The sequence below is a fragment of the Paenibacillus sp. VTT E-133280 genome, from assembly GCF_002264385.1.
Classification (GTDB): Bacteria; Bacillota; Bacilli; order Paenibacillales; family Paenibacillaceae; genus Paenibacillus_AQ; species Paenibacillus_AQ nitricinens.
This window is the reverse complement of the sequence record NZ_NFUX01000049.1, coordinates 1-57407: the sequence shown is the minus strand read 5'-3', so window position 1 is coordinate 57407 and position 57407 is coordinate 1. Positions and strand designations below refer to the sequence as shown.

Genomic DNA, 57407 nt, shown 5'->3' with positions numbered 1-57407 from the left:
AAGGATTCATCCAATAATGAATCGGCGAAGAATGCTGAACATGCCGTTATGATTGAGCTTGTTAAGGGTGTTCTGACCACACCTACGGTTACTAGCTCCATATATGGCTTTGACGGAGGCATTTTAAAAACAAAACAGCTGGTAACTGGTTCTACACAACGGACCATTCGGTTTGACTTTTTCTCCGGAGAAACCTTTACGAATGCTGAAGTTCAGGTAACGATTGAAGGCATGACCTTTAACACAAATGACTATTATAGCATTAGTGGGTGGACACATCTGACAAGTGACCAAATTAGCAATAATGGGCATACGCTGACTTTCACAGGAAGCAACAGAGGTGTTTCGGATATTGCGTTTGAACTTCACGATAAATTGATGCCGGCACCGGGGACCTATCTCATTAAGTTCAAAGCAGATGCAGATGGACCTGGAACAGCTAGATCTTTCTCCGAGGAACAATTTATTACCTTAATTATTTTGCCTCCGGCTTAAAAAAGAAGCTTCTCATGAGTTCTTTGAACTTATGTGAAGCTTCTTTTTTATGAAAAATAGGATTGCTCAATATAGTCTGAATGAGTATTATGAGTAGGTATGCTCTTATAAAAATAGAGATAAATAGGATGGAGAGCACCATGACAACATCACGACAGAACGCATTGATTTTTTCATTTACTTTTATGGCGTTTATTCTGGGTACGACGGAGTATATTATCGTTGGTTTACTCTCGGAAATATCCTCGAGCCTCGGAGTGACGCTAGCGACAGCCGGGGGCTTGGTATCTGGTTTCGCGATCGCTTATGCCATTGGCACACCCATTATGATGTCTTTGTTCAGCCGCATCCCGAAACGGATTACGATTCTTGTATCGCTTGTATTGATTCTGCTGCTGAATTTGTGGAGTGCTATAACTGGAACCTATAGTATGCTGCTAGTGACTAGAATAGTTACTGCCGTACTATGTGGTTTTGTTCTTTCTGTAGCCATTACGGTAGCAAATGAAGCGGTTGACCCGGAGAAAAGAGGCAAAGCGATCGCTACAATTTTAAGCGGCTTCGCTGTTGCGAATGTATTTGGTGTACCGATCGGCACTTTTGTAGGGCAGTATTTTAACTGGCCTGCAGCATTTGTTCTGAATGGGGGATTAGCTGGAATTGCCATAGCGCTAAATTATGCCTATATTCCACGCAAACTACCGAAGCCTGTGCCTAGCTCACTCAAGGATCAGATCGAGCTGCTCACAAATGGACGTATTATTCTTGCATTTCTCATTCCAGTTACGGCAGTGGGAGCAGTGTTTGTGATGTATACGTACATCACACCATTGCTAGAGCAAGTGATGAATATTCCTAAGAGCTCGGTTAGTGGTGTACTGTTTGTATACGGGATTGCTACGATTGTCAGCAACTGGATTGGAGGCAAGGTTGCAACCGGAAATGCGGTAAGTAAGCTTAGATTCGTTTTTCTTATACAAGCAGTGATCTACATCATCTTTAGTATGACCGCATCGATCTCGATTCTAGGAATGATCGTACTCATGATGTTAGCCGTCATGTCGAGTATTGTGAGCGCACCAGCCCAGCTCTATTTGATAGATTTGGCGAAGCAGTTCTCACCACGATCGAAAGACCTTGCTGCATCGTTGAATCCAGTAGCGTCTAACTTGGGAATCGCAGGTGGCTCCGCAATTGGTGGAGTCGTTGCCCAGCATGGAGGATTAATCTCCCTTCCAATAGCTGCTTCTATCCTGGCGATATCAGCCTGTGTAATTGCATTGATATGCTATAAGTTGGATCAGCAGAGTCAAGAAGCAGTTATTGCTCAGCATCATAACTTAACCTGAGGAGAAGTCATAGAGGTCGTCGGAAATAATCCGGCGGCCTTTTCGTATATCAAAGATAATCTAGTAAAACAACATTTCACTATCATTGACTATATTTTTAACTATGTTATAATTCAAACATATGTTGCTAATATAACAAAATGTATCAATACATATTAGGAGCATTAATTCGTTGCACAAACAAAGTAATAGCTTATTCATCAACATTAATGACTATGGAGGAACTAGCTCTTTGTAGTGTCAGCGAATGTTATAATAGTAACATTTTAATGTTTCATAACTAATTTTTAAAGGAGAAGTGAATAGAATGGATGTTAAAGATATATTAGCAAAAGTAGATCATACACTGCTGGATGTTACGGCTACATGGGAAGATATAAAGAATTTATGTGATGATGCTATGAAATACCAAACGGCCAGTGTTTGTATCCCAAGTGCTTATGTTAGAGAAGCAGCAAATTATGTTGAAGGCAAAATAGCCATCTGTACAGTCATTGGATTTCCGAACGGTTATAATACCCAAGCTGTTAAAGTATTTGAAGCAACAGACGCCATTTCAAATGGAGCATCAGAGATTGATATGGTGATCAATGTGGGCTTCTTAAAAAGCGGGCGTTATGAGGAAGTTTACGAGGAAATACATGCCATTAAAAATGCATGTGGAAGTAGAGTATTAAAGGTTATTGTTGAAACCTGTTTGCTAACCCAAGAGGAAAAAGTGAAAGTATGTGAGCTTGTTACAAAAGCTGGTGCTGATTATATCAAAACATCCACTGGATTTTCAAAAGCTGGAGCAACTAAAGAGGATGTCAGCCTGTTTGCACAGAACATTGGTCCAAATGTGAAGATTAAAGCAGCTGGAGGCATTCGCTCTTTGGATGATGCTAAAGCATTTATCGAGTTGGGTGCAGACCGTTTAGGAACTAGTGCCATAGTTAAAATTGTAAAAGGGCAGGAAGTATTGGGGTATTAGATATGGTATAATTCTGATAATTATACTTTATTATTAGTAGTTAGGATGAACCGGTATGGATAAGCAAGAGAGAGTAAATACAATTGTATCAATCCTAAAAAATAAAAGTGGCGCATCCATCAAAGAACTTTCCCATCAACTTGATGTCACAGAAATGACTGTTCGCCGGGATATTAAATATCTAAAAGAAAATAAAATCGTTCAAGTTGTTTCAGGTGCGGTTATTTATAATGGTTCTGACCTCAATGAGAATAAACAAGATGAATATGATTTGACCACTCAAAAAAATAATCGGGCATCAGAAAAATATAATATAGGTAAGTTAGCAGCTTCACTAATCGAGCCTAACGATATTATTTTTATTGATATTGGTACAACAACCGCTCAAATCATCGAACATATTCCGTCAAATCATTCTGTGGAAATTGTTTGCTGCACTATGAACGCATTAATTGAGATTCATAAAAAAGGGTTTAAGGATTTTATTCTTATTGGTGGTCATTACCGTCCAGAACTTCAAATGTTTGAAAGCAGAGAAGGGTTGGATTTAATAAGTAGAACACGAACAACAAAAGCATTTATTTCTGCAGCTGGAGTTAATGCTAAATTAGGCATTACTTGTACGAACAGTTGTGAAGTGGACACAAAAAATGCGGCAATTCATTGTGCTCTTGAGAAAATTTTAGTGATTGATTCCTCTAAGTTTGATATGGTTAAGTCCACTTACTTTGCTTCGTTAAATGATTTTGATGCGATTGTAACTGATAGAGGTTTATCAGAAGAGTGGATTGAGAAAATCAAACAATTAAATATTTCTCTTTATCTAGCTTAGAAATTCAGCGCGTGCCGATACTCAATTGGTGCGCGCTGTTTGCTTTTATACTTTTAAACTACTTTCTTATATGTTATAACTAATGCTACATTCTGAAGATCATTTGGCATTTGATTCGTTGAGGGGAGATTTAGTTTTTGCATTCACCACAGACACAAGACAACAAGAATTCGTTATATATCATTTTACTCATTTCGGGGATTGTTCTGGTAGCCTTTAATTTACGCCCTGCGATTACATCGGTAGGTCCATTAGTGGGCATTATTCAAGAAGATGTGGGGCTTGCACATTGGAGTGCAGGTTCATTAATGAGTATACCTTTGATATCCTTCGCTGTTATGTCGTCTCTCGTTCCTAGAATCGCTGCTCGTTTATCCAACGAGAAGACGCTATTGTTAGGTTTGGTTATTCTTTTGGTCGGAATTTGCATTCGTTCCATTTCAATGACACTCTTTATTTTCGTTGGTACGCTTTTGATTGGAGTAGGGATAGCCATCGGAAATGTTCTATTGCCGGTAGTTGTGAAGGAGAAGTTCCCACAAAAGTTCGGTCTAATGACAAGTATCTATTCCACTTCCATGGGATTGTTCGCATCGTTAGCATCAGGTATTAGTATTCCTCTAGCCCATGGTCTGAAGCTTGGGTGGGACGGAGCCTTAATCGTATGGGGAATTCCGACAATCATAGCGATCGTGGTATGGATCCTTCTAATTAGATTAAATCCAGCCAAAGATAATGCAGTGAAAAGTGTAAGGATCAGTGCTAGGCAGATCTGGCGTTCACCGCTCGCTTGGAAAATAGCGCTATTCATGGGATTTCAATCTTCATTATTTTATATAACAATGTCTTGGTTACCTGAAATCTTATATAACTATGGCATAAGTAGGGGTACAGCAGGCTGGTTAGTATCCTTCACACAAATTGTTGGCGTACCTGTTAGTTTTCTTGTTCCTATTCTTGCAGGACGACTGCGCTCTCAAGTATGGATTGCATTCGCATTAGGCATGTGCTCCATTGTTGGTTATGGGGGCCTATGTATGGGCTCATCTTATCCTATGATGATCCTAAGTATTATCTTGATTGGTATCGCTTTGGGAGGGAATTTCCCACTGGCGCTAAGTTATATCGGAATTCGTGCCCGAAACGGAAATCAAGCTGCAGAATTATCTGGAATGGCTCAATCCACGGGATATATGCTTGCAGCCATAGGGCCTATACTGATCGGTTATTTATATGATATGACCCAAGTGTGGACGATTCCACTGATCACACTGATCGTTATTTCCGGACTTGTGATGACGTTTGGAATGTTGTCTGGCCGAGATAAATATGTATAAAAAAACTCCCCATATAGCAGACAGGTGAAATAATGAACCCTGCTGCTATATGAGGAGTTTTTTTAAATCGTTTTATTTAAAATACTAAATATCTTTAGCGCTATTTGAATTCGTAGTAATTCTTCCGAATGCTTTAAGTCCAGATTTAGGATTTCTTTTATTTTTTCGATTCGATAGATAAGTGTGTTTCTGTGCAAAAACATAGCCTTCGAAGTTTCGGTGACATTCAGATTGTTAATAAAGTAATTTTCTAAAGTTAGCATGTAGCTTGTACCGTGTAATTGATCATGATCAAACACTTTACCTAGACACTTCCGGAAAAATTCTTCTAAGGCAACGATTTTGATATTGGCTTCCAACAGATGGTAAACTGAATAATCTTCGAAATGTGAGACCTTGTTTTGAAGGTTTTTTTGTTGCATCAATTTAATCATTTCGTTCGCCTCAGAAAAGCTATTATGCAGCGAGCTGATTGTACTGTATTGCTGACCAATCCCTATTAAGAGTGTTTCTTTCGTTCTTTGGATAAGTACCTCAAGCAGTTCATTTGCATATAACTTGGCATCGCTAATCGAAACAGGAGGTCTTTCTTCATTTTGCCCTACTAGAATGATGACTCTGTTGTTTCTATAAAAACACTTAATTTCTCCAATCGCTTTATGCGACAAGTCATAAATGATGTCCACACACTTTTTTGCAATGGACTCCATTTTGTACTTTCCGATAATCATATCTTCAAACTTGTCTGCTTCATTCATTTCAATATTTATCACCATACTGTAATACATATAGCTCGGATTTAATCCATGTAAATAACATAAGGTTTGCAGCGCTTCATGGGATGATATTTTCCCCGAAAGTAAATCATCAATGGAGTCCTGCTTAATTCTTATTTCAAGTTCGCTAATTTCCTTTGCTTTGATCAGCTCAAGTGCCATGATGGTGGAGGCTTGCTGCAAAATAATGTAATCAAATTCTGATAGCTCTTGCACTGTCTGCCAAATCACAATATAGCCGTAAATATAGTTAGAAGCAGCGACAGGAATCACCCGACATTTTATTTCCGCACCTTCTGAATGATAGGTCCTCTTAATAGATTTTTTCATTTCATTTAGATTGGTAGGAATAGTATCGATGAACGCTTTATTAAAAACAGGCTGTCGATTTGAAAAATCAAGATAATACTCGAGAGGACTGTTATTCTTCGCATGTTCTGTGTGATGCAGTAATCGCCAATCCTTGTCTACGACAATAATAGGATTACTAATCGTTTCGGATAACATGGAGGTTATTTTGGCAATACCGCCGCCTTCGAGGGTGATTTTGAAGAACAAGTTATGTATATCTAAAGTCTTTCTATTGAGCAAATCATATCTTCCGGAAACCTTCTCATTAATGATCGAGATCATGTTAGAGAGTGTGTATTCAAAGGGAAGTTCTAGAAGGGGTAACCCATACTTATTGGCTTCATCAATCATGTTCTGAGGAAGCTTGTCAAAGTACCGTTTCATTTTCACAACTAATCCTGAACAGTTCAGCTCCGCAAGTTCCTTAATCATTCGATTTTGTAATTCGGCATTATTTTTAAAGATGTAGCCTGTTGATAAGAGTAGTTCGTTAGGTGAAAGCCAGTCAAAGGCATCAGGATTCTCAATAATGTTAACGATGGATATGGATTTATCAACTCCTTGTTCTCCAGCAACAATTTTTATTCCCTCTATAGCCTTGATCTTCATTAAGTCTTTAACGGTTAGCAATGTTTGGCACACTCCTCAGACACACTTTTAACACATTCCCTTGTATAACATGCACAAATAGGATGCACTCTTTTTGGTTCGCTTAAACGATGACGATCCCTACCAGTATATTATATATTAAGTGCGTAAGGTAGTTACGCTAATAGTTGCCTTTGTACGATGTAACCAAATCATATGATTCAATGCATTCATCCATCTGTTGAAGTGAAAAGGAGGTCAATCACCTTTTTGAAAATATAAGGAATGAAAATAGAGGTGACTCTAGTGAGATTTGCGAAATCCGGTGATGGAGATTTTATTCAACGAATCATTCATCATAAGTTTCATGGCTTTGTTCATAGCACATTTAATCGCACAATCAATATTCAATGTTTGGATCGTGGAGATTTGTATACTATTGCGTGTAAGGGAATCGATAATGCGCCTAATACACTTATTATTGACTTAGAACATTTTGAAGAAGCAGATATCAAGGTGAATGACATTGTAAGTTCGGATCATTCCGTTTTATCAATTGCTAATAAGATGTCTATCACAATGAATGGTGTTAAAAAATGGAATTGTAAACTGCCTAAATATCCTTCAGAAGCTGAAGTCTTAATAATGAATGTATCCGTCATGAAGCAATATATTAAACTTCACGGAAATAACAGCAGAATTGAAAGGGCTTTCAAGAGCGGCAATCCTTTTGACGATGAAATGTCTAGAATGCTTCATGAACGGACGCAATTACTTGTATCGGATTTGCAAAACAAGCGAATCTCTACTGCAATCACACATGCAACTTCGCTCATAGGCCTTGGACCAGGCTTAACGCCAGCCGGCGATGATTTCTTGGTGGGATTGTTTACCGTCATGGGCATCGAGAATCATCAATACTTTTCACACCAATCGTTTTGTGAAGAAGTCGTCTTACATGCGAAGGCTTTAACCAATGATATCAGCTATATGGCATTAGCTAAAGCAGCAGTTGGCCAGGTAAGAGAGTCTATAAGTGACTTAATGGAAGCTTTATTTAGAGGTAGCGAAGAGAAATTACTATTGGCTTTAGATAGGGTACTGGCTATAGGGTCCACTTCGGGTACTGATATAGCTCTAGGAATTGTTGCAGGGCTGGAAATGAACATGTAAATGGGAGGTACAAGTATGACTGTTCAAGTTTTAGTAAAACCAAACACATATATCGATTCCGTATCTTTGATGTCACTCTCAACCAAAGCGAATCAGATCGAAATCGTAGAACAAGCCATTATTGCAATGGGGACTGAAATGAATAAAGAGGTCATTAGAAATGTGGGCTTGATGACACCTGAAGTAGAAAGTGCCAAAACAAGTGACTTAGTGATTATTGTGAAGGCTGCCTCTGAAGAGCTATGTGAGGGTGCTTTCGATAGCATCAATGAATTGTTAACGAAAAAGAAAGATTCCTCTAAGGGAAAAAGTGAGGTTAAATACTCAACCATTACCTCAGCTGTAAACGGTACTCCTGAAGCTAACTTAGCGATTATTGCCGTAAATGGGAGCTACGCTCCTAGAGAAGCAAGAAAAGCTCTTGAAAATAATCTTCATGTCATGCTGTTTAGCGACAATGTAAGTATTGAAGATGAAATTGAATTAAAGACTTTAGCCCAAGAAAAAGGCTTGTTAATGATGGGGCCAGACTGTGGGACTGCGATTATTGGCAATGTCGCATTATGCTTTGCAAATGCCGTGAGAAAAGGAAATATCGGGATCGTTGGCGCATCAGGAACAGGTAGCCAAGAGGTAACGGTTCGTATTCATGAATTTGGCGGTGGAATCACACAGTTGATCGGTACAGGCGGCAGAGATCTAAGTGAAGAGGTTGGCGGTATTATGATGCTGGCCGGAATTAAAGCGTTAGAAGAGGACGATGCAACAAAGGTTATTGTTCTCGTATCTAAACCACCAGCACCAAGTGTAGAAGAGAAAGTACTAGCACAAATTAAACAATGTAAAAAACCAGTCGTGGTTTGGTTTGTGGGTGGGAATGAAGAAAAGGTCGCCCAAGCTGGCGGTCATTTTGCAAAAATGTCAAAAGAAGCGGCGCTTAAAGCGGTACTTTTAGCTGGGGCAGACGAATCGATGCTTAACAAACGTACGTTAAATCTCCCGCTTATTGAAGAAGTGCGTGCGAAGTTAAATCCTCAGCAAAAATATATCCGTGGACTATTCAGTGGCGGTACGCTCTGTGATGAAGCGATGCACATTGCTATGGAAAAATTCGATAATGTCTACAGTAACATTCAGAGAGATTCTGAATATCGCTTAAAAGATGTTAGAGTAAGCCAAGCTCATACCTTTATTGACTTCGGAGACGACCAATTTACACAAGGTAAGCCACATCCAATGATAGATCCATCCACTCGGATTGAAAGATTTATTCAAGAAGCGAAAGATCCTTCTGTCGGTGTTATTGTGATGGACTTTGTTCTAGGCTTTGGAGCACACGAAGATCCTGTAGGGGCAATGCTTCCAGCGATTATCGAAGCGAAGCAAGCCGCTGAAGATGAAGGAAGGCATCTAGAGATTATTGGATACATTCTTGGAACCGAGCTGGATAGTCAAAATATTGAGGGTCAAATTAATAAATTGTTAGCTTCGGGTGCTACACATGCTAGCAGCAGTCAGAACGCAGGTCTACTAGCAAGAGAATTCGTTGTGAAAGGAGAATAGTCATGAGTAAAATCAATGCACTTTTTACGAATAAACTAAATGTCATAAATGTAGGCATTGCGAACTTTAGAGATGATTTGTTAAAACAAAACGCGAATGTAACTCACTTGGAGTGGACGCCGCCAGGCAGAGGTAATACAGAATTAATTGCTGCGCTGGATAAGCTTGAAGACCCAAGGGTTACAGCTAAGATTGAAGCTGCTAACAAAGAGGCTGTTGAGCGAATTATTAACTCGCAACCGGTACTGATTGGCTTTGACCAAGCGATCAATGTGGTTCCGGGTATGACGAAAAATACGATTTTACATGCTGGCCCGCCAATCACTTGGGAACGAATGAATGGTCCGATGAAAGGTGCGGTAACAGGGGCTATTGTATTTGAAGGACTTGCCCACAATCTTGAAGAAGCAGCTGTACTAGCCGAGTCTGGAGAGATTATTTTCTCGCCATGTCATGAACATAACTGTGTTGGTTCCATGGCTGGCGTAACATCGGCTTCCATGTTTATGCATATTGTTGAGAATAAAACTTATGGAAATATTGCCTATACAAATTTAAGTGAACAAATGTCCAAAATCCTTCGTATGGGTGCTAATGACGAGAGTGTTATCCAGCGTTTGATTTGGATGCGAGATGTATTGGGTCCAATTTTAAGAGATGCGATGAAGCTAAATCCCAATGGGATTGACTTGCGCCTAATGCTGTCACAAGCCCTTCATATGGGGGACGAGTGTCATAACCGAAATGTAGCTGGAACAACCCTGCTCATTCAAGCGCTAACGCCTTATATTATCCAAACCGATTTCACTGTTGAACAGAAAAAAGAAGTGTTTGAATTCGTTAGCAGCAGCGACTATTTCTCGGGCCCGACGTGGATGGCGCTTTGTAAATGTGCCCTTGATGCTGCGCATGGCATTGAGAATAGTACCATTGTTACCACCATGGCTCGTAACGGAGTGGAATTCGGTATCCGCGTGAGTGGAATCGCTGGGAACGTATGGTTTACAGGTCCAGCACAACAAGTAATAGGTCCTATGTTCGCTGGTTATAAACCTGAGGATTCTGGTCTTGATATTGGTGACAGTGCGATTACGGAGACCTATGGAATTGGCGGATTTGCTATGGCAACTGCACCGGCTATTGTTTCGCTTGTGGGGGGTACCGTTGATGATGCCATCAGCTACACCACAAAAATGGCAGAAATCACAACCACTGAAAATCCTAATGTAACGATTCCAATGCTTGACTTTATAGGGATTCCAACAGGTATTGATATTCAAAAAGTCATCCAAACAGGAATTATGCCGATTATCAATACAGCCATTGCACATAAAGATGCGGGGATTGGAATGATTGGTGCGGGTATTGTTAATCCTCCAATCGAAGCATTTGAACAAGCCTTACTCGCATTAAGTGAAAATATTAAATAAGAAAAGGGCTAATTTGCTTAGCCCACCATTCTTATTTGGAGCTAGACGAACATCTTCGTGCTAGGCTGTGAAGGAGTGAACAATTTTGGATCATCTATCCTTGAATACAAAACTTATTGAAGCGAGTGAACAGGGAGAACTGGCTTTTGTTGAGAAACTATTAGACGAGGGTGCCAGTGTTGATTATAAAGATGCTGCAGGGCGAACAGCGTTAATGGCGGCAACTCAAAACAATCAAATCACGATTGCTAAGAGATTAATTGAAGCAGGAAGTGACGTAAACACTAGAGATATTACACAATTATCGCCGTTTATATGCTCAGCAGCAAATGGATTTTATGAAATTCTGCGTCTCATGATTGCTGGAGGAGCTGATTTGAAGAGCGTAAATCGTTTTGGAGGAACAGCACTGCTACCCTCAAGTGAAAAGGGCTACTTAAAAACCGTGGAAGTATGTATTGATGCCGGGGTTCCTGTGAATCATGTCAACGCCCTAGGTTGGTCAGCACTGCTTGAAGCAGTTATATTGGGCAACGGGGGGCGGCTATATTCTGACATTATTGAAGCACTTGTCCATGCGGGGGCAGATGTGCATTTGCCTGATCGGGATGGGCTCTCATCCCTACAACGTGCCGAAGAGAATGGTCAGCATACAGTGGTGAAGATTCTAGAACAAAGCTTCCAAGAAAATAACGAATATGTGAAGCAGGCAAAGGCTCTTGCTAACAAAGAGCAATATGAAGAAGCTATATCTGTCATGGGCAGGGCGCTGGAAGCGGATGCTGACAACCTGGACTTCATCTATTATAAAGGTTATTTCTTGCAACAAGTAAAGAGATACGAAGAGGCACTTCAGTGCTATGAAAGCGCTTTATCTATGAATCCGATGAATTTAGAATTTTATTTCTATACAGCGAATGCTTTGAGATTGTGGAAAAAACCGGAGGAAGCTCTTCAGGAATATGATAAAGCCTGTGAGCTGGCACCTAATGAAACGTTCTATCGCTACCACAAAACCAATTATTTAAGAGAACTTGGGCGACACCAAGAAGCAGTTATCGAGATGGATAAGCTTCTCGCGCTTCAGCCCCATAGATATGACTTCTCTTTCCATAAAGCGAACAGTCTAAGATCGCTTGGTAAGCATAAAGAGGCCATTGAGGCTATCGAGAACGCCATTAAGAATGATCCAACGAATCCGTTATACCACTCACACAAAAAGCAATCTCTTGAGTTACTCGGTTAGCGTATAAGAATTGCAACATAGGAGGCATCAGATGAAAGAGACTGTAATCGTTGCTATTGGCGGGAACTCATTGGTCAAGGAAAATGGCCTGGATTCGATTCATGACCAATCTGAAGCAGTAAAAGAAGTGGTCGTTAATATTGTTGATATGGTGCAAGAGGGCTACAATGTCGTCGTTACTCATGGCAACGGACCACAGGTAGGGTTTGGACTAAGAAGATCTGAGATTGCACATGAAATTGCCGGCATGTCTCCTGTTCCACTAGTGAATTGTGGGGCTGATACACAAGGTGGAATCGGTTATTTAATTCAGCAAGCTTTAATTAATGAATTTGCAGTTAGAGGGATCCATAAGAATGTGGCTACGGTGATTACACAAGTCGAAGTAAGCTCAGAAGATCCTAATTTCAAGAATCCGACGAAACCAGTAGGATCCTTCTTTTCCAAAGAGCAAGCGGAAGAAATGAAAAGAGAACATCCTGAATGGAGCTTTGTAGAAGACTCTGGCCGAGGATATCGTAGAGTAGTTCCGTCCCCAAGACCTATAGATATTGTGGAGAAAGACGCGATTAAGTCATTAATCGACGGGGGCTTTGTCGTTGTTGCTGCAGGTGGTGGAGGTATCGCAGTCGTGAAGGCTGAGGATAACACGTACCAAGGTGTTGATGCAGTCATCGATAAGGATTTTGCAACGAGTCTTTTAGCAGAACAAATCCATGCGGAGACCTTAATTATTACAACGGGAGTGTCCAGAGTATGCATCAACTATGGTAAGCCGAATCAAAAAGAGCTTTCCAAAATGACGGTTGATGAGACTAAACAATATGTGCTAGAAAATCACTTCCCAGCAGGAAGTATGCTGCCTAAAATCGAGGCGAGTTTAAGCTTCTTAGAGAACAGCGGAACGCGAGTTATTATTACGAATCCGGAAAGCTTAAAGGATGCGATGAATGAACAAGCAGGCACTCATATCGTGAAGTAATTTAAGCGAGGGGAAGTGTAGATATGGATCAAGCAAAATTGAAACAAAATTATGACAGGTACAAATCATACGGTTATGGTGAGGAATTACTGCCCAAAAAGCCTGAGCAAAGAGACTGGGGAATGTCCAACTATATCACACTCTGGATGGGCGCTGTCCATAATATTATGTCTTATATGACAGTGGCAGGTTTCTTCGTCCTAGGACTGAATACAACACAGGTGCTTTTTGCCGTTATGCTTTCAGCCATTATTGTCTCTGCATTTTATGCTTTAAATGGGTATTCTGCCTCCAAGTATGGGCTGCCATTTGCGATGCTGCTTCGTGATTCCTTTGGAGTAAAAGGAGCCATAATCCCTGCATTAATACGGGGGCTTATTGCCGGGTTAGTCTTCTTTGGAACCACAACCGTTGTAGGTGCAGAATCATTAAATGTTATATTTGCTAGATTTATTCCGGATTATATGAGTTTAGGCGGCGGGTTTACACTATTCGGGTTAGCATTTCCGACCATGATCTCCTACGCAATTCTTTGGACAGCAACTGTGCTGTTGTTCTTAGGGGGAATGAAAACACTGGGTAAGTTCGGTAACTGGTCATCCCCGGTAGTGTATGTGTTTATTATTGGTGCTGCGCTGTGGGCGATCAAGATTGCTGGAGGGTTTGGCCCGATTTTAGAGTATGTACCGGCGAACCCAACTTCAAGTCCACTAGTCTTTATTGCTTGCGTGAGTGCATTGGTATCTAACTGGGCGGGTCCTGTTGTAAATATGTCTGACTTCACCCATCGTGCGAAATCACCAAGAGCGGCTATGATTGGATTGCCTGTAGGGTTTATCTTGTCTTATATTCTTTTTGCCATCACTTGTGTGGCTTTAATCGCGGGTACTGAAATTGCGTTTGGTGAACCGATCTTCAATATCGTTCATGCCATTGATAAAATTGAAAACACTTTCGCGGTTGTTGTATTGATTCTTGCGCTAAACGTAGGAGCAATCGCCTTCGTAGTGTTTGCCAACTTATTGCCAGCTGGCTTGCAAATGTCATCTCTTTTCCCGAGAAAATTCACTGTAAAGACTGCGGGTGTCTTAACAGCCGTCGTTGGAACTTTGATTTTGCCATGGAAGCTTGTAGAAAGCACTACGACGTTGTTTTATTTCTATAGCTTTATCGGGTCCATCTTTGGTCCAATTGCGGGTATCATGCTTTCAAGCTTCTTTATTCATCGGAAAAGAGTATTAAATCTTGACCATATCTATGTCCCAGCAGGCAGCAACGGTGAATATAAGAATGGTTACAATCCTGTTGCGATGGCTGTTCTAGCAGTCAGCTTCATCCTTCCTATGTCAGGTGCATTTCTTAAGGGTATCCCCTTCCTAGTTAGGATGAATGATTTTGCTTTCTTTAGTGGCTTAATAGTTTCGTTTATTCTATATACCATCTTTAGCAAAAAACTAAAATCATCCTAATTAAACTAGAGGAGGAATTTTGAAATGGATTACATGAAATTGGCCGTAGACGCAACGATCGAGGGTATGAACAAGAAATTCGGGGGCCCGTTTGGGGCAACGATTGTTCGAGGCGATGAAGTAATTGCAGCGGTTAGCAATACGATGATGAGAGATACGGATCCTTCTGCACATGCGGAAATGGTAGCCATCCGAGAAGCATGCAAAAAGCTAGACACCATGGACTTATCGGACTGCGTAATATACGCAACCTGTGAACCCTGTCCAATGTGTATGGGCGCTATCATTTGGTCAGGTGTTAAAGAAGTTCATTATTGCAGCACAAGAGACGATGCGAAAGAGCATGGCTTCTCTGACATCCACCTTCGTGAATATTTTGTGGGGCATGATGAGAGTGTTGTCAATATGATCAAAGTGGAAGCAAGAGAAGATTGCGATCATTTATGGACGCATTTCCACGAATTAAACAAGAAATAATCCAGGCGGTATCCTATATTTTCCGGCACTATTTTAGTGCCGGATTTTCCTGTTCTTTTACAGACTTACTCAGTAAGATGAAGCTGGAGGAAATCAATCACCTGATGAAGAGCTTTTTGCACAACAGGGTTATTGAAATCTTTTTCAAATACATGCTCTCCGTTTGGAATAGTAATAAGCTTTGCCGGTACTCCTTCTTTCACTAGCGCAGCTCTCATGAATGCAGATTGTTCATACGGCACATCTACATCGTTCGTTCCATGCAGTAACAATGTTGGGGGGAATTCCTCAGTTACATGATAAATCGGACAGTATTTTAGGAGCTCTTCCTTATGTAGTGAAGGAGTTAAGCCGGTCACTTCTTGGATCCAGTTACCGGACTGTCTAGCATATAAATAAAGAAGGAAGCGCTCATCAACGCTTGCGTTCGTAATGATTTGATCGGACACCGAACGTTTGGCAATTTCCTTAGAGACGATATCTTTTTCAGCGTAGAATTTACTTGGTTCGAGTGCCCACTGTGCACTAATATCGCCGTAGCCATAGAAGGAGACAATGGCACGTGGCTTATGGGGGAACATTCCTGTGCACAGCGCAAGAAAACCACCTGCCGAGCTTCCTACCACAGCGATTCTTGAGGGGTCAATGGAGAATTGTTGAGGCCCTTTATTCGCTAACCAAAGAAGGCTATCTTGGACATCTTCTAGAATGTCATTAAGTGTTGACCTAGGGGCTAGTCTATAGTCAATCGAAAATAGTGCAAAACCATTAGTCGTGTAAAGTTGTATCATTTCCTCGGATAAATCTTCTCGATCCCCCCAAAGTAGGCCGCCTCCGTGAATGTACACAATAGCAGGGGCTTGGGGACGGTTTGTTTCATAAAAATCAGCTTTAATGGTAAATTGATCATTTTCTTTAAAAATAATGGTCTTCTTCATAGCTATCCATTACACCTCATCAAGTAAGTGATTTTTAAAGATTAGCGCTACCTCTATTGTATATCTTCACGAATTTGGATGAAAGCATAATCATAAATACTCAGGATTGGAGATACTGGCATGGATAGAAAGAGAAGATATCAGGCTTTATTTGATAATATTAATCAATATAACTCGGGTGAGAAGGGCATCACTAGAATTGCCTATACCAATGAAGAGCAGACATGTACAAGTGCTTTTATGCGGATGTGTAAGGCTGAAGATTTAGATATCCGGATGGATCATTGCGGAAATGTGATTGCTAGAAGAAACGGGAAGATAGAAGGGCTCCCACCCGTTGTAATGGGCTCTCACTTGGATACGGTATATCAAGGTGGGAAGTACGATGGTGTAGTGGGTGTAACGGCTGCTTTGGAAGTGATCAAACGTCTAAACGAAAAAGGGATTGAAACGGATCATCCGATCGAAATTATTTCATTTGCCTGTGAAGAATCCTCGCGTTTTGGTATTTCAACAGTTGGCAGCAAAATAATGTCAGGGTTATTTAAGAAGGAGAAATATAGATCTTTGAAGGACAAAGACGGTATTACAATGGAAAAGGCATTTTCGCTATGTGCACTGGATTATAACAGTATTGATCAGGCGAGTAGAGAAAATGAAGAATTAAAAGCGTTTTTTGAATTACATATTGAGCAAGGTCCTGTCTTAATAAACAATAATAAAAAAATTGGAATTGTGACTGGAATTGCTGCACCCGTGAGGCTTCATATTCAAATATCAGGGAAGGCATCCCACTCTGGAACGACACCTATGAATATGAGAAAAGATGCTTTTCTGGGTGCCTCAGAAATAGCACTTGAGCTTGAGAAAGCAGCCAAACTCGAACAAGAATTTGGAACGGTTGCGACGCTAGGGGTGATAGATATCTTGAATGGCGCTATGAACGTGGTTCCGGGAGAAGTGGAAATTAAAATTGATATCAGATCTACTTCAGTGGCATCCAGGAAACGTGTGTTAGACCATTTGTATCAAACAATATCCGTAGTACAAGAAAATAGACAACTTGTAATTGAGAGTACGGAAATTATTTCGGAGGAACCTGTCCTATTATCGGATGAGATCAGTCAGGTTCTAGAATCCATTTGTGAAGAGAAGCGGATATTGAGTCAACGGATGATTAGTGGGGCAGGGCATGATGCCATGAACATGAACAAACTTTGCCCAGTAGGGCTTATCTTTGTTCCTTCTGTAGATGGACTTAGTCATCATCCTAATGAATTTACAGATATGGATGATATCATTATGGGGATTGATATCTTAGAAGAAGCTGTTCTTCGTTATGCGTTTGTAAGACAGACTTAGTATGTGTTGAGAAATAAAGCCCAATGAGACATATTTAAATGTTACATTGGGCTTTGGTAATTTTATAACTGTTCGCAGAATTGTTGCTTTACATTAATGAATATTATATTAAAGTTAACATTGATATTTGTGAAAAAAATCCCATTCTGAAAAATTAAATCACAGCGGAAATAGGTCTTTTGGTGGTAGCCTATTTTTAATAGAGTAATTTGGACTAAAATTAGTAAAACAGAATATTGGTAAACCTATTGAAAAATAGGGACACAAAGCCATAGGGTCTAAATCTATATATAGATATGACAGCCGGTTGCATGTAGAGGGAGTTTTTTACTCTTATTTTTTGATGCATATGCAGCCGTTATCATTTTGGTAACGGCTTTTTACTGCTTATTTCTGATAATAAAATCAATTTATGGGCAAAAGGGTGGGAGATACATGGATCAGACACAATTTCGAGTATGGAGAATGATAGGCCTCGTAATAATGGCAGCGTTGATATTTTGGGGGTGTTCTTACTATTTTATAAAATGGACTGTTAACTCTTATGAGCAAGAAGCGGTTACTGCTACATCAGAAGCTACGATACATGCGAGTAAATCACTAGGAAATATGATACAGGGTGGATTAGATTCTTTAGATGGAATTGCTGATTCTATTTCGGAAATCAATTATATGGATTGGGATAAGACCAAAAAATATCTGCATCACTTTGATAAAAAATATAATTTTATACGAATTAGCATCAACAGCCTAGATGGTAAAGCTTACGCATCGGATGGGACAATGTTTGATGTATCAGATGAAGTAGGGTTCCAAAAAGCGCTGCAGGGTATTAGCAGTATTTCTGATCCATTCTTAGATAAGATCTCCAATAAAGAAATTATCACGATTAACAGCCCACTTAAGTTTAAAGGTGAAGTGAAGGGGGCTATATCTGCCAGCAGATATACACAAGAACTTTATGATGCTCTTGGAGTTTCCTTCTTCAATGGTCATGGATATTCTCAAATCATTGATCAAAGGGGAGAAGTCATTATCAAATCGGAGCATCCCGAAGCGGATAAGTCGATAGATAACATATTTGAAAGTATAAGTCTTGATGCTAGAAATAAGAAACAACTTCAAATCTTTAAAGAGAACATAACCGCAAAAAAATCTGGGGTAGGAATATTTTGGATTAATGGAGATTGCAAAATGGTTGGTTATTCCAGCATTCAGGGGGTTGAGGACTGGTATATTCTCTCCGTGATACCGAAAGATGTAATCATGGCTAAAGCGACTCAAATGAGCCAGGCGACTTTTTTATTATGTGTAATCATGTTTGTCTTATTATTGATCATATTTGCAAACATTTTATTGAATAAGAGCAAAATTAGGAAACAGATGGAGAGGATTGCCTTTGAGGATGAATTAACACATCTTTCTAGAACGAATAAATTTGTTATAGATGCTCAGTATTTACTTAAAGAAAAAATGAATACAAAGTTTGCTGTGTTGCAATTTGATATTGAACAATTTAAATACATAAATGAAATTGTAGGTTTTCATGAAGGAAATAGCATTTTGATTCAAGTCGCCAATAGCTTAACAGAAAACACATTAGCGGAGGATGTCATTGGGCGCTTAGGGGGGGATCGTTTTATTCTTTTCACTTCGTATGATAGTAAGGCGGAATTATTCATCCGCATACAAGTACTTACTGATCAAATGAGCTACTATACGTTTGGAAATGAAGAAGGGTTTAGGCTAGTGATCAATTGTGGAATTTACTGTGTAGATGATCGTCAGAGCGATATCCTCACGTGTATTGACCGAGCAGGAATTGCTTGTAAGTCCATTAAAGGTGGATACAAGAGCTCATGCACTTTCTTTGACGAACAATTGTTATTGCAGATGCACGAAGAGCAAGACATCGTAAGAAAGATGGATGCTGCGATGACAAATGGTGAATTTATAGTATATTTACAACCGAAAATGGATCTGCGAGTGAATAGGTTTCATGGCGCTGAGGCATTGGTTCGATGGAACGATCCTAAGAAGGGACTTATATCCCCTGCAGTATTTATCCCGATATTTGAGAGGAATCGCTTTATCGTAAAATTAGATTTAATGGTGTTTAAATCAGTATGCGTTATGTTGAGTAAATGGATCCAGGAAGGAATCCAGCCACTTCCGATTTCAGTAAATATATCGCTTATAACCCTATACCATAATGAGTTCCTGATCCATTTGACGAATATTATTAATAGGTACCAGGTACCTGCTAACTTGATAGAGTTAGAGCTGACCGAGTCTATTGTATTCCAAAATTTAGAATATATTAGAGATATTTTGTTGGATTTGAAACGTAAAGGATTTTCTATAGCTATCGATGATTTTGGGACAGGTTATAGTTCCTTAAATGTATTGCAATTTATCCCTGCTGATGTCATTAAGTTAGACAGAGCATTTCTAATGAGTAAATCTAATGATGAGACAGGAAAAATAGTAATTGCCAGTATGGTCAAGCTAGCTACGGATTTAAATATGAAGGTTGTGGCAGAGGGAGTTGAGACAGAAGAGCAAATTAATTTTTTGAAACAAGTGGATTGTGAAATCGCACAAGGGTATTATTTCGCGAAACCAATGCCAGTAGAAGAATATGAAGATCTAATTAAAAGTACATAGGGAGTGCAAATCATGAAGAAAATGAGAAATTGGACCGTCGTCGCTAAAATTACTGCTACTAATATGGTACTACTAGTAAGTGCTCTGATCATTGCAATCGTTGGTAGTGTGTATTTCAGCAATATGTATACAAACTCTAGAAGTATGTATAAGAACGATCTTACGTCAGTCTATGCACTTGGGAAATTCGAATCTAATAATCATGAAGTAGTAACCTTAACGAATAAGATGATCGTTAGTCATGATTCAAGTGAACTTCAAGAGAGTTATCAGAAAATTGTCGATCTTCAGGCTACTAATAATAAACTTTTGAGTAAGTATGAGGAAACACGTTCCCTTCCAAACGAAAAGGAGATTTATGATGAGATTTTATCATTAACGAAACAGTATCGGGAAATTCAGATTCCAATGCTTGAACAGATGCTAAATACCCCTACATATGATCCTGCTGAAGATATCATCTCTAATCTTGAAGCGTTAAATACGGAACGAAATGGAGACCTTGGAAAATTAGTTGAAATGAACTTAGGAAGCGCCCAAAATGCAGATGTTCAGAATAAGAAGCTATTTCAAAAAGGACTTACGATCAATATCGTTATTGCTTTTCTAGTTACCTTGATTTCAATCGTTTCATTTTTGTCTTTGAGAAGATACTTCTCACGAGCAGTAACCACTATCCTGAAATTTTCAGAGGCATTTGGTCGAGGGGATCTGACTCAAAGAGCAAAGTTTGATACAGAAGACGAGTTTGGTCGAATCGTGAAGTCGCTTAATCATTCGGCAGAGCAAGTACAAACCATCGTAGCTAGTGTATCTTCTTCAGCACAAGAGTTAGGTGCACTTAGCGAAGAATTATCTGCAACGGTCGAGGAAGTAAATGCTACAATGGATCAAATTTATAATTCCTCGCAAGAGGTTGCTTCTGGAAGTGAATCTTTAAGCGCTACAACAGAAGAGGTAAATGCAACAGTACAAGAGATTATCTCCAATGCAGATATGCTAAGTGATAAGGCAGGAGCAGCACTACACACCTCTGAAGAAATTCTGGTACAGGCAGCTTCCGCGAAGGAAAAGGCTGTGGCATCGATTCAATATGCGACAAGTTTGTATGCTGAGAAACAAAATTCCATTATGCACGCGATCGAGGCAGGGAAAGTTGTTAATGAAGTAAGAGAGATAGCCGGGTATATTTCAGAGATTGCAGCCCAAACGAATCTATTGTCCTTAAATGCTTCCATTGAAGCAGCAAGAGCGGGGGATGAGGGAAGAGGATTCGCTGTAGTTGCTAATGAAGTACGCAAACTTGCTGTACAGTCGGAGGAATCGGTGGGGAAAATTCAGAAAATGACACTGCTAGTGGAAGATGCTTTTAAGAATGTGTCCTCTCAATCACAAGCGCTATTGGATTTTATCGATTCGACGGTGATAAGTGATTATGAGAGTTTCGAGCAAGTAAGTATGCAATATAAAAATGATGCCGATATGTTTCATGAGATCACAGGTGAAATGGTATCTTCAATGCATGGACTGAAGTTATCAATGGCAGAGGTAGATCAAGCGATGACGAATGTTGCCGTAGTATCTCAACAGTCTGCAGACAATGTAAGCGGCATTCGCAATCACATTTCAGATACATTACAAGCGTTTGAAGATGTGGCTGCTTCTTCTGAGCACCAGGCGAATATTGCGGAAATGATGAATGAGACGGTTGGGAGATTTATGATCGAGTAAGCATCCAAACAGAGCGGCCTTGTTCAGTATGTCTCTTTACATACAGAACAAGGCTGTTTTGTTTCTCTTTTTAATGTGGTTTGTTGACAACAACAAAGGAGTGTGTTAAATTTATCTTAAGTTAAAGATAATTAATGTAAAGATAATTATTGGGAATAGTATTCTATGAAGCATAGGATGAAACAGTAGAAAGGGATTTTTTTGAATGATATCTTAACATTAAGATAATTCAATTAATCTTTCTTGATCAGGGAATTATATTACGAAATCAAACTAAACTTTAGGAGTGTATAATCATGAGAAATTTAAAAGGGATCCACCACGTAACAGCCATCACAAGCAGCGCAGAGAAAAACTACGAGTTCTTCACATACGTATTGGGAATGCGTCTAGTGAAGAAAACGGTCAATCAAGACGATATTCAAACGTATCACTTGTTTTTTGCAGATGATAAGGGCAGTGCCGGAACGGATATGACGTTCTTTGACTTCCCTAACATTCCTAAAGGCGTACACGGAACCAATGAAATCGCCAAGACATCCTTCCGGGTGCCAACAGATGCTGCATTAGACTACTGGGTAAAACGTTTTGATCGCCTGGATGTGAAGCATACCGGAATTATAGAGCAGTTTGGTAAAAAGACATTATCCTTCGTGGATTTTGATGACCAACAATATCAACTGATCTCTGATGAATTTAATGAAGGGGTCGCATCAGGAACACCATGGCAAAAAGGACCGATTCCTTTAGCGTTTGCGATTACTGGCTTGGGACCGATCTTTGTACGTATAGCTGATTTCAGTTATTTTAAAGAAATGTTGGAAAGAGTTATGCAGTTTAAAGAAATCGGTCAAGAAGATGCTTATCATTTGTTTGAGGTCGGCGAAGGCGGAAATGGTGCACAAATTATTGTAGAGCATAACGAGGACTTACCGAATTCGCGTCAAGGCTTTGGTACGGTTCACCACGCTGCTTTCAGAGTAGAGGATCGGGCCATGCTGGATGAGTGGACTAAGCATTTTGAAGACTTTGGATTCCGTACCTCAGGTTATGTGGATCGTCATTTCTTCGAGTCGCTGTATACACGTGTTGCTCCGCAAATCCTGTTCGAGCTTGCGACAGATGGACCTGGATTTATGGGAGATGAGGAATACGAAACGGTTGGAGAAAAGCTCTCATTACCACCATTCCTGGAGCCAAAGCGTGAGCAGATTGAGAAGTTAGTGCGGCCTATTGATACCGTCAGAAGCACGATCGATTTTGTGAAAGAGTGAAGAAGGAGCTGGGGAGATTGATTTCGATAGATCCGAAGCACAATAGTGAGCGGGAAAATTATAAGTTATTAATTGGGACTGTTATTCCTAGGCCTATTGCTTTTGTTACCACACAATCAGAAGAGGGCATATTGAATGGTGCGCCGTTTAGTTATTTTAATATCGTCTCTTCTAATCCTCCGATGGTTTCCCTGTCTATTCAAAGACCAGCGGGACGATTAAAGGATACCGCCCGTAATATTTATAACAATCATCAGTTTGTTGTGCATATTGTGGATGATGAGAATGTTCGGAAGATCAATCAAACCGCTGCCTCATTGCCAAGTGCAGAAAGTGAAATTGAACTAGCGAATCTTACACCGGTCCAAAGTGAAAATGTAGCTGTGTCTGGTGTATTGGAAGCAAAGGTGCGAATGGAGTGTAAGCTTGTACAAGCGATACCTCTTGGTGGAGAAGAACCTGGTAGTGATTTGTTCATCGGCGAAATTGTTCAGTTTCACATTGATGAATCGATCTATCAGGAGGGGAGGATTAACCCTAGGGCCTTAAATGCAGTAAGTCGTTTAGCGGGAGCTAATTACGCTACGATTGGTGAGATTTTTGAAATTGAAAGACCGAAATAATAAACTAAGACCTGTTCGTAAGCGATGAAGCCTACCGAGCAGGTCTTTTTGTGGGCTAATTATAGTCATCAGCTATGCCAAGCAAACCGTAAGGTTTTCTCTCGAGGTTTATCTGGACTGATCGTTCCAGATATGTTATATTGCCATTACAGGAGGTGTTACTCATGGCAAGGACAAGAGAGTTTAACGAGGATCAAGCACTACATCAAGCGATGCTGTTGTTTTGGAAAAAGGGTTATGAGGCAACAAGCATACCGGACTTGCTGCAGGTTATGGGCATTAGCCGATCTAGTCTTTACGATACTTTTTCTGACAAGCAAACGTTGTACATTGCCGCACTGGAACATTACAAAAAGGTTAGCTTCAATAGACAGGTCATTCTTGAACGGGCGTCAAGCGTTAGAGCAGGGATTCAACAATTTTTTGAGCAACATATTACTTCAGCGTACGATACGAGCCTACCCGGCGGGTGTTTTGTAACGAATGCAGCTACAACATTAGAGTCGCGGGATGAAAAAATAAATGAATTGATAAAGACTAGTTTTTTGAATTTAGAACAGGCTTTTTGCGAGCTTTTGGAAAAAGGCCGACAATCAGGTGAAATTGATAAAACCACTGATGTCAAAGCGTGGTCTTATTTATTGCTGAATCTACATCAAAGCATAAATATCATGGCAAAAGCAGATCAAGATCAGCAACGTGCCAAAGAGATGATAAGCTTTGTAATTGCAGGAATATAATTTTTTTTGGTTATTCTGGAACGATCGTTCCGTTATTGTAAATCATCCTTAATGTGAAGAAGAGACTTATGAAAAGTAGTGCAGGAGAAAAATTAAAAGAGGTGTGATAAATCATGGAAATAGGTGTTACTTCGTTCGTAGAAACAAAGCCTGATATTGAGACTGGAATTGTGATGAGTCACGCACAGCGATTACGAGAAGTAGTTGAAGAAATCGTCCTTGCGGATCAGGTGGGACTTGATGTTTTTGGTATTGGTGAGCATCATCGTGAAGATTATGCAGCTTCTTCACCAGCAATCGTGTTGTCCGCTGCTGCGTCCTTAACTAAACGGATTCGCCTGACTAGTGCTGTGACGGTCCTTTCATCTGCTGATCCTGTACGTGTGTTTCAGGATTTCGCTATGCTTGATGGCATCTCCAATGGACGAGCCGAGATTATAGCGGGCCGGGGTTCATTCGTTGAATCTTTTCCGTTGTTTGGTTATGGCTTACATGACTATGATGAGCTATTTAATGAAAATATCGAACTGCTTATGAAAATACGGGAATCCGAGAAAGTAACATGGAAGGGAGGCCATCGGCCAGCAATTCATAATTTGGGCGTATACCCGCGGCCCGTCCAGAACTCTTTACCTATATGGATTGGCAGCGGAGGTACGCAAAGCTCCGCCGTTCGTGCAGGACTTTTGGGTCTGCCATTGATGTTAGCGATCATTGGCGGGAATCCAATGAATTTTGCTCCGCTTGTAGAGCTGTATAAGAAGGCGGCGGCCCGCGCTGGACATGATGTATCACAGCTTCAGGTGGGATCTCATTCGATTGGATTCGTCGCAGAAGATACGGAACGGGCAGCAGATATCTTTTTTCCATCTACCCAGTACGGCATGAACAACCTCGGCAAAGAGCGAGGATGGTCGTATTATGACCGCTCCAGCTATGATGCCGCCCGAAGCTTTGAGGGTGCATTGTACGTTGGAGATCCGGAAACAGTTGCTCAGAAGATCATTCATCTACGGAAGCATGTAGGAATAACACGCTTTATGATGTATGTTCCACTAAGCACGATGCCGCATGAACTTGTGTTGCGGGCAATAGAATTGCTCGGAACGGAGGTTGCTCCACGAGTACGAGAGGAAATTGCTAAGTGGGAAGCTGAGAAGGAATAAGGATTATACAAGCAATCATTATTGTATTGGAGGATTTTCATGAGTATCGATAAACGTATACTACCAGAATTAAGAGAGGCATATTCACAATTTCCAGGGTTTCAATTGGAAGAGAATTTAGAGTGGAGCAGAAGTTTAGTGTCGGCTCCGCCAGTGAAGAGGTCAGAGCATGTAAACACAACCAGTCGAAAAATTCCGGGTGTTGCAGGGGAGATACTGGTAAAAATTTATGAACCTGCTGGGCGAAATGCTGACAAGCTTCCAGCTATGCTGTGGATTCACGGGGGCGGATACGTGTTAGGACATCCTGATATGGACGACGAGTTGTGTGAACGCTTTGTTCAGACGGCTAGATGTGTTGTCGTGTCGGTTGATTATAGGCTGGCACCCGAGCACCCCTATCCAGCTGCAATCGATGATTGTTATGCTGGCTTAGTATGGATGACGGAGGAAGCGGAATCACTTGGCATTGATGAGAATCGGGTTGCGATTGCTGGTGCAAGCGGTGGCGGCGGGCTGACAGCAGCACTTGCGCTGATGGTACGAGATAAAGGTGGACCATCCATTATCTTTCAGATGCCGTTGTACCCGATGCTCGACAACCGTAACATTACGCCATCAAGCCATGAGATTACGGAAGAAGGTGCAATCTGGAACCGGACGGACAACTTAACGGCTTGGAACATGTACCTGGGCGAGGAGAACGATGCCAACAGGATATCTTCCTATGCGGTACCAACGAGAGCGGAGAATTTAGCTGGACTGCCACCAACCTATACCTGTGTAGGTCAGCTTGATCTATTCCGAGATGAGACGATCGAATATGTAACACGACTTGCGCAAGCAGGTGTAGTTATCGAATTTCACCTGTATCCCGGATGTTTTCATCTTTTCGAAATATTCGTTCCAGAAGCGGAAGTGAGTCAGCGCGCCGTTCAGTGCTATATAGATGCGATGGCCCGGGCACTTCATCCCAAACACCCGCCCTTCCCAAGCGAGAGCTGTTAATAATGCAAGCACAAACCATATGATCATTGCTCCTTGTTGTAGATTGATATCCTCGCTGATTATGCGAGAAAAGACTCTATACAAGGTGGTTATTTCATCACACACAAAAAATACACCCCCTAGAATCGACCGGACAAACCATAGGTTTATCAATGTCTATTCTAAGAGGTGTATTTCATCATATTAAAGCAGGCTAATCTTAACGAAGCGTCTTGAGCGCACCGCTCCAAGCCAACACTTGATCAAGCATGCCATTTACATTGGTCAGGTGAAGATCTGCTGGTTTGAACACAGAACCGTTCTCGAAATCAGTGAACAGGGACAGGGCAGGATGGACACGAACGTCTGCTACAGAAAGTTCTCCCAAAATGCCACGTAAATGCTCAGCTGCACGAGCGCCGCCTACGGAACCATAACTTACGATTCCCGCTGCTTTGTTATTCCAAGCTTCACGTGCGTAATCGAGTGCATTTTTCAGTGATGCGGAAATACTGTGGTTATATTCTTGAACGATAAATACGAAACCGTCTAACGTAGCAAGTTTTGTATTCCAAGCAGTTGCTTGCTCAGTAGCATCTACTTCTCCCATTAGTGGAAGTTTAAAGTCCGCGATATCAACGATCTCATAATTAGCATCTCCACGTGCATCTGCTACCTTTTTAACCCATTCTCCGACTTGTGGGCTCAAGCGACCTTGACGAGTACTTCCTAGAATAATTCCGATGTTTAATTTAGACATTGTTTGTTCCTCCTCGATTTTTGTTCTACCAAATAGTTTGGCTAGAAATCCCATGAATTACACAACCTTTAAAAAAATAATCTTAAGAGTGCTTAGCTCTAGTTGTCTTTAAGTTAAGTATCTTTAACATGAGATAATAATACCGTGTTCAGTTTACTTTGTCAAGCAACTTAATAATAGTTAGTTTATAATTTTGTCTCACCTTTACAAATTTAGTTGTCTAGAATATAATTGTTTAAGCAACTATTTAAAACGAAAATGAAATGAGAAGAGGGCTGATCATGACGATAAAGCATAACTCATCTGAACTTACCTTAGGATTTATGATGGGAACGACCTATCGTAAATTAAGTGCGTTATTCCAAAATGGGTTAAAAGAATATGATATAACACCTGAGCAATGGTCAGTTCTGTTTCAAGTCGACAGGACGGAAGGGCTGATTCAGAAGGACATCGCGAAGCGTTCGGGTAAGGATAAACCAACTACGACGCGAATTCTGGATCACTTGGAGGGAAAAGGACTGATCTATAAAAAAACCGGGGAGAATGATCGACGTTCTTTTAAAGTCTATATTACGGAAAAAGGAAGAGCTCTAATTAAGGAAACCTTCCCTATTGAGGATCAGGTCACAGATGAAATTAAGAACTGTATTTCTAGTGATGAATATGAGCAACTCATGGGGTTGCTGCTAAGAATAAACAATCACATTGATCAAATAAATGATGGAGAGTAGGAAGGTAAGTTATGCCAGAACAACAAGAATTACGTACGAAACTTTGGACTAAATCTTTTATTGCTTTAACGTTTAGTGCTTTATTTTTATTTATGAATTTACAGATGCTGCTATCTTCATTTCCGTCTTATGTGAAAAGTGAATTTCAAGCCAGTGATATTATGGTCAGCTTGGTCACAAGTGTATTTGCACTAACTGCGATTGCTTCACGTTTTATGACTGCTTTTCTGATGCGAAAGGTTAGCCGCAATGTATTATTGTATATTGGCTTAGCCATCGCGGCCGCCATAACCGGTCTTTATGTGGCAGCAGATTCAATTGGGTCACTACTGCTGATGCGTGTAGGCTATGGGATTGGATTCGGGATTGCCAGCACGATTATTCCCACAATTGTTTCACAGATTATTCCTAGCAAAAGAATGGGCGAAGGGATCGGCTATTTTGGCTTATCAAGCAGTCTTGCAATGTCCATTGGTCCAATGATTGGTTTGAACGTAATGAAGCATTCAGGGTTTGGAACACTGGCGATGATTGGAACATTCACCCTGCTTCTTGCCTTTCCAGTCCTATTGTTCTCACGTTCGCTTCCAGCTCACCGCAAAAAACAATCGATTGAGCAAACCATTGAATCACCTAAACCTCTCAAGGTTCCTTTTAATAAAAAGTTAGTATTGCCCGCAATTCTGAATGTCCTGCTCGCGATCACTTATGGGGGATTACTTAGTTTTATCGCTTTGTTCGGCGAATCGGTACATTTAGAACAAGTGGGTTTGTTCTTCTTATTTAACGCAATTACGATCATCATCATTAGACCGATTTCCGGCAGATTATTTGATAAAAGAGGACCCGCTGCTGTTTTGATTCCCGCAGCGTTTTGTGTCGTCGCGAGCTTAGGAGTGCTCTCGTATACAACATCCATGCCAATGCTCATTGTATCGGCATTGCTCTATGGACTCGGCTTTGGAGCTATTCAGCCAACTATACAGGCATGGATGCTTCGAACTTCTACACCTGCACAGTATGGCATGGCAAACAGTATGTTTTATAACTCAACGGATCTAGGGGTAGCGAGTGGAGCCATCATTCTTGGGGCGATTTCGGCAGCATCCAATTATGGGATGATGTATCGTTATTCTGCTGGATTCATGGTGTTGTTTCTAATGATTTATATTGGGATTCAGATTACAAAGTCTAGAAGTAACCCTTCAGCTTTAAGTCAATAAGGGGAATTTCAGATTAAGCTAATCTTTAGGTACTATTCATATCGTTTTAAGCTAAGGGGGTTATAGTAATCACATAACCCCCTTAAATATAGACCTTGACCCTGCCGGACGATGGCAGGGTCCTTTTTTTGTTGATGCAGAGGACAGAGATCGGTAGATTAAGCCAATCTTTATGTCTCTTTCATGTTCTTTTAAGCTAAGAGGGTTATAGTAATCACATAACCCCCTTATAATATAGACCTTGACCCCGCCGGACGATGGCGGGGTCCTTTTTTTATGTTTTTGTTCCCGTTCGAAAGCAATATCCAGACTTTATCCGCATAGGACGGTATAATGAAGAAATCTGGAGATGGGCAAAGGTTAGGAGAGAATCAACAATGAATATGACATGGAATTTGGATAGCTTATATCCTTCGTTTGAATCAGAGAAGTTAAAAGCGGATCGTCAGCTACTAGGTCAACTTATTATAGATTTAAAAGCCTGGGCTGAGGGCAATCTAAAGCGTGAGGGTGTTTCCGTCGCAGCGATCGAGGACTTTCTAAGACTCTACAACGATTATAAAAGTGTATATGTATGCTTGTTAGCTTATGCGGAGTTAACGCTTAGTGCAGATAGCAACTATGAACTGGCTATGAATCTTGCCGATGATATCGAACAGGTCAGCTCAGAGATTGCTGGTGTAGCTGCAGGTTTTAAACGTTGGATTAATACATGTGATCACATGGATGAGCTTATTGTTAGCTCACCTTATCTTTTGCAGCATCAATTCTACTTGAATGAGCTTCTTTTACAATCCCGCTATGTGTTAAATGAGGATGTGGAGGTTGCCATTGCCAGAATGCAAAGTACAGGGTCCAAAGCATGGGGAAGGTTATACATGGAGACCGCCTCAAGTACACTAGCAGATGTGGTGGTGCAAGGGGAGTCGAAACAAGCAACGCTTGCGGAACTAAGGAGTATGGCCTATGAGAATAACGCTGCATTAAGAAAAGCGGCTTATGAAGCCGAGGCTGAAGCTTGCAGTCGTATTGCTGGGGTTTGTGCAGCTTGCATGAATGGAATAAGTGGTGAGGCGCTAACGATTTATGGCATGCGTGGATATCAATCTTCTCTGGAAAAGGTGTTAGTGGCATCGCGAATGGACAGTGAAACTTTGTCGGCAATGCTCGCCGCTCTTCAGGAGAGTTTGCCAGCTTTTCATACCTATTATCAAAAGAAAGCCGAACTGCTGGGACATTCCACAAAGCTGCCTTTTTACGATATATTTGCACCTATAGGTGAAGAAAGTATGAAAATTTCTTACGAAGATGCTCAAAAAACAATCGTCTCAAGCTTCGCAACCTTTAGCGAGGAATTGGCCAACTTAGCTCAAAAGGCTTTTGATCAGCGATGGATTGATGCAGAACCAAAGGCCGGTAAGGGCGGCTTTGGGCTGTGCATTGATATTTTTCCGATAGGCGAGAGCAGGATCATGACTCAGTTCACTGGCAATGCTATAGATATTAGTATTCTTGCCCATGAGCTTGGTCATGCCTATCATAGCTCCTGTCTAGCGCATGAAACGATGTTGAACACGGATTATCCGATTCCGATAGCTGAAACGGCTTCGATCTTTTGCGAGACGATTGTGAATCAAGCTTTAATCGCAAGCTCCGCCAAGAAGGAAGCTCATCTTATTTTGGAGAGAAGCATTTCCGATGCTGGATATTATCTTGTGGATTTCTATGCCCGTTATTTATTTGAGCTTAAATTATATGAGAAAAGAGCATTAGGTCCGCTGCCTGTGCAAGAATTAAATGAATTGATGATTGCTTGTATGAAGGAAGCTTATGGAGAGAGCATTGCAACTGACACGATCCATCCGTACATGTGGATGAACAAGGCCGGATATTTTATGGCTGGTTATGAATTTATGAATTTTCCGTATTCTTTCGGACTGTTATTCGCTAAAGGACTCTACGCAGAGTATTTAAAAAAGGGCGAGGAGTTTGTCGCCCGGTATCGTCAGTTCCTTAGTGCTACCAGCAAGCATAATATTGCAGATATAGCGAAGTTTATGGATATTGATGTGCACTCGATTGATTTTTGGAGAGGTGCTTTAAAGCTGATTGAAACTGATATTGAGGCATTCATCAGCACAACCTAAACCACTCTCCAGTTGTGATCGCAGGTAGCTTCAATTTGGCCGCGATTTTCAATGTAATTCGTGACAATTTCAGACATGTCGATCAGTATTTCTTTGACAATCGGTTTACCTTTATACATCTCATAATCTCCGCCACCGCTGGCTCTATAGTTATTCATAACCACATCATATTCTTTAGCGTCCTCTACAGGCTGTCCACGATACAGCAGATGGAGGACTCTTTGGCCTACAGAGTTATCAATATGAAGCTCGTAGTGGATGCCTTCCCACATATCATAATTGTAATGCTGCGATTTAGGTTCTACATAAGCAGGGTTAACCATTACATTCCCCTCTGTATCCTTTTGAAAATAGTTGGCGGTTTGTTCCAGTGCCTCTTTAATATCATGCCCGGTCAGCCTAAGAACCGTTAGCGTGTTAGGATAAATGAAGTTTGAAAGAATATCTCTCCGTGTAATGGTATTACTGAAACCTTTGCAATCGTTACTGAGTAAAGCGGCTGTCGAAATCTCTACGCCTGAAGCCTCCATTTGAACCTTATTCATAAATTCTATAAAGGGATGGTCAGCCATTCGGCATTCATCTGCACTAGAAATAGATAGGTCACCGATCACTGTACCTATTCTCTCATCCAACCAGGTTTCTGTTTCTGATTCGAGCGTGCTGCTCAGACCTACAATTGTATCATCTACAGCTGTTTTGTCGTCCAGAGTAAGAAGCTCGGCATGTTTACTCTTAATCTTCCAATGCCCGTTTTCTTTTTGAAAGACTACTGAAATTTTACCAAGGGAATGTCCATTACAACCAGGCTGTATGATCGTTACACCATTTAATTCACTAGCAATAGAGCGATGCTGATGTCCGGTAATTAATACGTCTAATCCTTCTACCTCTGCACACATAGCGTAAGCTTGATTCTCTCCAGTTAATCTCTCAACAGGTTCTCCGTTAAGTAGATCGCGCTCGAACCCGCCATGATAAGCTACAACGAGCAAATCGGGTTGCTCTTCTTCTCGTATAGTGGTACACCAAAGCTTTACAGTCTCTAAAGCATCTTTAAATTGAAGCCCTTCAATATGGACAGGATTCTCCCAGTGTGGAATGTAATGTGTGGTAACTCCAAGAATGGCCACTTTGATTTTATCGTCTACCCATTTGATGATATAAGGTTTACCGAATGCCGGTTTACTTGTCGTTTGATCTATTATTCCAGCTGATAACCAAGGAAATTCGGAATCTTGAATGGCTTTATGGAGTAGTGGCTTCCCAAAATTAAATTCATGGTTGCCGATAATTGCGGCATCATATTTTAATTCGTTCAGTGCAGCGATCCCCGGATTTAATTCATTACTGTACTGTGTTGCTGCATAATAAGCTAGCGGTGTACCTTGAATAAGATCACCGTTATCCAGAAGAATCAGCTCCGGACAATGGGCTCTTTCTTGTTTAATGAGGCTGGCAATGGTTGCTAAGCCTTTTTGTTGTTTCTCACCCGTACGATAATCAATGGGACTTAAATGCCCATGGAGATCACTTGTTATGAGGATTTCACAGGTTAAGTTATTGTCTTTATTCATGGGTAGCCTCCTACGGATAATAAGTTCAGACCCCATTCTATCAGATAATTTGGAAACTTTAAGAGATTGGAATAAATTTTACATTTATTTGATAGTTAGATGCTCTAGATTTAATACAAAAACTTTATAGTCTAGAAGTACTAAAAAAAAGAAAACAGTGGAGGTCTTTCGTTTGAGAAAAATAAGTAAATTCGTATTGCCGCTAATGATGTCTATTACATTGCTTAGTGGTTGTGGTGCTAATAACACTGCTAATACTGCAAACCAAGGATCAACAGATGCAACAAATGCACCGAAGGAAACGGCAGCTCCTGTAGCAGAGGGTTATGTTCCAGAGAAGCTTACCGTACAATTTGTTCCTTCTCAAAATGCAGATACGCTCGAAGCTAAGGCAAAACCTCTTGAAAAATTACTGGGTGATAAACTCGGTATTCCTGTAAAAGTAAGTGTCTCTACTGATTACAACACGGTTATCGAAGCTATGGCTTCCAAAAAAGTGGATGTAGGTTTCCTTCCTCCAACAGCTTATGTATTAGCTAAAGAAAAAGGAGCTGCTGAAGTTATTCTTCAAGCTCAACGTTTTGGTGTAAATGATGAAACTGGCGCTCCAACAGATGAATTAGCTGATTTCTATAAATCTATGATCATCGTTAAGAAAGATTCTGCCATCCAATCCGTTGCCGATTTGAAAGGCAAAAAAATCGCCTATCAAAACGTTACATCCTCTGCAGGTTTTGTATGGCCGGCAGCAACACTGATGGATGCAGGACTTGATCCGCTGAAGGATGTACAAGCCATTACGGTTAAGGGACATGACCAAGGCGTACTTGCTGTACTGAACGGTGACGTAGACGCAGCAGCTATTTTCCAAGATGCCCGGAATATTGTTATTAAAGATTATCCGAAAGTATTTGAAGATACCCGTGTTCTTGCCTTTACGGATAAAATCCCTAATGATACGATTTCGGTCCGTTCAGATATGAATAAGGAATGGATGGAGAAAATTCAACAGGCGTTCATGGATATCGCAGCTGACACAGAAGGACATGCAATTGTTAAAGAAATTTATTCTCATGAAGGTTATGTGAAGTCACAAGATAGCAACTTTGACATTGTTCGTGAATACAACAATAAAGTAAAAACCGAGTAGTCCAAGCCGTTCAAGGATACAACGTTGTTGGTGTATAACAGGCATTAAGGATAGCCAGCTCCGGATTCCCCCCCGGATCTGGCTATCTCTTTTATACGAATATACGAAAACACACAAAGGAATGATTTCATGATAAAGCTTCAGAATGTATCCAAGACGTATCAAAACGGAACTAAAGGCTTAAACAACATTAATCTGACGATTCCAGCTGGGGAATTTGTAGCTATTGTTGGTCTTTCCGGAGCGGGGAAGTCAACCTTACTGCGTTCCATTAACCGGCTTCATGATATTTCGGAAGGCGATATTCTTATAAACGGGCATTCCATCACGAATGCGAAGGGAAGCCAGCTACGAATGATTCGCCGGAATATCGGAATGATCTTCCAAAGCTTCAACTTAGTGAAACGTACGACTGTGCTTCGTAATGTATTGGCAGGACGGGTGGGCTATCATTCCACCCTACGGACGATACTCGGTAAATTCCCGCAAAAGGATATCGATTTAGCCTTCGAGTCACTCGATCGGGTCAATATCGTTGAGAAGGCGTACATCCGTGCAGATCAGCTATCTGGTGGTCAGCAGCAGCGCGTGGCTATTGCTCGTGTTCTTGCACAGGAGGCGCAAATTATCCTCGCAGATGAACCTGTCGCTTCACTGGATCCACTCACGACCAAGCAGGTTATGGATGATTTGAAAAAGATTAATGTAGAGCTTGGAATTACGACCATTGTGAATTTGCATTTTATCGATCTCGCTAGAGAATACGCTACCCGGATTATAGGACTCCGCGCAGGAGAGGTTGTCTTCGATGGTCCTGTATCGGAGGCAACCGATGAGAAGTTTGCTGAGATTTACGGCAGACCGATTCATCAGGATGAGTTGTTAGGTGAGCCTGTAATCGGAGGCATGTGAGATGAGTGTGAATGCAGAGAAGCTACATCCCAAACCGCCAAGGAAGATAAAGCATTATTTTACAGCCTTTATATTAGTAGTATTACTATGGAGAAGTGCGGTCTTGACCGATTCATCCTTAGGAGAGCTAATCTCTGGTCTGCCGAATATGCTTGATCTGCTTAAGGAAATGTTCCCTCCAAACTGGGGGTATTTTGACAATATTATAGATGCGATGCTGGAGACGATCCGGATGGCACTAGTCGGTACAACGTTTGGTGCCATTCTCGCGGTTCCCGTTGCACTGCTGTGTGCAAGCAATATTACGCACAGCCGATGGCTTCATTATCCGGTGCGTATGCTGCTGAATTTGATCCGCACCATTCCCGATCTACTGCTGGCTTCTATTTTTGTTGCCATCTTCGGACTCGGTGCACTTCCAGGGATCTTTGCTTTGACAGTATTTTCGCTGGGGCTGATCGCTAAGCTTACCTATGAAGCGTTGGAGACGATTGAACAGGGGCCTTTGGAAGCCATGACTTCAGTCGGAGCGAATAAGACTCAACGAATTATCTTCGGAGTCATTCCGCAAGTACAGGCTCATTTCATGTCTTATGTGCTGTATGCTTTTGAAATCAATGTCCGTGCTGCAGCGGTTCTAGGTCTGGTAGGAGCGGGCGGAATCGGCCATTACTATGAAGTGACATTAGGTTTCTTGGAATACGATAAGACTTGCACCATTATCTTGTTCACATTAGCAGTAGTATTGATTATTGATTATGTAAGCACTAAGCTGCGGGAGAAATTAATATGAGTAAATCATGGAATACCCTTGTCCCCAAACCTCGTAAAAACCGCTTCCGCTGGCTGATTTATGTGGCATTAGCGGCAGTATATATTTGGGCTTTTTCGGGAGTACCGTTTAATGGATTTAAAGAAACCGCCGGGATCATTACTAAGGCAATCTTTGCTGGGATATTCTCACCTGATTGGTCCTTCGTTTATTTACCGGATGGGGAGGATCTGCTTCGGGGCTTGCTTGAGACGTTAGCAATTTCAATCTTAGGGACTTTTATCTCGACCTTTTTATGTATTCCTTTTGCATTTTGGGCAGCCGTCAATATGAGTAAGGGAAAGGCTATTTCAAGTTCCGGTAAGCTGGTATTAAGTTTTATACGGACATTCCCTGAGATCATTATGGCCTTGCTGTTCATCAAGGCTGTTGGGCCGGGTTCATTTGCGGGTGTACTGGCTCTGGGTCTGCATTCCGTGGGCATGCTCGGCAAATTGTTCGCGGATGAGATTGAGAATATTGATAACGGTCCACTTGAGGCTTTAATCTCATCTGGTGCCAGCCGTATGCAGGTGTTATGGTTTGCTGTTGTGCCACAGGTATTGCCAGGCTTTCTATCCTATACTTTATACAGGTTCGAAATTAATGTTCGTTCGGCTACGATTCTGGGTATGATTGGGGCAGGTGGGATTGGCACACCGTTAATCTTCGCACTCAGTTCACGGAATTGGGATCGTGTCGGGATCATACTATTAGGCATCATTGTGATGATTACGATTATTGATTTGATTTCCGGCATGATTCGGAAGAAGCTAGTGTAACGGAATCGCATTATTACAGGTTAGACAAGACCTCCTTAGGGTATGCATCATACCTATGGGAGGTCTTTTAATGATTAGCGTATCCTTCGGAAAAGCTATATAGAAGTAATAATACTTTTTGTGTTAACATATGTTGGTCTATCCGAACTTGTACCAAAGGAGTTGAAAGCTTGGAATCTGCGCTTATTGGGAGCTTTGTATCGGCAATGGCTACCGTTCTTGGAGCATTTCCGATCTTGTTCGTGAAGAGGTTATCTGAGAAATGGAAGGACGTTCTCGTTGCTTTTACTGCAGGTATAATGGTATCAGCTTCTACATTTGGACTCATGCCACAAGCGATTAAAGAATCAGGCATTATTGCTTTAACCTTGGGTCTGATTACAGGAGTGTTACTGCTTGATGTAATTGAAAAGAATATCCCACATATCGATGTGGAGAATAAACCCGGATATACCAATATGGATTCGAAAGCACTGCTCGTTTTGATCGCACTGTTTATTCATAACATCCCAGAAGGTCTCAGTACGGGATTCAGTTATGCCAGCGAACAGGCGAGTCTAGGCCCTACCGTGGCCATAGCGATTGGTGCGCAAAATATGCCAGAAGGGTTGATTCTTGCAGTCTTTCTGATGAATTCTAGAACAAGCAAGCTAAAAGCCTTGGGAATCGTTACACTTACCGGACTAATGGAGATGGTGTCTGCGGTTATCGGGTATTTCACTGCAAGCTACCTACAGAATGTAGTGGGTTACGGTCTCGCTTTTGCCGCAGGAGCGATGCTCTTTATCGTCTACAAGGAGCTGATTCCGGAGAGTCACGGTCATGGTTACGAACGGCCTTCGACGTATTCATTTATTTTTGGATTATTAATTATGGTGTATATTACGCAGATATTTGGGTGAGTAGGATAGAAGGGATTCCAGTGAATCCTGTCGAAAAAGAGTAGTTATGATGAGAACACATAAACTTGAAAAGCTACCTTTTTACACCTTACTTATTTTTATCGTTGCTGGATCAATAGGAGCGGGGTATTTTTATACCCGTTCCTTTTTGGCGTTGTCTGCTGTGCTCTATGGTGTAACGGCCCTGTATATTTTTAATGCTAAAAAGCTTACGTTTCTACCGATTCATGGCTTCTTACTAGCATTCATTCTGTTGTATTGGCTCGCTTTAGGAAGTGCTGTTGATCAAGAGCAGGCAGTACTGGAAGCGATCAAGGTCTCCTTACTCTTGCCCGTATCCTTATTATTCTCAAGTCTCTCAGGGAAAAGGCGTGATCAGATCTGGGTGACATGGGTCTGGAGTAGCGCAGGACTAACTCTTTGGGGACTGGTCTTTGGTTTATTTCGGGAGGGACGGCTGGAATCGACGCTGGGATATGCGAATGTTTTTGCTGTGATTGTTGCGGCGGGAATGGCAGCGGGCTGGCGTGCTTTTATGCGCTCAAATCAAAAAAGGTATGTTGTGCTGTGTTTAATACAGCTATGTGGATTATTATTGTCGGGCTCTAGAGCGGTACTGATCCTGGTTGTGATGGGGGCTATCGCCTTTGTATGCATAAATAGGAAGAACAAACCTATAGCGCTGTTCGGTGGTGGAGCACTAATCGTTCTTATCCTGGTGATTGTTGCGGGAATGATCATGAACAGCAGTGGAAGCGTCCGAGAAATGACTTGGAATGCTTCGGAGTTTGAGTTACGCCGTATTTATTGGTCAGATGCTTTTCAGTTATGGAAAGAGCGTTGGCTGGCAGGTATTGGCGGTGGCGGTTTTGCGATTCTATATCCGTCTGTGTATGTGAAATATGTACATCAACAATTTTTGCAGGTTGCATTGGATGCCGGAGTGATCGGGGTATTGGTGTTTATCGCTATGATTGGTTCTGCACTAAATGCAGCAACGCGTCAAGGACGAAAAGGCGTTTTGGTAATCCTAGCATTGTTACTATTCTGTGCCCATCTGGCGTTCGACATTGATCTGGCGTATCCTCTCGTATTCGGGTTGTTTATTATGTTGCTGACCAGTATGGAGATGGAGGGATATAAGCAGAAGGAGTTTCAACTAAAACGATTGTTATTTGTATCTTGTGCGATATTCGGAACTATCATTACTTGCTGTTTGGTTTGGATGATTGTTGGATATACGCAACTTGCCAAGGGAGAATCGGCAATTTCCGAGGACAATTGGAGTAAGGTAGAAAAAAACTTGCAATCCGCAGAAGAATTTCTTCCGTGGTCTCATGAGGTGCATTATCAATTCGCAGATTTTTATTCGCATCTAGCGCTATTGGAAGGGAGCAAGGCGCACCTAGAAAGGGCTATAGAAGAACTCACAATCGCCTCCTCTATGACTCCGGACAATAGAAGGTATATAGAGATGTTAAAGAAAGTGGAGAATAGTCGATAATAGCATGGTTTATATGAAAAAATACATTGTTATTTGTTAGATTCTACCTTAATATAGGGAAGTATTTCCAACACATACATATTTAAAATAGGAGGAGTTTATCTGCGGAACACTATTCGCAAAATTAGCGCTTCACTAGCAGTTCTAATGCTGCTAACCTTAACAGCCCCGGTATTGACCTATGCTGCTAGTATGCTGAAAGTGTACTATAACGCAACAACAGGTGAAATTTCCGGGGTTATTTACTCTGATCAGAAGGACATCGATTTAGTCCTGGATCAAGGAGGAGTGAAATATCAAGTACCTTCGTCGGTACTCGGAGAGGTATATCATTCCGCAAGTAACAATCTATATTGGGCTGATGTTAAAGGGACTGTTGCTCCTGGTCTAATGCCAGGGAATGCGATCGTAACAGCTGGTGATGTAAGAGATTTTGCCGCAAGTGTGACGGGTGATGTGTATTCTTTTGCTGATGCACCTCTTGCCCCGATTAATCACTCTTGGGGATCATGGATAAATATTGATAAAGGTTCTGCGACTGTACATATTTCTTGGGAAAAACCGAACAGTATAGGAATCTTATTTTACAATGTTTATAGCAAAGATAAGCTAATTGCAACGACTAAAGAGACATATATTGTGATTCCCGATCTACCTTATCATTCCATGCAAGAATTTAAGCTTACTTCAGTAGATATGTTGGGCCGAGAGTCTGCTTATTCTACACCCAGTACTTTTCGTGCTCCAGGAGTCATAAATGAAGCGGAAATTCTTTTTAGTGGAAAAGCGGCTGGATATGCGCTTCAGCCTAGTGATGAGATCGTTACATTGAAGTTATCGGGTGATTCGCAAAACGGAACAACGAAAGGTTGGAATAGCTTACAACTTTCTTTCGGGGGTGTTTATTCAGAAGGTAAGTTTTCGCAATTAACGGTCGATAAAAATGAAGTTAATGCTTCTGATTTTGAATTGGTCGCAGATGATGGAGCTATCATTTCGGTGAATTATCTTCATAATTTTGATGGTTATTTCTTCTTTATTTTCGATGAAGAACTTAAAATGGATAAACAGTATACGTTGAGACTCAGTTCGTCAGCTTCCGGTAAAGAGATTAAGCTGCCTGATGCGAATTCTCGCAAATTCAGTGCCTATTTGTACGTGGATGTATATAACAAGAATGTTAATGAATATTCTTATGACTACAGATACTCAGCAAACAATATCGTTATAGGTGACCCATATGCACCTGCCAAGCCTACAGAGCTAAAAGCATCTGGCGATGGTGGTTTATATGTAACGTGGGATAGTAATAAGGAAGCGGATTTGGACGGATATTTGGTATGGCTTGATGGTAAGCTGCTTACAGAGAAGCCCATTCATCAAACTAGCTATAAAATTGAGGGATTAACGAATGGCACAACATATCATGTCAACGTTGCTGCTGTAGATAAAGTCGGAAATCGCTCTTTACAAGCCTACATCTTCCCAGTTCCGTTGGCTTCTGGTAACCCTAGTGGACCTAGTAATCCAGGTAGTCCTGGTGGAGGAGGCGGTGGAACTCCAACCGTAACCGATACCACCACTACAGCTCCTGTCCTAAGTGTGGTCGATAAAGCTGGAGTCACAAAGTCTCTCAACACTGTATTAAAAAGCGAGAACAACAAGGTGACGGTTTCCGTTGCAACTGACGTTAAACAATTATTGCTACCTGTTGCAACAGCTGTAATTAATAAAGACAATGCGCTAGTCGTTACTAAAGATGATGTATCGCTAGAAATACCGGGTTTGGTGTTGGAACAGCTGAAGGGTTCCATTTCAGCAGACCAATTGAAAAATGCGAGAATCTCAGTAGGATTCACTCCGATAAGTGCTGAAGATATCGCTAAGATTACAGGTAAATCAGCGAATACTGTAATTAGAGTAGCTGGTGTAGCCTATGACTTTACGTTGTCACTCCTTACTTCAGACGGTAAAGAAACAAAGCTTACTCAGTTTAATACTCCAATTACCCTGAAGTTGAAAGTGAACGAAAGTAGTAACTCGAAATTGACGGGTGTCTATTACTTAAGTGAACAAGGGGAACTACAATATATTGGTGGTCAGCTGGATAATGGCTATTTAACAGTAGTTATTAGTCACTTCAGCAAATATGCCGTACTGCAATATGATAAATCGTTCAGTGATGTTCCTTCTACACATTGGGCATCTCAAGCGATCAAATCTATGGTAGCACAGCAGGTGGTAACTGGAACAAGCGATATTACCTTCTCACCGAATCAGCAGGTTACACGCGCTGAATTTGCAGCTTTTATTGCTCGTAAATTGAACTTGAAAGCTACTGGAGCAAGTCGGTTTGCTGATGTAGCTTCTTCCAAGTGGTATGCGGATGAAGTAGCAGCAGTAACTGAAGCGGGAATTGTTAGCGGCCAGTCAGAGGCGAAGTTTGCGCCTGAGCGTACGATTTCCCGTCAGGAAATGGTTGTGATGTTGATGAAGGCTTATGTCTACAAGAACAACACGACTTTGTATGCAGGAGAGTCTGATCGTCCGTTTGTTGATGGTACGGATATCGCAGGGTGGGCTAAGCCTTATGCTACTGCCGCACAGAAGCTTGGCTTCTTGCAAGGAAGCAGCGGTAATAGGCTCGAGCCTCATAAGAATGCTACCCGTGCTGAAGCGGTACAATTGATTTCTAAAATCTAATCTAAAAAGTTTGAAAAAAGACGGCCAATGAAGTGCCAGAACAGCTTAAGCTGCCTGACCTCATTGGCCATCTTTATGGTTTAATCTATAATTATCCTCGCAAAATCGTCTCGATTTGCTCCAGCTCTTCTGTGCTTAGCTCCGGTGCATTCAAGGAAGCGACAGCATCTTCAATCTGGCTCACTTTACTTGCGCCGATCAAAGCTGAAGTGACTTTACCTCCGCGGAGTACCCAAGATAAAGCTAGCTGAGACATTTTTTGTCCACGTGCTGCAGCAATCTCGTTCAGTTTACGAACTTTTCCGATTGCCTCTTCAGTAATGGCATTCTCGGACAGGAATACACTTGGTCCAGCAGCACGAGAATCAGGTGCGATTCCATTTAGATAGCGGTCGGTCAGAATGCCTCCTTGTAGTGGGGAGAACACAATCGAACCGATACCTTCCTCAGCCAATACATCCTGCAGGCCATCTTCAATCCAGCGGGACATCATGGAGTAGTTAGGTTGATGAATCAGGCATGGCGTTCCAAGTCGACGCAGAATTTGTGCCGCTTCGCGTGTCTGTTCAGGGTTGTAATTCGAAATCCCAACATACAGCGCTTTACCTTGACGTACAATAAGATCCAGCGCAGCCATAGTCTCTTCCAGTGGTGTATTCGGATCTGGACGGTGGTGATAGAAAATATCTACATAATCAAGGCCCATACGTTTCAAGCTTTGGTCCAGACTGGAGACGAGATATTTCTTGGAGCCCCATTCGCCATAAGGACCGGCCCACATATAATATCCAGCCTTAGTAGAGATGACCATTTCATCACGATAAGGAGCAAGATCCTTCTTAAGGATTTGACCAAAGCTTTCTTCTGCGGAGCCAGCTGGGGGACCGTAGTTATTAGCGAGATCAAAATGCGTGATTCCAAGATCGAAAGCTCTTCTTGCCATGGCGCGACCATTCTCGAATAAGTCGTTTCCGCCAAAGTTATGCCATAGTCCAAGTGAGATCGCCGGAAGGAGTAGACCGCTTTTTCCAGTGCGGTTATATTTCATATTGTCATATCTGGTAGCGCTTGCGTTATACATCATTAGTTCCTCCTAAAAGACTTATTTCTGATTACGTTACGTCCTTATTGTAGCGAAAGATCCCGGACAAACGTATGTCAGCAAGGAAGAAGTTTATAGCACAATGTCATTTTTGAGATGACGGACACGGTATTCTTTTGGAGAACAACCTTTCACCTTCTTGAACATCCGCGAAAAGAGTAGGGGGTCCTGATAGCCGACGGAACGCGAGATCTCACCAATAGTACAGAAGGTTTCTGTCAGAAGCTCGCATGCTTTAGCGACACGGTAATTCAATAAATACTGCTGTGGTGGCATACCAATGGTCCGTTTGAACAAGGAAGATAAATATTTGCGATCCAGCTTGAGAGAAGAAGACAGCATTTCCACCGAAATGTTCTCACAATAATGTGTATGCAAAAAGTGCAGACTTTGCTCGACGTAAATACTCTTTTGACGCGGTAAAGGAAGTACATCCGGAATAGCTGGCACCGCTTGTAGCAAGAGGGAGAAAAAATCATACATAATCGCTTTTAGCGGCAGGTCAAGACAATCTGAAGTGTCGGCTGCTTCTGTCAGGCGTTCGTAGAGATTAGGCATAAGCTGTTCATCCATCGGGAAGATTGGCTGCTCAGGCGACAAGGAGGTTTTGGATAAAATATAAGATACCTGTTCTCCGGTAAAGGCTACCCAGGAATAGATCCAGGGATTAGTCAGGTCCGCTACATAAGAAGTAACGATATGAGGGTAAGTAAGAAAAGCTTGTCCCGCTTGCAGGATATGGGTCTGTTCACCCACAGATACCTTTCCAGTTCCCTCATGAATGAAATGTATTTTGTAAACGTCACGAACCCCGGGTCCGAAAAAATGCCCAGGCAGACACTGCTCCTGCCCCCAGTAATGGAGATGCAGATCGGGATTACCTCTGAAGGGTCGCTCAGAATTATAATTAAATATCGCCATGAATGCTTCAGTCTCTTTCTTTTATAGAGTTAACTTAAGGGTGATTGTGCCCACTTTCTTTTATTATACAGCATATTTTAGTGGGAACATTACTTGGAATGGTTTGCGAATTCTGTGATAGAAGTTTATCCCAGCTCAGTTTGGTTAAGTAAGCTATGAAGCTGAACGTATGAGCTAACTTTGATCACTAGGAGGTAATGGAGATGAATAAGAGAATAGTGGGTGTCTTTGCTGCCGAATATGAAGCTTCGAGGGTTATTGAAGAGTTGAAACGTCAAGGCTGCAGAACAGAGGACATATCGATTATCGCGAGAAATTCAGAGAGTGCGGATACGATTAGAGATGAATCAGGGACCCAAGCGCCGGAAGGAATAGCTACTGGTGCAGCTACGGGTGGTCTGCTGGGTGGATTAACTGGGCTCTTGATGGGGATAGGCGCTTTGGCTATTCCAGGCATCGGGCCGATCATTGCAGCCGGACCGCTTGCGGCAACACTTGCTGGAGCGGCAATAGGTGCAGGCAGCGGTGGATTAGTAGGCGGCCTTATTGGACTTGGCATTCCTGAAGAGGAAGCCAAGCGTTACGATAACTACGTGGATGAAGGCCATATTCTTGTAATGGTGGATGTAGAGGGCGAGCAGAAAGAGGAAGAAGTGAAGCGGATCTTTGTACAGCATAATAGTCTGAATGGGGATCGTTTTGAGGATATTGCGAATATGAATACAGCTGAGAATCGAAATTATGATGGTAGTGTAAAGGAAAGCGATGCGCTCCGGGCAGCTGATCAACAAGAGGCGAGAAATCTAGCTCAAGCTACCGGAACTATGGATGCCATGGATACCTTAGCAAGTGAGCGCATTAGAAATAAATAAGAAATGAATAACTTTTAGTAAAAAACAGACTATTTCACTAGCCACGGGTGAGCTGCTGAGATAGCCTGTTTTTTGTGATTTTATAAAGAGTCAGGTCATATATTTGTTTTTTTTAACCCAGAGGTGCTGATCCTTCGCTTTAGCATTAATTGCTTCAAGGCGTCAGCGTTTACGAGGATAGTTCCGGCAATGATGGTGAATACACCGAGGATCGTAACCCAATTCACAGCTTCATTATAAAAGAAAAAGCCAACCCCTACGGCAATCGGTGGAGATATATATAGCCAGGTAGAAGGAAACACAGGATTTGTCTTAGCGACAAGCCAGTAGAACAATGAATGACCGACCATCGAGCCGATTACGATCAGATAGAGCAGTGAACCTGCTGTCTCGAAAGAAAGCAGAAACTCAGGATGCACATTTTCGGTGGCTAAGGAAAGAATGAATAATAACACTCCGCCATACATCATTTGGGCTGCATTTAGTGCGATGGGAGAGACCTCAGGCATACTGTTGATTACTTTTTTAGAATAAATTGCGCCTACCGCGTAACAGCACTCCCCAATAAGGACAGCTGCGCAGCCGATGAGCCATAAAGGTGAAATATCAACGACAAGATTAGGAAGAACGAGCAGCAGTACGCCAGTCAACCCGATGATACAACCATATAGGGAGATGGTGGGTGCTTTTTGCCGAAGAATAGAAGTTTGGAGCAACAGAATCATGATCGGACCAGTGGCAGAGAGTACAGCTGCTAACCCAGAAGATACATATTGTTCGGCCCAGTAGAGACCTGCAAAGGTGCCAAAGGTTAACGCAGATCCGGTGAAGAGCATTTCTTTACGCAGGAGCAGGGAGAAGCTAGCCTTTCGTTTCCAGACCATCCATAGAAATAGAACAGCACCTGCCACAAAAAAGCGTAAGCCTGCTGAAAAGAAGGGCGGCGCACCAGCATCCACACCGATTTTGATAGCTAGAAAGGTCGTGCCGAAGATCAGACATACAAGTGCATAAGCGAATAAGATCATTTTGAAAGTCCCCTTTAGTGTGTGTATATAGCGATCCTTGAACCAGTCCGTTAATCATATAGGGGAGAACATAGAACAGATGATGTTGAATAGAACAGATGACTTTAGAAATCGTGTACAATACTGTAAATAGGAGTTGTTCGGAGAGGAGTTGCAGTGAAGTGAAAAAGTCAGCGAGCGTGGAGCATAATCATCCCTTATTTCGGCAGGTATATGAATTTTTAGTGAATCGCATGGAGCGAGGGGAGTGGGGGGCACATGATAAGCTTCCTTCTATACGGCTGCTGGCGGAGGAATTAAAGGTACATCGACTGACAGTATTCAAAGCGTATAGAATGCTGACAGAGGATGGGAAAGTTTATGTAAAAGATAAATCGGGTTATTACGTATCGCCTGTTAGCTTGGTTCCTATTGTAGAAAAAGGCGCAGCAGTCACTGCCTATGCGCTCACTAATCCTCTTTCGGATATACAGAGAATGCCTGCTAAGTATCAGTTCTCACAGGCGCTGATTGATCCAGGTCTTTTGCCAAATCTTTTTCTATCCGACTATGTCAAAAAAGTGTTCGATTTATATCCCAAGGTCATGGGGACGTACTCTTCGGTTCAGGGAGATGAGGAGTTACGGGAGACGCTAAGTCGTCATTTTCGTAAGAAGCATCGGTTACAGTTATCCTCGGAAGAGCTGCTTATTACTTCAGGTGCACAGCAGGCGATCAATCTGATATCACGAATTGTGCTCGGGCCTATGGACACGGTGCTGGTGGAGCGACCGACCTACAGTGTGGCCATGGATATTTTTCGCCGGGAGGGGGCAAGGCTGATTCCGGTGGAGATCACTCCGATGGGCTATGACTTGGAGGAAGTTGAAGCTCTGATGAAAAAGCATAGACCGCGCATGTTCTATATCAATCCGACTCATCATAATCCAACTGGATATACGGTGCCAGCGCAGCAACGTAAACTGTTGGTCGAGCTTGCCGAGCGTTATCGCTGTCTGTTAGTCGAAGATGATCCGTTCCGCGATATGTATTTTGAAGAGGAGCCCCCGCCGCCCTTTTTTGCTTACGATACCGAAGGTTGGGTGATCTATATTAGCAGCTTCAGTAAATATGTAGCCCCAGGCTTACGGATCTGTACGGTGGCTTGTCGTTATCCGTTTATGGAGCGCTTGATCACGGCCAAATCACTCGCGGACAATGGTACTCCGCTGCTTAACCAGAAGATATTCCTACATTACTACACGTCATCACGTTTGCAACAGCATCTCGGTAAGCTGCGCATTGCACTTCAGGTGCATAAGGAGATTGTAGAGGAGGAGCTGGCTGGGACCGGGTGGGAGTGGACGCCTCCGCAAGGGGGGCTAAATCTGTGGGTGAAGCTGCCGGATCATCTCTCGGTGGAGCGATTGTTTGCCGCAAGTATGGCGCAGTCGATTGCTTTTGTGCCAGGAGAGCTGTTCGATCCGCTGGGGGAAATGAAGTCGAGCATTCGAATAAGCTACTCTTTTGCAAGCGAAGGGGTGCTACGTGATGGGATTCAGCGGTTGATTGCAATTGCGCGGGGGGTATGAGTAAATTCAGAAGAGATGAGAGACTAGTGAAGTCTAATTCGGACGGAATGGATTAGACTTGTATAACTTGTTTGGGAATTGTTGTAACACTTTCCACGTTTGCTCCGTCTGTAAGATAAAGAAGGAGGTCATTAAGGTGCGAAAGGGTAATCTGCGAAATCCAGTGCTGATCATTCTAAGTATAACGTTAATATTTATGGCCTTGCTGACGGTGCGCCCCTCTGTTACTTATGCGTGTTCCTGTGTTGTACCTGCGGAACCACTTGAGGCGCTTGAATCAAGTTCAGCCGTCTTTACTGGGAAAGTAGTGGGCATAAAGGAGCCGAAGGGGACTATAATCTCATCTGCGGATCCAGTAAAAGTAACCTTTGAAGTCGATTCCAGCTGGAAAGGGGTCGAGGGGAATAAAGTAACATTGACCACTGCTTTATCGTCTGCCAGCTGTGGGTTTGAATTCGTGGAAGGGGAAAGTTATATCGTCTATGCGTATGCTAATGACGAAGATGACTCTGGTAAATTAGAGGCCAGTTTATGCAGTCGAACGAAGCTGCTTGCTTTGGCATCGGAGGACCTGAAGGAGCTTGGATCTAGTATATCGGCAGGAACACCTACAGCTTCTCCGAAGGCAACATCGAATCCTTCGCCGAAATCTGCAGATGGGAATAATGAGTCGACGGATGTGGCGGGGAAACCAACTGCGGAGAGCGATTCCGTTCCACTTGTTAATGTAGGAATCAGTGGAGTCATTATCGTTTTGATAGCGATAGCTGGCGCTGTGTTCTACCGTCGTAGAGATGGTGGATCGCGTAAGAGATAAAATGATGGTCTGATGAAGCGGTCGCCCGGGAAATATTCGGGCGGCCGCTTATTTATTTGAGCTGATCTTAATGAGATCAATAATTAGGGAATTCCTCCCTGTGATTTATCTTGTTTTAATCGATATCATCAATATTCAGGGAATTCCTCCCTGTTATTCAGCAGAAATTGCCCATTTGGCAATAATCCGCTCATTTATAGGGAGAATTTCCGCAAAAAGTTCAATTTTCACTTATAAAGTCCGAATTAGAGGGAGGATTTCCCTATAAATATTTCAAGGAGGCTAGAATCTGTGAAGCCAGCTGAAGTTAGGTAATGAAGGTGATGTAAGGTGCTGCAGGTAATCAAGGTGAAGAGGGGGAATTTCATACCGCAAGCTTACGTTACACCCACCCGAACAACCGAGCGAGTTGTGCGACTGCAAAGGTTACTCCTATGGCGATACCGAGCGGAATGACTGCTGAGAGAACAGCCCACTTCATGCTTTTCGTCTCCTTATAGATGTTCACGAGCGTAGTGCCGCAAGGATAGTGGAGCAGGGAGAACAGCATCATGTTAAGCGCAGTCAGCCAAGTCCAGCCATGTGATAAAAAGACATCTTTGATGCTGCCCAAGCTGTCGATATCGACCATAGCGCCTGAGGACATATAGCCCATAAGCAGAATAGGCAGTACGATTTCATTCGCGGGAAGTCCGAGAATAAAGGCCATAATGATAAAGCCATCCATGCCGAGCATGTGTGCAAAAGGATCAAAGAAGGCAGCCATATGATTCAGGACAGAATCTCCACCAATAAACAGGTTGCCAAGAATCCAAGTGATAATACCGGCAGGGGCAGCAACAACGATAGCCCGAGTAAGTACGTTAAGCGACTTATCTTTAGAAGAAATAAGTATGGTCTTCCAAATTTGCGGCCGGCGATAGGGCGGGAGCTCCAGTGTGTAGTGTGTTGGAACACCGCGTAGCGCAGTTTTCGACATGACCCAGGAAACCGTCAGGGTAACGATGATACCGATTAGCACCATCCCCATAAGTACAGAGGCGGTGGTGAGGGTACGGAGTGCGCCTGTCGTAGCCGCTCCTGCCATGAATAAGGAAGACAATAGAATCAATGTCGGCCAACGGCCGTTACATGGAACGAAATTGTTAGTTAAAATCGCGAGCATCCGTTCACGCGGCGATTCGATGATTCGTGTGGAGAGGATCGCGGCGGCATTACAGCCGAAACCCATAGACATGGTCAAAGCTTGCTTGCCGTGACCACCTGATTTTTTGAACAACCGGTCCATGTTAAAAGCAACCCTCGGCAGATACCCGAAATTCTCAAGCAGTGCAAACACTGGAAAAAATATCATCATTGGTGGCAGCATGACACTGATAACCCATGAGGTTCCTCGATATAATCCAAGCACAAGTACACCGTGTAGCCAAGCGGGGGCATGAATCGCCGCAAATCCGGCCGTCAGATAACCTTCAATGAAGCCGAAGAAAGAAGCAAGCCAGCTTGAAGGATAGTTGGCGCCGGCAATCGTAATCCAGAACACGATACCGAGGATGGCGAGCATAATGGGGAATCCCCATATTTTTGAAGTTACGATATTATCCAGCTTATAAGTGCTGTTCAGCTTCTTCTTATCCCTATAGGTGACTGCATCCCCGCAGATGCCTGCGGATACGCCATAGATACCACTGACAATCTCATCCCGTATCGCTCCGCCGTCAGCGAGCTTTTTTGCTGTGGACAGCAAGGAATCTAGAGGATCTAATCCCTTAGTGATAGGCGGTGACTCCATGACCGATGACCTCCTTTGCTTCAGGCAATTCTTTATTTTTCATATTCTCCTTAAGCGAAGTTAGCAAGCTGTCGTCACCATCCAATAAGCGCAGTGCAATCCAGCGTGCTGGATATTTGCTGCCAATGGTTTGCTCTACCAGAGGTGTAAGCTCTGCGATCCCTCGTTCAATCTCTTCGTTATAAGTAATAACCAGCGGCTGTGCGGTGAAAGTGCCGGTAGCCACTCGCTCCACCTGATCCAATAACGCTTCAATACCGATTTTATTGCGAGCCGATATCGCTACAACTGGCACGCCGAGACGTTTGGAAATACGTTTCAGATTAATGTCGATACCGAGTTTACGGGCTTCATCGATGAGGTTGATGCAGACTACAGCCCGCCCGGTAATCTCCAGCACTTGCAAGGCAAGGTTGAGATTTCGTTCTAGCGAGGTAGCATCAAGCACGACTAGTGTCACATCTGGCTGTTCAAAAATAATATAATCTCTAGCCGCTTCTTCATCTGCAGAATTCGAGTATAGGGAATAGGTACCAGGAAGATCTACTGCAAGATACGTATGGTCTTTATGCTTAAACTCGCCTTCAGCAGTAATGACGGTTTTACCTGCCCAGTTTCCTGTATGCTGGCGCATGCCGGTCAGCAGGTTGAAAAGCGTGCTTTTTCCAGTGTTAGGATTGCCTGCAAAAGCGACAGTGAAATGACTCATGCTTCTACACCTCCGATGACTTCTCCAAATATTAAAGAGCTTTCTTCTCTACGTAATGCAATGGTCGTATTGCTTACCCGAAAAGCTATAGGATCTCCTAAAGGACTACGGCGCAACACCTCAACGGCATTACCGACTACAAACCCGAGATCCAGTAATCTTCTTCTAAGCACACCCTGAACTTCAATGCCGCTGATGCGCAACATACTGCCTTTAGCCGCTTCTGATAATGGAATACTAGTTCCCGACATAAGAACCCCCTTCTTTCAGTTATTGTATATTTGTATTTTTATGGTTATTATTTTGTGCAATGGAATTTTTCTTGTGGACTGACACAATATTAGTATATGTGAACAACTTTGTCCCTGCAACAAGAATGTTTCCCTAAGGCAAAATTAATTTAGACGCAGAAAAGCCCCTAACGGAAAGAAGGCTTGCGCTCTCCAGCCGAGGGGCTAAGATTGAGTCTACTCATAGGCTTGTCTTTAATTGGAATAGTCTAATCCAAGGTTTTATTAGTCGTGAAGTTACGTCCAGCTGCCAAAATCAAGCGTGCGTCCGGTCTCCACCAAGGTTTTAATATTACTTAGAACCTGCCACCAAGCGCTGATGCTGCCAGCATACGAAGGATCATCAGGATGCCATTCATCGTGGATAAGCGTGAGCTTAGTAGTTCCACCCACCGGTTCAAGCAGCCAAGATATACGCGATTCATATCTTTCTAGTCCCTTATGATAGGAAGGGCCGACCTTATGCGTGAAACGCAGTGCTTTTTGCGGAGTAAACTCCAGCAGCGTTCCATACACATGTAATGTTTCATCTCCATCTAATCCAGGACCTACATATTCCAGTAATTCGCCTTCTTTAAAAGTTGAATGGATTACACTCCCGTAATAAATCTGTTTGGTACCTTCCGGAGAGATCAGAGTGTCCCATACCTGCTCAGGTGTGCCGCCAATATAAAATTCATAGTGAAGTTCCTTCATTCGTTATTCCTCCTTGGTTTGTAGCCTCATTTATTCCCATAGACTTATTTACACTATACAAAAGGATCACTGACAACTACGGTCAGTGATCCCAAGAAAATGATCTTAAACTTTATAATAAGCTGCTAGATCGGTAGCGATAGAGAAAAGTTTTTGTTTCAGAGCCAGAGGCTCTAGAATTCGTAGCGTTGTTCCATAAGGCAATAAGAAATATGGCATATAAGTCAGCAAAGAAGGTTCGTCCACTTGAAAGCGGGCTTGTCCTTCCATGCGCTGTACCAGTGAATATCCGAACAACCAGTGGCTGCATAGATCGTTTAAGATTCCCTCGTCAGATGCGATGACTACTGTAACTAGTTTCTCTTCAGTATTACGTGTAGGCAGTAAGCTCTTTAACAAAAAATCACGTGCAGAGAAGTCAGCAGGACGAGTAAAGACAGCCTCTGTACGGTGTAGTTCAGTTATTCTATCGACTCGAAAGCTACGAATCTCTTGTCTCTGATGGCAATAAGCAACGGTGTACCATTGCCCTTTCCACAGTACAAGCCCATAAGGATCAATGGCGCGGGAGGAGGTTGTCTCTCCATTTCCTTTGCGATATTCCATTTGAAGGGTATGTCCATTAGCCGTCCCTAATTCTAGCTCTTGCAGTAGATGGGGAAGCGGAACGGTAGGGGAGTGGATAGTCTCAATCCCACTTTCATGGCGCTCCATTTGTTCTAATTGCTGTGCATTGCTGTACCGTTTCAGTTTGGAAATAGCTTGATTTAGCGCTTCTACATAAGGATATCCGGTTCCTCGGGCAAAGGAGGCCGCTTGCAGAAGGGAACGTTGTTCATCGGTGTCAAAGAATAACGGAGCCTCGAAAAAATGCTCCGGAAGGCTATACCCTCCACCAGGTCCGCTATCCGCGATAATTGGAACGCCACTGATACATAGTGCGTCAATGTACCGGTAAACGGAGCGGACACTGATCTCTAACGTTTCCGCGAGTTCCCCGGCCGTTCTTCCCCGCTGCTTGAGCATCCAGAGAATGGATAACATGTGGTCAGCCTTAGACATGTATGCGGAACCTCCTTGCTAGGTTTATTGAATAATATAGCAAGTGTAACGTGTAAGCACGGTTCCGCCAACACAAAGAGAAGTATCTATACCATTATTTTTTTAAGACTATGAATGTACCGGGATCGTGCAATAAAGAAATAGAGAGTTTGCACAGCAAGGAATGTACCGGATGTCATTAGCACGGGAAGCGTGACATCGGTGATATTCATTTGCTTCAGGATGGGCCGAATCACGACAAGGGTCTGAATGGTGGCAATCACAATCGGAATATTAAAGAGCACAGAGATCTGTTTGGTAGCAGAAGCTGACATTTCTTTAGTGCTTAAACCGATTTTGGATAAAGCGGTGTACATTTGCTTATCAGTGTTTAGCTCGGTATGAAGCTTAAAAAAAAGAAAGCTGGCCGATGAGAGCGAGAAGATCAGTGCGATAAAGATGCCAATAAAACTAAATATGGCTGTTCCCTGTTTGGTTGATAAATAGCTGTCCGCTCGTGCTGTTAGTAAGCCGTTGTATTGATGATTATTAGCACTGTTGGATACGTTACTCCACTTGATAAGTTCTCTGGTGATCACAGCTTCAGGGGAGTTATCCTCAGGCGTAGGGCCATCCCATGCAGGGATTTTATATAGATATCGTACATAGGGCCTTGTGTATTCCGCTGCTGAAGAAAACTTATCATAAAAACCGTCATCTACGATTAAGAGTGAGCTTGCCATGGGGTCCATTGGATGTATCTTTGGCGTTCGAAATTCTTTTAGCAGCAGCTCTTCATCTTTCTGATTTTTCAAAAGAATCGTTCGATTCACAGCGTAATTCTGTGTCTCTATATGAGGGCTTAGCATTAATACAGCTTCTTTCTCAGATAGGGGTCCCACCTCGGGCACATTCATTTGCGGAGCCAATTGATTGAACTCTGATCGGGAGATGATATCAAGGTTAAGGAGGGTTTCTTTATCGATTCCTTGAATGGAAGCGGAGATTAGATCAACCTTATTCTCTGTATATTCGACTTTAGCATTCAGTAATTTATTGTGAATCGGTTCTAAGTCTGGCGCTTTTCCCTTCGGATTATAGCTCGAATAGTTTATAGCGAATGGTGTTTTTTTATAGTGCTCTGTATTCGCTTGATTAATGGACAAAAGAAATCCAGCAGCCATGCAAGCAATCGAAGTGACTACTGTAACAAGGAACAGCATTCTTGCATTGTCTTTGATCTTGTAGCTCATCTCAGAAATCCACAGCAGATTGGTCCCACGCCAAAGTCGTTTACGACGCAGCTTAAGTAGGCGTATCCCTAGTACGGATAACTGAGAGTAGAAAAAGTAGGTTCCGGCAATACCTGTGACAGCAGCAACCAATAGTGAGCTCGGAGATAATTGCTTACGAATCGCGAGAGCTCCAGCAGTCAACAGCAGAAATCCGAACAGCGAGAACAACCAGGAGACACGGGGTTCTTTTTTAGGTTTAACATTTCCCTTAAGTAATTCAAGGACTTGATGCTTGCGAATAAACAATAATGTGAAGATCGAAATGACCAGAAATAATGAAATGAATGAGATAGAGGTCATCACTAACGCCTTCATTGGCCAATAAAATGGTAGAGGGTCCATGCCCATAATGGTCGTACTCAGCAGCAAGAATAGCTTGGATAAAAGCATTCCGAAAGACATACCTGTGACGATAGAGAGCAGTCCGATAAGCATATTTTCGATAAGAATCAGCTTGTTGATCTGGCCTGGACGTGCACCTAAGATCATCAGTAGGCCGAACTCCAAATTACGCATTTTCAGGAAAGCACTAATCGAGTATAGGACAAAAAAGAAAGCAAAGATAAACACAATATAAGAAGCGATTTGCATGCCGGCGGCTGAATTCAGGCCTAGCTTGATGTTCGTAACCCCAGGATGGTAAATAAACACGGAATATGAAAAAAAGATCATGACCATAAAAGCACTGCTTAAGAAAAAAGCAAAATAAGCCCGCGAATTACGCCGCACATTGTTAAACGCGAATTGAGGAAAGTTCATGACTATTCCCTCCCCAAAATGAAAGTGTGTCGATGATTTTTTGGAAGAAGGTTTGACGGTTATCTCCACGATGAATTTCTGCCGCTAGTTTTCCGTCTTTTATAAAGACGATTCGGTTGCAGTAGCTCGCTGCCAGTGGATCATGCGTTACAAGCATTATCGTCGTGCCCTCTTTATGATTAATATTCTCCAGCGATTCCATCACCGTACGTGAAGAATTAGAGTCAAGCGCACCTGTAGGCTCGTCTGCCAATATAATTGAAGGAGAGGTGATGATTGCCCGGGCAATTGCGGTCCGCTGACGTTGGCCACCCGAAATTTCATAGGTGCGTTTGCTCAGAATATCGGTAATGTTTAAGCGTTCTGCGACTCTTTGCAGCAAAATCTCCATCTGCGAGAGTTTACGATTGTCCAGCGTTAGGGGCAGTACAATATTCTCAGCAACGGTTAATGTCTCAAGCAGGTTAAAATCCTGAAACACAAAGCCTAGTTGTTTGCGGCGAAAGTGTGCGAGCTCTTTTTTATTCAAAAGATAAGGGTTGCTGCCATTGATATTCACCTCACCAGAGGAGGGCTGGTCGATCGTGGAAACCATGTTTAGCAGTGTTGTTTTACCGCTACCGGAGGGGCCCATGATGCCTACAAATTCACCTTTTTCAATATTGAGATGGATATCGGTGAGAGCTTGGGTCGCTATTTTCCCGGGGTATACCTTATGAAGTCCTTTGACCTCTAAAACATTCATATCATCCATTCCTTCCGTTGCAAAATTGAGTTTCTCATCCCTCACGAAGCGGGGACGGGTTATGTATATAATGTATAAAATTGAGCGATAAGCTGCTATGGATTTACCTTAACGTTATCTTACAACGTGCTTAAGGTTATGTTCGTACTGGACTGGGATGAACAGATATGCAAAGAAGAAGAACCTCAAAGCCATGATTGCTGACTACGAAGTCCTCTCGTTCTTATCTCTATAGATGATTGCTATTGCTGAATATGAGTCGCACACGGGTTCCTTCTCCGAGTTGAGATTGAATTTCCACCTTATGTTCAAGCCTGCTGCAAATCTCCCTTACGAGGTACAGACCCATACCTGTCGATTCATGATAATGGCGTCCACGATCCCCCGTAAAGTAGGGATTAAACACACGCTTTAGATCTTCAGGAGAAATGCCGATGCCTTGATCGGTAATATCCAGAACCGTGTCGGTGCCCACACGCTGGGCTGAGAGGGTAACAGTTTTAGCAGTATTGGATGCGGGGGTATAATTCACGGCATTGGTTAAGATTTGTGTCAGCATAAACATCAACCATTTGGCATCGCTATATACTGCTAGATTGGCATCCACCTGTACATCTACTTGTATACCTCTGCGTATGAATAGTCTGCGATTCTCGGCTACCGCCTCACTAACTATTTTGCGCAGAAGTAACGGTTCAACCTGAAAGTCATTTTCAAATCGGTCAAGCCTTGCCGTGTAAATAACCATCTCCAGCCCCCCGCGCAGACGTTCTAATTCCTCCTGAATACTTGCGGCGGTTTCCTCTTCAAGATCCTTTAGCGTGAGCTGAATGACAGAGAGTGGAGTCTTCATCTGATGAACCCAGCGATTCATGAATACGATATGCTGATTCATCTGGCGGATATGCCCATTTACCTGCTCCTGATACTGACGGTCAATAAGCTGCAATAGCTCATGAATTGCTTCTGACAGAGGCGTATCCCCTAAGGATACGGGATGATTTTGGAGTGAGTCCATAGGATCGCTTAGTGCTGCATACAATTTCCGGTGCTGAACATATCGGTAGCCTAAAAATAGTAAAAGAACTACGGTGCTAAGAGCGATTCCATAGAGCATGATAGAGATCGGTCGGTTCTCACCAGACAGCCAATACAGCAAGGGAATAAGCAACATTTGAAGCAGATAGAACAGGATTAGCGGAATCTGGTCTTTCCAAAATAGCCTCATGGCATATCCTTAGTGACATTAAGCCGATACCCAGCGCCTCTTACAGTTTCCACAATATCGCCAAGACCAAGATCCTTGAGTTTTTTGCGGACACGGGTTATGTACACATTTAATGTATTGTCATCTATAAAATGCTGATCCTTCCACATGAGATCAAGTAGACGCTCCCGGTTAACGACGCGTCCTTCTTTTAGCAATAAGGCCTCCAGCAGAACGGATTCTTTTTGAGTCAGCTCGCTAGTATGTCCGTCGTATTGGATGACATAACGTTCAGGATAGAGAATTAAGCCTCCAGACTGGAGCTTATGCTCTTCCTGGGTCTGTGAGTAAGATCCGTATACTCTGCGGATGTGGCTACGGATTTTGGCAAGCACAACCTCATAGTGAAAAGGTTTGGTGATATAATCATCCCCGCCATTCTCTAGCGCCATCACCTGATCCATTCCACTGTCCCGTGCAGAGATGAATAGAATAGGGCAGAGAGAGAGCGAACGAATCTGGCGGCACCAGTAAAATCCATCGTATTTTGGCAGATTGACGTCCAGCAGAACAACGTCCGGATGAGTGTCATTAAAAATCTCCAGTACCCTGTTGAAATCCTCTATTATCACCGTACGAAATTCATATTTAGATAGATACGTGCTTAAAAGGCTCGCGAGTTTAGCATCGTCCTCTATGATTAGAATCGTTTCCATATATTCACTCCTTTGTTCAGTTATACAGTACCATGGACAAGGAAAAATATGCAAAAGTGAGTCAAGCCTAGCCTTCCGGCAGCCCCAACCCCAACCCCAACCCCAACCCCAA

Annotated in this window: 49 protein-coding genes and 1 riboswitch; of the genes, 33 read left to right on the top strand and 16 right to left on the bottom strand. The window is 42.3% G+C overall.

The window, feature by feature from the left end; all coding sequences use genetic code 11:
• The 5 genes from CA600_RS31320 to CA600_RS20205 all read left to right on the top strand — a co-directional run.
• The coding region (locus tag CA600_RS31320; protein WP_179281678.1) for a BslA/BslB family hydrophobin at nucleotides 1–495 on the top strand (495 nt) is incomplete at its 5' end.
• Between the two features lie 140 nt (nucleotides 496–635).
• Nucleotides 636–1844, top strand: a complete 1209-nt coding sequence (locus CA600_RS20220) for an MFS transporter (protein WP_179281677.1) — start codon at nucleotides 636–638, stop codon at nucleotides 1842–1844.
• Nucleotides 1845–2151: 307 nt separating this feature from the next.
• Nucleotides 2152–2817, top strand: coding sequence for a deoxyribose-phosphate aldolase (gene deoC / locus CA600_RS20215; protein WP_094872388.1), 666 nt, complete (start codon nucleotides 2152–2154; stop codon nucleotides 2815–2817).
• A gap of 55 nt (nucleotides 2818–2872) precedes the next feature.
• Nucleotides 2873–3649: a DeoR/GlpR family DNA-binding transcription regulator gene (locus CA600_RS20210; RefSeq protein WP_094872386.1), complete on the top strand. Its 777-nt coding sequence runs from the start codon at nucleotides 2873–2875 to the stop codon at nucleotides 3647–3649.
• A gap of 137 nt (nucleotides 3650–3786) precedes the next feature.
• On the top strand, nucleotides 3787–4986 hold the full coding sequence (locus CA600_RS20205; RefSeq protein ID WP_094872385.1) for a CynX/NimT family MFS transporter: 1200 nt from the start codon (nucleotides 3787–3789) through the stop codon (nucleotides 4984–4986).
• Between the two features lie 62 nt (nucleotides 4987–5048).
• Here CA600_RS20205 and CA600_RS20200 read toward each other — a convergent pair whose 3' ends face one another.
• Nucleotides 5049–6743 carry a PucR family transcriptional regulator gene (locus tag CA600_RS20200; RefSeq protein WP_094872383.1) on the bottom strand — a complete coding sequence of 565 codons (1695 nt, stop codon included), beginning with the start codon at nucleotides 6741–6743 and terminating at the stop codon, nucleotides 5049–5051.
• Between the two features lie 264 nt (nucleotides 6744–7007).
• Here CA600_RS20200 and CA600_RS20195 point away from each other — a divergent pair, with 264 nt between their 5' ends.
• The 7 genes from CA600_RS20195 (at nucleotide 7008) to CA600_RS20165 (ending at nucleotide 15041) form a co-directional block, all read left to right on the top strand.
• Nucleotides 7008–7874 carry a DUF2877 domain-containing protein gene (locus tag CA600_RS20195; protein ID WP_094872394.1) on the top strand — a complete coding sequence of 289 codons (867 nt, stop codon included), beginning with the start codon at nucleotides 7008–7010 and terminating at the stop codon, nucleotides 7872–7874.
• A gap of 15 nt (nucleotides 7875–7889) precedes the next feature.
• On the top strand, nucleotides 7890–9437 hold the full coding sequence (fdrA, locus tag CA600_RS20190) for an acyl-CoA synthetase FdrA (RefSeq protein ID WP_094872382.1): 1548 nt from the start codon (nucleotides 7890–7892) through the stop codon (nucleotides 9435–9437).
• 2 nt (nucleotides 9438–9439) lie between these two features.
• Complete coding sequence (locus tag CA600_RS20185) at nucleotides 9440–10867, top strand: DUF1116 domain-containing protein (RefSeq protein WP_094872380.1); 1428 nt, start codon at nucleotides 9440–9442, stop codon at nucleotides 10865–10867.
• An 85-nt stretch (nucleotides 10868–10952) separates the two neighbouring features.
• Nucleotides 10953–12113, top strand: a complete 1161-nt coding sequence (locus CA600_RS20180) for an ankyrin repeat domain-containing protein (protein ID WP_179281676.1) — start codon at nucleotides 10953–10955, stop codon at nucleotides 12111–12113.
• 31 nt (nucleotides 12114–12144) lie between these two features.
• Nucleotides 12145–13095, top strand: coding sequence for a carbamate kinase (gene arcC, locus CA600_RS20175; RefSeq protein ID WP_094872379.1), 951 nt, complete (start codon nucleotides 12145–12147; stop codon nucleotides 13093–13095).
• Nucleotides 13096–13118: 23 nt separating this feature from the next.
• On the top strand, nucleotides 13119–14564 hold the full coding sequence (locus CA600_RS20170) for a cytosine permease (RefSeq protein WP_094872377.1): 1446 nt from the start codon (nucleotides 13119–13121) through the stop codon (nucleotides 14562–14564).
• A gap of 24 nt (nucleotides 14565–14588) precedes the next feature.
• Entirely contained in the window at nucleotides 14589–15041 is a 453-nt protein-coding gene (locus tag CA600_RS20165; RefSeq protein ID WP_042124600.1) for a nucleoside deaminase, read from the top strand.
• A gap of 65 nt (nucleotides 15042–15106) precedes the next feature.
• Here the strand turns inward: CA600_RS20165 and CA600_RS20160 are convergent, their stop codons facing one another.
• The gene (locus tag CA600_RS20160; protein ID WP_094872376.1) at nucleotides 15107–15979 is read right to left on the bottom strand and encodes an alpha/beta hydrolase; all 873 of its coding nucleotides are present in this window, start codon (nucleotides 15977–15979) and stop codon (nucleotides 15107–15109) included.
• 120 nt (nucleotides 15980–16099) lie between these two features.
• On the opposite strand from CA600_RS20160, the gene CA600_RS20155 reads away from it, so the two are divergent.
• The 8 genes from CA600_RS20155 (at nucleotide 16100) to CA600_RS20115 (ending at nucleotide 26550) form a co-directional block, all read left to right on the top strand.
• The gene (locus tag CA600_RS20155) at nucleotides 16100–17341 is read left to right on the top strand and encodes a Zn-dependent hydrolase (RefSeq protein WP_094872374.1); all 1242 of its coding nucleotides are present in this window, start codon (nucleotides 16100–16102) and stop codon (nucleotides 17339–17341) included.
• Between the two features lie 228 nt (nucleotides 17342–17569).
• Nucleotides 17570–17656, top strand: a riboswitch (cyclic di-GMP riboswitch).
• 120 nt (nucleotides 17657–17776) lie between these two features.
• A complete protein-coding gene (locus tag CA600_RS30955; RefSeq protein ID WP_143812170.1) occupies nucleotides 17777–20008 on the top strand; it encodes a bifunctional diguanylate cyclase/phosphodiesterase in 2232 nt (743 codons plus the stop codon).
• A gap of 12 nt (nucleotides 20009–20020) precedes the next feature.
• Nucleotides 20021–21739: a methyl-accepting chemotaxis protein gene (locus CA600_RS20140; protein WP_094872373.1), complete on the top strand. Its 1719-nt coding sequence runs from the start codon at nucleotides 20021–20023 to the stop codon at nucleotides 21737–21739.
• A gap of 296 nt (nucleotides 21740–22035) precedes the next feature.
• Nucleotides 22036–23013, top strand: a complete 978-nt coding sequence (locus CA600_RS20135) for a ring-cleaving dioxygenase (RefSeq protein ID WP_094872371.1) — start codon at nucleotides 22036–22038, stop codon at nucleotides 23011–23013.
• Between the two features lie 17 nt (nucleotides 23014–23030).
• On the top strand, nucleotides 23031–23636 hold the full coding sequence (locus tag CA600_RS20130; protein WP_094872370.1) for a flavin reductase family protein: 606 nt from the start codon (nucleotides 23031–23033) through the stop codon (nucleotides 23634–23636).
• Nucleotides 23637–23800: 164 nt separating this feature from the next.
• Nucleotides 23801–24376 carry a TetR/AcrR family transcriptional regulator gene (locus CA600_RS20125; protein WP_143812169.1) on the top strand — a complete coding sequence of 192 codons (576 nt, stop codon included), beginning with the start codon at nucleotides 23801–23803 and terminating at the stop codon, nucleotides 24374–24376.
• 113 nt (nucleotides 24377–24489) lie between these two features.
• Nucleotides 24490–25542: an LLM class flavin-dependent oxidoreductase gene (locus CA600_RS20120; protein ID WP_094872368.1), complete on the top strand. Its 1053-nt coding sequence runs from the start codon at nucleotides 24490–24492 to the stop codon at nucleotides 25540–25542.
• A gap of 39 nt (nucleotides 25543–25581) precedes the next feature.
• The gene (locus CA600_RS20115) at nucleotides 25582–26550 is read left to right on the top strand and encodes an alpha/beta hydrolase (RefSeq protein ID WP_094872367.1); all 969 of its coding nucleotides are present in this window, start codon (nucleotides 25582–25584) and stop codon (nucleotides 26548–26550) included.
• 199 nt (nucleotides 26551–26749) lie between these two features.
• Here CA600_RS20115 and CA600_RS20110 read toward each other — a convergent pair whose 3' ends face one another.
• Nucleotides 26750–27289: an NADPH-dependent FMN reductase gene (locus tag CA600_RS20110; RefSeq protein WP_042124617.1), complete on the bottom strand. Its 540-nt coding sequence runs from the start codon at nucleotides 27287–27289 to the stop codon at nucleotides 26750–26752.
• Between the two features lie 281 nt (nucleotides 27290–27570).
• Between CA600_RS20110 and CA600_RS20105 the strand changes: the two genes are divergently transcribed.
• The 3 genes from CA600_RS20105 to CA600_RS20095 all read left to right on the top strand — a co-directional run bounded on the left by CA600_RS20105 (nucleotide 27571) and on the right by CA600_RS20095 (nucleotide 31393).
• A complete protein-coding gene (locus CA600_RS20105; protein ID WP_094872365.1) occupies nucleotides 27571–28023 on the top strand; it encodes a MarR family winged helix-turn-helix transcriptional regulator in 453 nt (150 codons plus the stop codon).
• Nucleotides 28024–28034: 11 nt separating this feature from the next.
• Entirely contained in the window at nucleotides 28035–29246 is a 1212-nt protein-coding gene (locus CA600_RS20100) for an MFS transporter (RefSeq protein ID WP_094872363.1), read from the top strand.
• Nucleotides 29247–29623: 377 nt separating this feature from the next.
• Nucleotides 29624–31393, top strand: coding sequence for a M3 family oligoendopeptidase (locus tag CA600_RS20095; protein WP_179281675.1), 1770 nt, complete (start codon nucleotides 29624–29626; stop codon nucleotides 31391–31393).
• Here the strand turns inward: CA600_RS20095 and CA600_RS20090 are convergent.
• Nucleotides 31390–32970, bottom strand: a complete 1581-nt coding sequence (locus CA600_RS20090; protein WP_094872359.1) for a bifunctional metallophosphatase/5'-nucleotidase — start codon at nucleotides 32968–32970, stop codon at nucleotides 31390–31392. The genes CA600_RS20095 and CA600_RS20090 overlap by 4 nt on opposite strands.
• A 172-nt stretch (nucleotides 32971–33142) precedes the next feature.
• On the opposite strand from CA600_RS20090, the gene CA600_RS20085 reads away from it, so the two are divergent.
• The 7 genes from CA600_RS20085 (at nucleotide 33143) to CA600_RS20055 (ending at nucleotide 41734) form a co-directional block, all read left to right on the top strand.
• On the top strand, nucleotides 33143–34120 hold the full coding sequence (locus tag CA600_RS20085) for a phosphate/phosphite/phosphonate ABC transporter substrate-binding protein (RefSeq protein WP_094872358.1): 978 nt from the start codon (nucleotides 33143–33145) through the stop codon (nucleotides 34118–34120).
• 129 nt (nucleotides 34121–34249) lie between these two features.
• A complete protein-coding gene (gene phnC / locus CA600_RS20080; protein ID WP_094872356.1) occupies nucleotides 34250–35032 on the top strand; it encodes a phosphonate ABC transporter ATP-binding protein in 783 nt (260 codons plus the stop codon).
• Nucleotide 35033: 1 nt separating this feature from the next.
• The gene (phnE, locus tag CA600_RS20075) at nucleotides 35034–35825 is read left to right on the top strand and encodes a phosphonate ABC transporter, permease protein PhnE (RefSeq protein WP_094872354.1); all 792 of its coding nucleotides are present in this window, start codon (nucleotides 35034–35036) and stop codon (nucleotides 35823–35825) included.
• Nucleotides 35822–36625, top strand: a complete 804-nt coding sequence (phnE, locus tag CA600_RS20070) for a phosphonate ABC transporter, permease protein PhnE (RefSeq protein WP_094872353.1) — start codon at nucleotides 35822–35824, stop codon at nucleotides 36623–36625. Before phnE (CA600_RS20075) ends, phnE (CA600_RS20070) begins: the two co-directional genes overlap by 4 nt.
• Nucleotides 36626–36795: 170 nt before the next feature.
• A complete protein-coding gene (locus CA600_RS20065; RefSeq protein WP_094872351.1) occupies nucleotides 36796–37527 on the top strand; it encodes a ZIP family metal transporter in 732 nt (243 codons plus the stop codon).
• 49 nt (nucleotides 37528–37576) lie between these two features.
• Complete coding sequence (locus tag CA600_RS20060) at nucleotides 37577–39031, top strand: O-antigen ligase family protein (RefSeq protein WP_218832790.1); 1455 nt, start codon at nucleotides 37577–37579, stop codon at nucleotides 39029–39031.
• 147 nt (nucleotides 39032–39178) lie between these two features.
• Nucleotides 39179–41734, top strand: coding sequence for an S-layer homology domain-containing protein (locus CA600_RS20055; protein ID WP_094872348.1), 2556 nt, complete (start codon nucleotides 39179–39181; stop codon nucleotides 41732–41734).
• 91 nt (nucleotides 41735–41825) lie between these two features.
• On the opposite strand, the gene CA600_RS20050 is transcribed toward CA600_RS20055, so the two are convergent.
• On the bottom strand, nucleotides 41826–42815 hold the full coding sequence (locus CA600_RS20050) for an aldo/keto reductase (protein WP_373455898.1): 990 nt from the start codon (nucleotides 42813–42815) through the stop codon (nucleotides 41826–41828).
• 93 nt (nucleotides 42816–42908) lie between these two features.
• Nucleotides 42909–43757, bottom strand: coding sequence for an AraC family ligand binding domain-containing protein (locus CA600_RS20045; protein ID WP_094872345.1), 849 nt, complete (start codon nucleotides 43755–43757; stop codon nucleotides 42909–42911).
• Nucleotides 43758–43960: 203 nt separating this feature from the next.
• Between CA600_RS20045 and CA600_RS20040 the strand changes: the two genes are divergently transcribed.
• Entirely contained in the window at nucleotides 43961–44629 is a 669-nt protein-coding gene (locus CA600_RS20040; RefSeq protein ID WP_094872343.1) for a general stress protein, read from the top strand.
• Nucleotides 44630–44724: 95 nt separating this feature from the next.
• On the opposite strand, the gene CA600_RS20035 is transcribed toward CA600_RS20040, so the two are convergent.
• Nucleotides 44725–45657: a DMT family transporter gene (locus CA600_RS20035; RefSeq protein ID WP_094872342.1), complete on the bottom strand. Its 933-nt coding sequence runs from the start codon at nucleotides 45655–45657 to the stop codon at nucleotides 44725–44727.
• A 161-nt stretch (nucleotides 45658–45818) separates the two neighbouring features.
• Between CA600_RS20035 and CA600_RS20030 the strand changes: the two genes are divergently transcribed.
• Both CA600_RS20030 and CA600_RS20025 read left to right on the top strand, forming a co-directional pair.
• Nucleotides 45819–47228 (top strand): aminotransferase-like domain-containing protein, encoded by a 1410-nt coding sequence (locus tag CA600_RS20030; RefSeq protein ID WP_256989928.1) that lies wholly within the window; start codon nucleotides 45819–45821, stop codon nucleotides 47226–47228.
• 136 nt (nucleotides 47229–47364) lie between these two features.
• Complete coding sequence (locus CA600_RS20025; RefSeq protein WP_094872339.1) at nucleotides 47365–48045, top strand: hypothetical protein; 681 nt, start codon at nucleotides 47365–47367, stop codon at nucleotides 48043–48045.
• Between the two features lie 382 nt (nucleotides 48046–48427).
• On the opposite strand, the gene CA600_RS20020 is transcribed toward CA600_RS20025, so the two are convergent.
• The 9 genes from CA600_RS20020 to CA600_RS19980 all read right to left on the bottom strand — a co-directional run bounded on the left by CA600_RS20020 (nucleotide 48428) and on the right by CA600_RS19980 (nucleotide 57295).
• A complete protein-coding gene (locus tag CA600_RS20020) occupies nucleotides 48428–49837 on the bottom strand; it encodes a nucleoside recognition domain-containing protein (RefSeq protein ID WP_094872337.1) in 1410 nt (469 codons plus the stop codon).
• Nucleotides 49815–50546 (bottom strand): FeoB small GTPase domain-containing protein, encoded by a 732-nt coding sequence (locus CA600_RS20015; protein WP_094872336.1) that lies wholly within the window; start codon nucleotides 50544–50546, stop codon nucleotides 49815–49817. The genes CA600_RS20020 and CA600_RS20015 overlap by 23 nt, the downstream gene beginning before the upstream one ends.
• The gene (locus tag CA600_RS20010; protein ID WP_060621666.1) at nucleotides 50543–50797 is read right to left on the bottom strand and encodes a FeoA family protein; all 255 of its coding nucleotides are present in this window, start codon (nucleotides 50795–50797) and stop codon (nucleotides 50543–50545) included. The genes CA600_RS20015 and CA600_RS20010 overlap by 4 nt, the downstream gene beginning before the upstream one ends.
• A 276-nt stretch (nucleotides 50798–51073) precedes the next feature.
• Nucleotides 51074–51532 carry an SRPBCC domain-containing protein gene (locus tag CA600_RS20005; RefSeq protein ID WP_094872334.1) on the bottom strand — a complete coding sequence of 153 codons (459 nt, stop codon included), beginning with the start codon at nucleotides 51530–51532 and terminating at the stop codon, nucleotides 51074–51076.
• A 105-nt stretch (nucleotides 51533–51637) separates the two neighbouring features.
• Nucleotides 51638–52594 carry a helix-turn-helix transcriptional regulator gene (locus tag CA600_RS20000; RefSeq protein WP_094872333.1) on the bottom strand — a complete coding sequence of 319 codons (957 nt, stop codon included), beginning with the start codon at nucleotides 52592–52594 and terminating at the stop codon, nucleotides 51638–51640.
• An 86-nt stretch (nucleotides 52595–52680) separates the two neighbouring features.
• Entirely contained in the window at nucleotides 52681–54627 is a 1947-nt protein-coding gene (locus CA600_RS19995; protein ID WP_094872331.1) for an FtsX-like permease family protein, read from the bottom strand.
• A complete protein-coding gene (locus CA600_RS19990; RefSeq protein WP_094872330.1) occupies nucleotides 54602–55372 on the bottom strand; it encodes an ABC transporter ATP-binding protein in 771 nt (256 codons plus the stop codon). The genes CA600_RS19995 and CA600_RS19990 overlap by 26 nt, the downstream gene beginning before the upstream one ends.
• A gap of 229 nt (nucleotides 55373–55601) precedes the next feature.
• Nucleotides 55602–56600, bottom strand: a complete 999-nt coding sequence (locus tag CA600_RS19985) for a sensor histidine kinase (protein ID WP_094872329.1) — start codon at nucleotides 56598–56600, stop codon at nucleotides 55602–55604.
• On the bottom strand, nucleotides 56597–57295 hold the full coding sequence (locus CA600_RS19980) for a response regulator transcription factor (RefSeq protein WP_094872327.1): 699 nt from the start codon (nucleotides 57293–57295) through the stop codon (nucleotides 56597–56599). The genes CA600_RS19985 and CA600_RS19980 overlap by 4 nt, the downstream gene beginning before the upstream one ends.
• Between the last annotated feature and the right edge of the window lie 112 nt (nucleotides 57296–57407).

Excerpts from the sequence above, each read along its gene's own strand:
- CA600_RS20220 (WP_179281677.1), top strand. The coding sequence starts at position 636 with ATGACAACATCACGACAGAACGCATTGATTTTTTCATTTACTTTTATG.
- deoC (WP_094872388.1), top strand. The coding sequence starts at position 2,152 with ATGGATGTTAAAGATATATTAGCAAAAGTAGATCATACACTGCTGGAT.
- CA600_RS20210 (WP_094872386.1), top strand. The coding sequence starts at position 2,873 with ATGGATAAGCAAGAGAGAGTAAATACAATTGTATCAATCCTAAAAAAT.
- fdrA (WP_094872382.1), top strand. The coding sequence starts at position 7,890 with ATGACTGTTCAAGTTTTAGTAAAACCAAACACATATATCGATTCCGTA.
- CA600_RS20185 (WP_094872380.1), top strand. The coding sequence starts at position 9,440 with ATGAGTAAAATCAATGCACTTTTTACGAATAAACTAAATGTCATAAAT.
- arcC (WP_094872379.1), top strand. The coding sequence starts at position 12,145 with ATGAAAGAGACTGTAATCGTTGCTATTGGCGGGAACTCATTGGTCAAG.
- CA600_RS20170 (WP_094872377.1), top strand. The coding sequence starts at position 13,119 with ATGGATCAAGCAAAATTGAAACAAAATTATGACAGGTACAAATCATAC.
- CA600_RS20165 (WP_042124600.1), top strand. The coding sequence starts at position 14,589 with ATGGATTACATGAAATTGGCCGTAGACGCAACGATCGAGGGTATGAAC.
- CA600_RS20160 (WP_094872376.1), bottom strand. The coding sequence starts at position 15,979 with ATGAAGAAGACCATTATTTTTAAAGAAAATGATCAATTTACCATTAAA.
- CA600_RS20155 (WP_094872374.1), top strand. The coding sequence starts at position 16,100 with ATGGATAGAAAGAGAAGATATCAGGCTTTATTTGATAATATTAATCAA.
- CA600_RS30955 (WP_143812170.1), top strand. The coding sequence starts at position 17,777 with ATGGATCAGACACAATTTCGAGTATGGAGAATGATAGGCCTCGTAATA.
- CA600_RS20140 (WP_094872373.1), top strand. The coding sequence starts at position 20,021 with ATGAAGAAAATGAGAAATTGGACCGTCGTCGCTAAAATTACTGCTACT.
- CA600_RS20135 (WP_094872371.1), top strand. The coding sequence starts at position 22,036 with ATGAGAAATTTAAAAGGGATCCACCACGTAACAGCCATCACAAGCAGC.
- CA600_RS20125 (WP_143812169.1), top strand. The coding sequence starts at position 23,801 with ATGGCAAGGACAAGAGAGTTTAACGAGGATCAAGCACTACATCAAGCG.
- CA600_RS20120 (WP_094872368.1), top strand. The coding sequence starts at position 24,490 with ATGGAAATAGGTGTTACTTCGTTCGTAGAAACAAAGCCTGATATTGAG.
- CA600_RS20115 (WP_094872367.1), top strand. The coding sequence starts at position 25,582 with ATGAGTATCGATAAACGTATACTACCAGAATTAAGAGAGGCATATTCA.
- CA600_RS20110 (WP_042124617.1), bottom strand. The coding sequence starts at position 27,289 with ATGTCTAAATTAAACATCGGAATTATTCTAGGAAGTACTCGTCAAGGT.
- CA600_RS20105 (WP_094872365.1), top strand. The coding sequence starts at position 27,571 with ATGACGATAAAGCATAACTCATCTGAACTTACCTTAGGATTTATGATG.
- CA600_RS20100 (WP_094872363.1), top strand. The coding sequence starts at position 28,035 with ATGCCAGAACAACAAGAATTACGTACGAAACTTTGGACTAAATCTTTT.
- CA600_RS20095 (WP_179281675.1), top strand. The coding sequence starts at position 29,624 with ATGAATATGACATGGAATTTGGATAGCTTATATCCTTCGTTTGAATCA.
- CA600_RS20090 (WP_094872359.1), bottom strand. The coding sequence starts at position 32,970 with ATGAATAAAGACAATAACTTAACCTGTGAAATCCTCATAACAAGTGAT.
- phnC (WP_094872356.1), top strand. The coding sequence starts at position 34,250 with ATGATAAAGCTTCAGAATGTATCCAAGACGTATCAAAACGGAACTAAA.
- phnE (WP_094872354.1), top strand. The coding sequence starts at position 35,034 with ATGAGTGTGAATGCAGAGAAGCTACATCCCAAACCGCCAAGGAAGATA.
- phnE (WP_094872353.1), top strand. The coding sequence starts at position 35,822 with ATGAGTAAATCATGGAATACCCTTGTCCCCAAACCTCGTAAAAACCGC.
- CA600_RS20060 (WP_218832790.1), top strand. The coding sequence starts at position 37,577 with ATGAGAACACATAAACTTGAAAAGCTACCTTTTTACACCTTACTTATT.
- CA600_RS20055 (WP_094872348.1), top strand. The coding sequence starts at position 39,179 with ATGCTGCTAACCTTAACAGCCCCGGTATTGACCTATGCTGCTAGTATG.
- CA600_RS20050 (WP_373455898.1), bottom strand. The coding sequence starts at position 42,815 with ATGTATAACGCAAGCGCTACCAGATATGACAATATGAAATATAACCGC.
- CA600_RS20045 (WP_094872345.1), bottom strand. The coding sequence starts at position 43,757 with ATGGCGATATTTAATTATAATTCTGAGCGACCCTTCAGAGGTAATCCC.
- CA600_RS20040 (WP_094872343.1), top strand. The coding sequence starts at position 43,961 with ATGAATAAGAGAATAGTGGGTGTCTTTGCTGCCGAATATGAAGCTTCG.
- CA600_RS20035 (WP_094872342.1), bottom strand. The coding sequence starts at position 45,657 with ATGATCTTATTCGCTTATGCACTTGTATGTCTGATCTTCGGCACGACC.
- CA600_RS20020 (WP_094872337.1), bottom strand. The coding sequence starts at position 49,837 with ATGGAGTCACCGCCTATCACTAAGGGATTAGATCCTCTAGATTCCTTG.
- CA600_RS20015 (WP_094872336.1), bottom strand. The coding sequence starts at position 50,546 with ATGAGTCATTTCACTGTCGCTTTTGCAGGCAATCCTAACACTGGAAAA.
- CA600_RS20010 (WP_060621666.1), bottom strand. The coding sequence starts at position 50,797 with ATGTCGGGAACTAGTATTCCATTATCAGAAGCGGCTAAAGGCAGTATG.
- CA600_RS20005 (WP_094872334.1), bottom strand. The coding sequence starts at position 51,532 with ATGAAGGAACTTCACTATGAATTTTATATTGGCGGCACACCTGAGCAG.
- CA600_RS20000 (WP_094872333.1), bottom strand. The coding sequence starts at position 52,594 with ATGTCTAAGGCTGACCACATGTTATCCATTCTCTGGATGCTCAAGCAG.
- CA600_RS19995 (WP_094872331.1), bottom strand. The coding sequence starts at position 54,627 with ATGAACTTTCCTCAATTCGCGTTTAACAATGTGCGGCGTAATTCGCGG.
- CA600_RS19990 (WP_094872330.1), bottom strand. The coding sequence starts at position 55,372 with ATGAATGTTTTAGAGGTCAAAGGACTTCATAAGGTATACCCCGGGAAA.
- CA600_RS19985 (WP_094872329.1), bottom strand. The coding sequence starts at position 56,600 with ATGAGGCTATTTTGGAAAGACCAGATTCCGCTAATCCTGTTCTATCTG.
- CA600_RS19980 (WP_094872327.1), bottom strand. The coding sequence starts at position 57,295 with ATGGAAACGATTCTAATCATAGAGGACGATGCTAAACTCGCGAGCCTT.